General features: G+C 44.2%; 55 protein-coding genes and 1 tRNA gene. 27 read left to right on the top strand and 29 right to left on the bottom strand.

Annotation, left to right across the window (positions count from 1 at the left end; all coding sequences use genetic code 11):
* Positions 1–115: 115 nt before the first annotated feature.
* The 5 genes from secF to queA all read right to left on the bottom strand — a co-directional run bounded on the left by secF (position 116) and on the right by queA (position 5590).
* Positions 116–1030, bottom strand: a complete 915-nt coding sequence (gene secF / locus ACHUFM_RS16200) for a protein translocase subunit SecF (RefSeq protein ID WP_394183507.1) — start codon at positions 1028–1030, stop codon at positions 116–118.
* A 10-nt stretch (positions 1031–1040) separates the two neighbouring features.
* Entirely contained in the window at positions 1041–2891 is a 1851-nt protein-coding gene (gene secD / locus ACHUFM_RS16205) for a protein translocase subunit SecD (protein WP_394183508.1), read from the bottom strand.
* A gap of 87 nt (positions 2892–2978) precedes the next feature.
* Positions 2979–3305 carry a preprotein translocase subunit YajC gene (gene yajC / locus ACHUFM_RS16210; RefSeq protein ID WP_013795942.1) on the bottom strand — a complete coding sequence of 109 codons (327 nt, stop codon included), beginning with the start codon at positions 3303–3305 and terminating at the stop codon, positions 2979–2981.
* A 72-nt stretch (positions 3306–3377) separates the two neighbouring features.
* Positions 3378–4496, bottom strand: coding sequence for a tRNA guanosine(34) transglycosylase Tgt (gene tgt, locus ACHUFM_RS16215; RefSeq protein ID WP_220151001.1), 1119 nt, complete (start codon positions 4494–4496; stop codon positions 3378–3380).
* A 32-nt stretch (positions 4497–4528) separates the two neighbouring features.
* Positions 4529–5590, bottom strand: a complete 1062-nt coding sequence (gene queA / locus ACHUFM_RS16220; protein ID WP_394183509.1) for a tRNA preQ1(34) S-adenosylmethionine ribosyltransferase-isomerase QueA — start codon at positions 5588–5590, stop codon at positions 4529–4531.
* A 158-nt stretch (positions 5591–5748) separates the two neighbouring features.
* Between queA and ACHUFM_RS16225 the strand changes: the two genes are divergently transcribed.
* Positions 5749–5833: transfer RNA gene (locus ACHUFM_RS16225), tRNA-Leu, on the top strand.
* Positions 5834–5915: 82 nt separating this feature from the next.
* On the top strand, positions 5916–6095 hold the full coding sequence (locus ACHUFM_RS16230) for a DUF2986 domain-containing protein (protein ID WP_394183511.1): 180 nt from the start codon (positions 5916–5918) through the stop codon (positions 6093–6095).
* A gap of 27 nt (positions 6096–6122) precedes the next feature.
* On the opposite strand, the gene ACHUFM_RS16235 is transcribed toward ACHUFM_RS16230, so the two are convergent.
* Positions 6123–6938, bottom strand: a complete 816-nt coding sequence (locus ACHUFM_RS16235; protein WP_394183513.1) for a helix-turn-helix domain-containing protein — start codon at positions 6936–6938, stop codon at positions 6123–6125.
* Positions 6939–7187: 249 nt separating this feature from the next.
* Between ACHUFM_RS16235 and ACHUFM_RS16240 the strand changes: the two genes are divergently transcribed.
* From ACHUFM_RS16240 to ACHUFM_RS16250, 3 genes are read left to right on the top strand one after another with little or no spacing between them, the layout of a single operon-like run.
* Complete coding sequence (locus ACHUFM_RS16240; RefSeq protein WP_394183515.1) at positions 7188–8609, top strand: alanine/glycine:cation symporter family protein; 1422 nt, start codon at positions 7188–7190, stop codon at positions 8607–8609.
* Between the two features lie 52 nt (positions 8610–8661).
* Positions 8662–10065: an aspartate ammonia-lyase gene (locus tag ACHUFM_RS16245; protein ID WP_394183517.1), complete on the top strand. Its 1404-nt coding sequence runs from the start codon at positions 8662–8664 to the stop codon at positions 10063–10065.
* On the top strand, positions 10062–11093 hold the full coding sequence (locus tag ACHUFM_RS16250) for an asparaginase (protein WP_394183518.1): 1032 nt from the start codon (positions 10062–10064) through the stop codon (positions 11091–11093). The genes ACHUFM_RS16245 and ACHUFM_RS16250 overlap by 4 nt, the downstream gene beginning before the upstream one ends.
* Before the next feature lie 96 nt (positions 11094–11189).
* Here ACHUFM_RS16250 and ACHUFM_RS16255 read toward each other — a convergent pair whose 3' ends face one another.
* From ACHUFM_RS16255 to ACHUFM_RS16265, 3 genes are all read right to left on the bottom strand, one after another.
* Entirely contained in the window at positions 11190–11543 is a 354-nt protein-coding gene (locus tag ACHUFM_RS16255) for a VOC family protein (RefSeq protein ID WP_394183519.1), read from the bottom strand.
* Positions 11544–11550: 7 nt separating this feature from the next.
* On the bottom strand, positions 11551–12438 hold the full coding sequence (locus tag ACHUFM_RS16260; protein WP_394183521.1) for an EamA family transporter: 888 nt from the start codon (positions 12436–12438) through the stop codon (positions 11551–11553).
* 127 nt (positions 12439–12565) lie between these two features.
* On the bottom strand, positions 12566–12811 hold the full coding sequence (locus ACHUFM_RS16265; protein WP_442919176.1) for a tautomerase family protein: 246 nt from the start codon (positions 12809–12811) through the stop codon (positions 12566–12568).
* A gap of 38 nt (positions 12812–12849) precedes the next feature.
* Between ACHUFM_RS16265 and ACHUFM_RS16270 the strand changes: the two genes are divergently transcribed.
* A complete protein-coding gene (locus tag ACHUFM_RS16270) occupies positions 12850–13287 on the top strand; it encodes a GtrA family protein (RefSeq protein ID WP_394183523.1) in 438 nt (145 codons plus the stop codon).
* On the opposite strand, the gene ACHUFM_RS16275 is transcribed toward ACHUFM_RS16270, so the two are convergent.
* The 3 genes from ACHUFM_RS16275 to ACHUFM_RS16285 form a co-directional block, all read right to left on the bottom strand.
* A complete protein-coding gene (locus ACHUFM_RS16275) occupies positions 13275–14285 on the bottom strand; it encodes a pirin family protein (RefSeq protein WP_394183525.1) in 1011 nt (336 codons plus the stop codon). The genes ACHUFM_RS16270 and ACHUFM_RS16275 overlap by 13 nt on opposite strands.
* 144 nt (positions 14286–14429) lie before the next feature.
* Positions 14430–15683 carry a sensor histidine kinase gene (locus tag ACHUFM_RS16280; RefSeq protein WP_394183527.1) on the bottom strand — a complete coding sequence of 418 codons (1254 nt, stop codon included), beginning with the start codon at positions 15681–15683 and terminating at the stop codon, positions 14430–14432.
* Positions 15680–16360, bottom strand: coding sequence for a response regulator transcription factor (locus ACHUFM_RS16285; RefSeq protein ID WP_394183529.1), 681 nt, complete (start codon positions 16358–16360; stop codon positions 15680–15682). Before ACHUFM_RS16285 ends, ACHUFM_RS16280 begins: the two co-directional genes overlap by 4 nt.
* A gap of 131 nt (positions 16361–16491) precedes the next feature.
* Here ACHUFM_RS16285 and ACHUFM_RS16290 point away from each other — a divergent pair, with 131 nt between their 5' ends.
* The gene (locus tag ACHUFM_RS16290) at positions 16492–17514 is read left to right on the top strand and encodes a glycosyltransferase family 2 protein (protein WP_394183531.1); all 1023 of its coding nucleotides are present in this window, start codon (positions 16492–16494) and stop codon (positions 17512–17514) included.
* Positions 17511–18932 (top strand): ArnT family glycosyltransferase, encoded by a 1422-nt coding sequence (locus ACHUFM_RS16295; RefSeq protein ID WP_394183533.1) that lies wholly within the window; start codon positions 17511–17513, stop codon positions 18930–18932. The genes ACHUFM_RS16290 and ACHUFM_RS16295 overlap by 4 nt, the downstream gene beginning before the upstream one ends.
* Positions 18933–19002: 70 nt before the next feature.
* Here ACHUFM_RS16295 and gbdR read toward each other — a convergent pair whose 3' ends face one another.
* Together gbdR and ACHUFM_RS16305 are read right to left on the bottom strand one after the other, a co-directional pair.
* Positions 19003–20121 carry a choline metabolism transcriptional regulator GbdR gene (gene gbdR, locus ACHUFM_RS16300; protein ID WP_394183535.1) on the bottom strand — a complete coding sequence of 373 codons (1119 nt, stop codon included), beginning with the start codon at positions 20119–20121 and terminating at the stop codon, positions 19003–19005.
* A 316-nt stretch (positions 20122–20437) separates the two neighbouring features.
* Positions 20438–21559 carry an FAD-binding oxidoreductase gene (locus tag ACHUFM_RS16305; RefSeq protein WP_394183537.1) on the bottom strand — a complete coding sequence of 374 codons (1122 nt, stop codon included), beginning with the start codon at positions 21557–21559 and terminating at the stop codon, positions 20438–20440.
* Positions 21560–21816: 257 nt separating this feature from the next.
* Between ACHUFM_RS16305 and ACHUFM_RS16310 the strand changes: the two genes are divergently transcribed.
* Positions 21817–23088: an aromatic ring-hydroxylating oxygenase subunit alpha gene (locus tag ACHUFM_RS16310; RefSeq protein WP_394183539.1), complete on the top strand. Its 1272-nt coding sequence runs from the start codon at positions 21817–21819 to the stop codon at positions 23086–23088.
* An 86-nt stretch (positions 23089–23174) separates the two neighbouring features.
* Here the strand turns inward: ACHUFM_RS16310 and pssA are convergent, their stop codons facing one another.
* Together pssA and ACHUFM_RS16320 are read right to left on the bottom strand one after the other, a co-directional pair.
* Positions 23175–24512, bottom strand: coding sequence for a CDP-diacylglycerol--serine O-phosphatidyltransferase (gene pssA / locus ACHUFM_RS16315; RefSeq protein WP_394183541.1), 1338 nt, complete (start codon positions 24510–24512; stop codon positions 23175–23177).
* Positions 24513–24680: 168 nt separating this feature from the next.
* Positions 24681–25637, bottom strand: a complete 957-nt coding sequence (locus ACHUFM_RS16320) for a LysR substrate-binding domain-containing protein (protein ID WP_394183543.1) — start codon at positions 25635–25637, stop codon at positions 24681–24683.
* A gap of 116 nt (positions 25638–25753) precedes the next feature.
* Here ACHUFM_RS16320 and ACHUFM_RS16325 point away from each other — a divergent pair, with 116 nt between their 5' ends.
* The gene (locus ACHUFM_RS16325) at positions 25754–25993 is read left to right on the top strand and encodes a DUF1127 domain-containing protein (protein ID WP_394183545.1); all 240 of its coding nucleotides are present in this window, start codon (positions 25754–25756) and stop codon (positions 25991–25993) included.
* A gap of 204 nt (positions 25994–26197) precedes the next feature.
* On the top strand, positions 26198–27952 hold the full coding sequence (locus ACHUFM_RS16330; RefSeq protein ID WP_394183547.1) for a putative periplasmic lipoprotein: 1755 nt from the start codon (positions 26198–26200) through the stop codon (positions 27950–27952).
* A 72-nt stretch (positions 27953–28024) separates the two neighbouring features.
* Here the strand turns inward: ACHUFM_RS16330 and xdhC are convergent, their stop codons facing one another.
* The 5 genes from xdhC to ACHUFM_RS16355 form a co-directional block, all read right to left on the bottom strand.
* The gene (gene xdhC / locus ACHUFM_RS16335; protein WP_394183549.1) at positions 28025–28885 is read right to left on the bottom strand and encodes a xanthine dehydrogenase accessory protein XdhC; all 861 of its coding nucleotides are present in this window, start codon (positions 28883–28885) and stop codon (positions 28025–28027) included.
* Positions 28886–28903: 18 nt separating this feature from the next.
* Positions 28904–31243 carry a xanthine dehydrogenase molybdopterin binding subunit gene (xdhB, locus tag ACHUFM_RS16340; protein ID WP_394183550.1) on the bottom strand — a complete coding sequence of 780 codons (2340 nt, stop codon included), beginning with the start codon at positions 31241–31243 and terminating at the stop codon, positions 28904–28906.
* Complete coding sequence (xdhA, locus tag ACHUFM_RS16345) at positions 31236–32729, bottom strand: xanthine dehydrogenase small subunit (RefSeq protein ID WP_394183552.1); 1494 nt, start codon at positions 32727–32729, stop codon at positions 31236–31238. The genes xdhB and xdhA overlap by 8 nt, the downstream gene beginning before the upstream one ends.
* A 487-nt stretch (positions 32730–33216) precedes the next feature.
* On the bottom strand, positions 33217–33609 hold the full coding sequence (locus ACHUFM_RS16350; protein ID WP_394183554.1) for a nuclear transport factor 2 family protein: 393 nt from the start codon (positions 33607–33609) through the stop codon (positions 33217–33219).
* 5 nt (positions 33610–33614) lie between these two features.
* Positions 33615–34433, bottom strand: coding sequence for an MBL fold metallo-hydrolase (locus ACHUFM_RS16355; RefSeq protein ID WP_394183556.1), 819 nt, complete (start codon positions 34431–34433; stop codon positions 33615–33617).
* A 374-nt stretch (positions 34434–34807) separates the two neighbouring features.
* On the opposite strand from ACHUFM_RS16355, the gene ACHUFM_RS16360 reads away from it, so the two are divergent.
* From ACHUFM_RS16360 to ACHUFM_RS16385, 6 genes are all read left to right on the top strand, one after another.
* Complete coding sequence (locus ACHUFM_RS16360; protein WP_394183557.1) at positions 34808–35800, top strand: ABC transporter substrate-binding protein; 993 nt, start codon at positions 34808–34810, stop codon at positions 35798–35800.
* Between the two features lie 31 nt (positions 35801–35831).
* The gene (locus ACHUFM_RS16365) at positions 35832–36614 is read left to right on the top strand and encodes an ABC transporter ATP-binding protein (protein ID WP_394183559.1); all 783 of its coding nucleotides are present in this window, start codon (positions 35832–35834) and stop codon (positions 36612–36614) included.
* Complete coding sequence (locus ACHUFM_RS16370) at positions 36592–37386, top strand: ABC transporter permease (protein ID WP_394183561.1); 795 nt, start codon at positions 36592–36594, stop codon at positions 37384–37386. Before ACHUFM_RS16365 ends, ACHUFM_RS16370 begins: the two co-directional genes overlap by 23 nt.
* Positions 37387–37453: 67 nt before the next feature.
* Positions 37454–37951: a nucleoside deaminase gene (locus tag ACHUFM_RS16375; protein ID WP_394183563.1), complete on the top strand. Its 498-nt coding sequence runs from the start codon at positions 37454–37456 to the stop codon at positions 37949–37951.
* 101 nt (positions 37952–38052) lie between these two features.
* On the top strand, positions 38053–39042 hold the full coding sequence (locus ACHUFM_RS16380) for an isopenicillin N synthase family dioxygenase (protein WP_394183565.1): 990 nt from the start codon (positions 38053–38055) through the stop codon (positions 39040–39042).
* A 146-nt stretch (positions 39043–39188) separates the two neighbouring features.
* On the top strand, positions 39189–39614 hold the full coding sequence (locus tag ACHUFM_RS16385) for an SPOR domain-containing protein (protein ID WP_394183567.1): 426 nt from the start codon (positions 39189–39191) through the stop codon (positions 39612–39614).
* A gap of 53 nt (positions 39615–39667) precedes the next feature.
* Here ACHUFM_RS16385 and ACHUFM_RS16390 read toward each other — a convergent pair whose 3' ends face one another.
* The 5 genes from ACHUFM_RS16390 to ACHUFM_RS16410 all read right to left on the bottom strand — a co-directional run bounded on the left by ACHUFM_RS16390 (position 39668) and on the right by ACHUFM_RS16410 (position 44687).
* Positions 39668–39973, bottom strand: coding sequence for a hypothetical protein (locus ACHUFM_RS16390; protein WP_394183569.1), 306 nt, complete (start codon positions 39971–39973; stop codon positions 39668–39670).
* Positions 39974–40195: 222 nt separating this feature from the next.
* Positions 40196–41332 carry a transporter substrate-binding domain-containing protein gene (locus ACHUFM_RS16395; protein WP_394183571.1) on the bottom strand — a complete coding sequence of 379 codons (1137 nt, stop codon included), beginning with the start codon at positions 41330–41332 and terminating at the stop codon, positions 40196–40198.
* The gene (locus ACHUFM_RS16400; RefSeq protein WP_394183573.1) at positions 41329–42033 is read right to left on the bottom strand and encodes an HAD family hydrolase; all 705 of its coding nucleotides are present in this window, start codon (positions 42031–42033) and stop codon (positions 41329–41331) included. The genes ACHUFM_RS16395 and ACHUFM_RS16400 overlap by 4 nt, the downstream gene beginning before the upstream one ends.
* Positions 42020–43204: a hypothetical protein gene (locus ACHUFM_RS16405; RefSeq protein WP_394183575.1), complete on the bottom strand. Its 1185-nt coding sequence runs from the start codon at positions 43202–43204 to the stop codon at positions 42020–42022. Before ACHUFM_RS16405 ends, ACHUFM_RS16400 begins: the two co-directional genes overlap by 14 nt.
* A 13-nt stretch (positions 43205–43217) precedes the next feature.
* A complete protein-coding gene (locus ACHUFM_RS16410) occupies positions 43218–44687 on the bottom strand; it encodes an SLC13 family permease (protein ID WP_394183577.1) in 1470 nt (489 codons plus the stop codon).
* Positions 44688–45226: 539 nt separating this feature from the next.
* Here ACHUFM_RS16410 and ACHUFM_RS16415 point away from each other — a divergent pair.
* The 7 genes from ACHUFM_RS16415 to ACHUFM_RS16445 all read left to right on the top strand — a co-directional run bounded on the left by ACHUFM_RS16415 (position 45227) and on the right by ACHUFM_RS16445 (position 50512).
* Complete coding sequence (locus tag ACHUFM_RS16415; protein ID WP_394183579.1) at positions 45227–46414, top strand: helix-turn-helix domain-containing protein; 1188 nt, start codon at positions 45227–45229, stop codon at positions 46412–46414.
* Positions 46415–46988: 574 nt separating this feature from the next.
* On the top strand, positions 46989–47621 hold the full coding sequence (locus ACHUFM_RS16420) for a DUF2589 domain-containing protein (RefSeq protein ID WP_394183581.1): 633 nt from the start codon (positions 46989–46991) through the stop codon (positions 47619–47621).
* An 80-nt stretch (positions 47622–47701) separates the two neighbouring features.
* On the top strand, positions 47702–48202 hold the full coding sequence (locus ACHUFM_RS16425; RefSeq protein ID WP_394183583.1) for a DUF2589 domain-containing protein: 501 nt from the start codon (positions 47702–47704) through the stop codon (positions 48200–48202).
* Positions 48203–48235: 33 nt separating this feature from the next.
* A complete protein-coding gene (locus ACHUFM_RS16430; RefSeq protein ID WP_394183585.1) occupies positions 48236–48838 on the top strand; it encodes a DUF2589 domain-containing protein in 603 nt (200 codons plus the stop codon).
* A gap of 25 nt (positions 48839–48863) precedes the next feature.
* On the top strand, positions 48864–49082 hold the full coding sequence (locus ACHUFM_RS16435) for a hypothetical protein (protein WP_394183586.1): 219 nt from the start codon (positions 48864–48866) through the stop codon (positions 49080–49082).
* Positions 49083–49261: 179 nt separating this feature from the next.
* Positions 49262–49588: a hypothetical protein gene (locus ACHUFM_RS16440; RefSeq protein WP_394183588.1), complete on the top strand. Its 327-nt coding sequence runs from the start codon at positions 49262–49264 to the stop codon at positions 49586–49588.
* A 285-nt stretch (positions 49589–49873) separates the two neighbouring features.
* Positions 49874–50512, top strand: coding sequence for a hypothetical protein (locus ACHUFM_RS16445; protein ID WP_394183590.1), 639 nt, complete (start codon positions 49874–49876; stop codon positions 50510–50512).
* A gap of 88 nt (positions 50513–50600) precedes the next feature.
* On the opposite strand, the gene uraD is transcribed toward ACHUFM_RS16445, so the two are convergent.
* Positions 50601–51122, bottom strand: a complete 522-nt coding sequence (gene uraD, locus ACHUFM_RS16450; RefSeq protein WP_394183592.1) for a 2-oxo-4-hydroxy-4-carboxy-5-ureidoimidazoline decarboxylase — start codon at positions 51120–51122, stop codon at positions 50601–50603.
* A 183-nt stretch (positions 51123–51305) separates the two neighbouring features.
* Between uraD and uraH the strand changes: the two genes are divergently transcribed.
* The 3 genes from uraH to ACHUFM_RS16465 all read left to right on the top strand — a co-directional run bounded on the left by uraH (position 51306) and on the right by ACHUFM_RS16465 (position 54337).
* Positions 51306–51662: a hydroxyisourate hydrolase gene (uraH, locus tag ACHUFM_RS16455; protein ID WP_394183593.1), complete on the top strand. Its 357-nt coding sequence runs from the start codon at positions 51306–51308 to the stop codon at positions 51660–51662.
* A gap of 280 nt (positions 51663–51942) precedes the next feature.
* Entirely contained in the window at positions 51943–53097 is a 1155-nt protein-coding gene (hpxO, locus tag ACHUFM_RS16460; protein ID WP_394183595.1) for an FAD-dependent urate hydroxylase HpxO, read from the top strand.
* Positions 53098–53359: 262 nt separating this feature from the next.
* Complete coding sequence (locus tag ACHUFM_RS16465) at positions 53360–54337, top strand: aldose epimerase family protein (RefSeq protein WP_394183597.1); 978 nt, start codon at positions 53360–53362, stop codon at positions 54335–54337.
* An 86-nt stretch (positions 54338–54423) separates the two neighbouring features.
* Here ACHUFM_RS16465 and ACHUFM_RS16470 read toward each other — a convergent pair whose 3' ends face one another.
* Together ACHUFM_RS16470 and ACHUFM_RS16475 are read right to left on the bottom strand one after the other, a co-directional pair.
* Positions 54424–55509, bottom strand: a complete 1086-nt coding sequence (locus tag ACHUFM_RS16470) for an ABC transporter substrate-binding protein (RefSeq protein WP_394183599.1) — start codon at positions 55507–55509, stop codon at positions 54424–54426.
* A 172-nt stretch (positions 55510–55681) separates the two neighbouring features.
* Complete coding sequence (locus ACHUFM_RS16475; protein WP_394183601.1) at positions 55682–57649, bottom strand: methyl-accepting chemotaxis protein; 1968 nt, start codon at positions 57647–57649, stop codon at positions 55682–55684.
* Between the last annotated feature and the right edge of the window lie 22 nt (positions 57650–57671).

Genomic DNA, 57671 nt, shown 5'->3' on the forward strand with positions numbered 1-57671 from the left:
AGTTTAAATTCTCTGTGATATTTGGACATAAAAAGACCCCCAGTAATTGGAATGTCCAACTATTGGGGGTCAGTTCAAATCGCAGGCTTTTTTAGTTAAGAATGAAGCACAACCACTAAGGCAACTCGTCTTCCAACTCTTCTTTTGGCGTTGGCACCAAATCTTCTCTTGTGACATTCAATGCCAGCAATAAGTTTGCCGCCACAAAGATAGACGAATAAGTACCAATCACAATCCCCACAAGCAAAGCCATAGAGAAATTATGAATAGCCTCACCACCAAACAAGAATAAAACCACCAACACAAACAAAGTCGTTAAAGAGGTGATCAAAGTACGGCCCAATGTTTGATTGATGGATTCATTAATCAAATCATAAGGTTCCGTTTCTCGCATAATACGGAAGTTTTCACGAATACGGTCACACACAACAATGGTATCATTCAAGGAATAACCCACCACCGCCAGTAAGGCCGCCAACACCGTCAAATCAAATTCCACATCGAAAAGCGAAAAGAAACCGAGTGTGATAATGACATCGTGCGCCAAAGCCGCAACAGACGCTAAAGAGAATTTAAATTGGAATCGCACTGCGACATAGAGCATCACGATCAATAGCGCCAACAACATTCCTAAGCCGCCTTGCTCACGCAACTCTTCTCCCACTTGCGCACCAACAAACTCTGAACGCTGCAAAGTCACCGATACTTCACCGTGATTTTGCAAGCTTGCTAACACTTCGTCACCCAAGGTTGGTGTATAAGCATTGGCCATACGCACCACAACATCCGTCGGTGAGCCAAAGTTTTGCACGACTATGTCGTCATAACCATTGTCGGCCAGTAACTGACGCACATCATCCAACTGAGGCGCTTGATCGTAAGCCACCTCAACCAAAGTACCACCGGTAAAATCTAGACCAAACTGTAGACCTTTTACGGCCAACGACCCTAAGGAGATGAGAATAAGGGCAACAGAAAAACACGCTACAACCTTACGCATCGCCATAAACGGAATAGTTGTCACTTTCATGGCTCTCTCCTTAAATAAACAGTTTCTTATTTTTACGACCACCGTAAACAAGATTGACTTGTGCACGCGTCACCACAATGGCCGTAAACATAGAGGTTAAAATACCCAGCGATAGGGTTACTGCAAACCCTTTTACAGGGCCAGTCCCGACAGCAAACAAGATCACTGCCACCAACAAAGTGGTAATATTGGCATCAAAAATTGTCGTGAATGCACGATTAAAGCCGGAATGAATCGCTTGCTGACTGGGTACACCATTCGCTAACTCTTCCTTTATCCGGGAAAAAATCAACACATTAGCATCCACCGCCATCCCCATTGTCAACACAATACCGGCAATACCAGGCAAGGTTAACGTGGCCGACAACAAAGACATACACGCCATTAGCAATACAATATTCAGCGCCAAGGAGACATTGGCAAAAATACCAAATACCTTGTAATACACCAACATGAACAGCATCACGACCAATAGACCAATCTGCGCAGAAGTGACACCCAACTGAATGTTCTCTGCCCCTAGGCTTGGCCCAATGGTACGCTCTTCAACAAAGTAAATTGGCGCGGCTAGAGCACCGGCACGTAACAACAAAGCCAATTCAGAAGACTCACGAGGACTGTCTAATCCCGTAATACGGAAAGAGTTCCCCAAGGTAGTTTGAATAGTCGCCAAAGAGATAATGCCTTTCTCACTGTAACTGCGACGCACTTCTTCCATTTTGCCGTCTTTCTCAACAAAACGACTACGGGATTTGTGTTCGATAAACACCACCGCCATATTACGGCCCACGGCAGAACGAGTCACTTTAGTCATCTGCTTACCACCCTTGGAATCAAGGCTGATATTCACCTGAGGCTGGCCATTTTCATCGAACGACGAGCTTGCATCCGCTACACTATCACCTGTAATGATGATGTCACGCTCTAAACGCGCTGTACGACCACTGCCATCACGAAAAGACAAGGTTTCAACATCCGCGCCTTGGTCATCCAAACCGGCTTCCAAATGGAACTCTAGGTTGGCTGTTGCACCAATAATACGTTTTGCTGCCGCGGTATCTTGAACACCAGGTAACTCAACCACAATACGATTGCTGCCCTGACGTTGAACCAAAGGTTCGGCCACACCAAGCTCATTCACACGATTACGCAAGGTTGTTAAGTTCTGCTGCAATGCATAAGACTCGATTTCTTTGGTTTCTGCTTCGGTAAAACTCACATCCAAAAAGTAATCTGTGTCTTCTTGGCGAGTGCTGTAGCGATACTCAGCAAACTCACCTTTCAATAGATCTTCAGCCAAGGCTAAGTCTGATTCCTTTAAGAAGCGAATCGACATCACACCATCAGCAATGTTAACACTACGGTAACGCACGCGGTCTTTACGCAGAGCGGCTTTCATTTCACTGCTGCTTACTTCTAAGCGCTGTTTTAGCGCCGCAGGTGTATCCACTTCTAGCAAGAAATGCACTCCACCACGTAAGTCCAAGCCCAACTTAGCTGGCCCTGCACCTAAAGAAGCCAGCCATTCTGGTGTGGTTGGCACTAGGTTCAACGCCGTCACATAGTCTTCCCCAAGGGCCGCTGCTACGACAGGTTTAGCAGCCAATTGGTCCTCGCCATTATTGAAACGCAAGGTACCACCAGCAGAGGTTAGCTCTGCTTCTTTCAATTCTATATTTGCTTTACTGAGTGCCAGCTCTGCTTTTTGCAAAGCTTGCTGATCAACCACGGAAGTCGCTTTTTGAGTAGAGAGTTGTAACGCTGGATCATCCGGATAAAGGTTTGGGAAGGCATAGAGTAGCCCCAAAGCCAAAACAAGAAGAATTAGCAAATACTTCCACAAGGGGTACTTGTTAAGCATGAAAAATCCTTTACACCTAAAAATTTGAGTGAGCAAGAAAGAAGAAAAGCGCCTTAGATTCTCTCTTCGGGCGCTTTTCCAGCAACATTAAATCGACTTTAATGTTCCTTTAGGCAACACAGCCGCAACAGAAGACTTTTGAAATTTCATTTCAACACCTTCCGATACTTCTAAAGCGACATAAGCATCGTCTACTTTTGTTACCTTACCTAGGACACCACCGCCAGTTACGACTTCAGTTCCTTTCTCTAGTGCAGCAATCAAGTTTTTATGCTCTTTCGCACGTTTTGCTTGAGGGCGCCACATTAAGAAATAGAAAATAACGACAAAGCCAGCAAGTAGGACTAGGTTAAAAATACCTGCGTCCGCTGGTGCGCCACCTTCAGCGTAAGCTGGTGAGATCAATGCGATCATGGTTTTAGCTCTCCAATGGTTTATGAAACTCTTACAATTCCCTGAAAAGAGAAAATTGTCATATTTTGTTTATTATTCACTCAAAGCAGGCGTTTCTAGGCCGCGCTTTGCATAAAACTCATCAACAAAGGCGTCAAATCTACCTTCATCGAGCGCCTTTCGCAATCCCGCCATGAGTGTTTGGTAATAACGAAGGTTATGGATGGTATTTAATTGTGCACCCACCATTTCCTGACACTTATCCAAATGATGTAGATAAGCCCGAGAAAAGTTTTTACAAGTGTAACAGTCACATTCTTTATCAAGTGGGTCAATATCATGGCGATATTGTGCGTTACGAATGCGCACCACACCTTCAGAGGTGAACAAATGACCGTTACGGGCATTACGAGTTGGCATCACGCAGTCGAACATGTCAACACCGCGACGAACCCCTTCCACTAAGTCTTCTGGTTTGCCTACGCCCATCAAATAACGCGGTTTGTTTTCTGGCATTTTCGGTGTGATGTAATCCAACACCTTGATCATTTCTTCTTTTGGCTCTCCCACGGACAAACCGCCGATGGCATAACCGTCAAAACCAATCTCTTCTAAGCCTTCTAGAGACTCATCACGCAAGTTTTCGTACATGCTACCTTGGATGATACCAAACAGAGCAGACGGACTGTCACCGTGCTCCTCTTTAGAACGTTTCGCCCAACGCAGACTCATGCGCATCGATTTTGCCGCCACATCCGCTGTCGCAGGATAAGGCGTACATTCATCAAAAATCATCACAATGTCTGAACCAAGATCGCGCTGAACTTGCATGGAGATCTCAGGGCTTAAAAAGACTTTAGAGCCATTAATGGGTGAGCGAAAACTCACCCCCTCTTCCGTGATTTTGCGCATTTCCCCTAAAGAAAACACCTGAAAACCACCCGAATCGGTCAAAATAGGTTTCTTCCATTGCGTGAAGTCATGCAGATCCCCATGCGCTTTTACCACCTCGGTTCCTGGGCGCAACCAAAGATGGAATGTGTTCCCCAAGATAATATCCGCACCGATTTCCTCGATGTCCTTGGTTAACATACCCTTCACTGTGCCATACGTACCGACTGGCATAAAAGCAGGAGTCTCCACCTTACCTCGTGGAAAAGTCAAAGTCGCGCGACGCGCTTTACCTGAACTGGTATGCAGCTCAAAATCCATAAAACATTCTGGACGTTTCTCAGACATACGTCTTATTCCTCACTTTGCGGGCCTTTCGCCTGCGCATTTCGTGTAATAAACATGGCATCACCATAACTGAAAAATCGATACTTCTGCTCCACCGCCACGCGATAAGCTGACATGACTTGCTGATAGCCAGCAAAGGCGCTGATCAACATAATCAAGGTTGATTCAGGCAAATGAAAATTGGTTACCAAAGCATCAACGGTTTTAAATTCGTAACCGGGGTAAATAAAAATACTGGTATCGCCTTGCATTGGCGCAATCTGCCCCGATTGACTGGCGGACTCCAAACTACGTACGCTCGTCGTACCAACCGCAATCACTCGACCACCTCGTGCTTTCGTTGCTTGCACCTGCTGAACAACCTGCTCATCTACCTCAACATACTCCGCGTGCATAATGTGGTCTTCTACATTATCCACCTTCATTGGCTGAAAGGTTCCCGCACCGACGTGCAAGGTAACAAAAGCCACCTCAACGCCCTTGTCTTTTAATTTAGTCAACAAAGCATCATCAAAGTGCAAACCAGCCGTTGGTGCGGCAACCGCCCCCGGTTTTTCGTTATACACCGTTTGATAACGCTCTTGGTCACTGTCTTCATCAGGACGTTCAATATAAGGCGGCAACGGCATGTGCCCAACACGGGTCAAGATATCCAAAACAGGCTCTTGAAATGCCAAATGGAATAACGCACCTGAGCGACCTAACATGGTCGCTTCAATCTGCTCTCCCTTATCTTGTCCCAAAAATATCTTAGTGCCTTCTTTTGGTGACTTACTGGCACGAACATGCGCCAATACTTCGTGACTCGAAGTCACTCGCTCGACTAAGATTTCAACTTTACCACCTGACTCTTTCTGGCCAAACACTCGGGCAGGAATGACTCGGGTATTATTAAATACCATCAAATCGCCAGCTTGAACCAAGTCCAAAACATCTGGAAATTGACGATGAACAACCTCGCCACTTGGCCCATCGAGATGCAAAAGACGGCTTGCAGTTCTGTCCGGCGTTGGGTAATTCGCAATGAGAGAATCGGGTAAATCAAAGTGATAATCGGAAACGAGCATGAAATGAAAGCTACCTAGAAAAAACGACCCGATATTCTAGCGAAAAACCAGATAAAAAGGTACTTCCAACCCACTAGATATTAAAAAGATAAAAAAAAATTCAACCAATCGTTGACATCTTTTCAAATTAACCTAGAATACGCCTCACCTTTTTCAAGGCCAGTGTGGTGGAATTGGTAGACACGACGGATTCAAAATCCGTTGCCGAAAGGCGTGGCGGTTCGAGTCCGCCTACTGGTACCAACATAGAAGCCCTGATCGAATGATCAGGGCTTTTTTCGTTTATACTCAACAACATTATTATTCACTTATTTCAGGTAATGACATGAATCGTCGTAAAAAAATCAAAAGCATTCTGACCAAAAAGGCGAAGCAGGCTAACCTGAAAGCCAACCCGAAGAATAAGCCAAAATACATTTCCAAAGCAGAGCGAGCAAAGCTGGAAGCAGAAGCTAATCCGATGTCATCGAGCGAACCCGACACAACACAAGAAGACAACCAATAGCCTTTTTAACAGTTAATGGCGCCTGTATTAAAACTTGGCTCTAAAATGCCAATCTCCTTCTTTCATATCGTTGCGAATTGCACTAACAATGCTCTGTTCCATTTCACTTGAATCAAGCTCGAACAAGCCGCAGCGACTTAAGACTTGCTTCTTTTGAATACTCTTACCAAGGTATTCGTACACCACTCGAGCACAACAAGGCGCTCTTTCACCACTACCAGACACCCCTAAACGCAACCCGGTTAAGCGCACCACCCGATTTTGAAAGGAAGGGTATAAAATTGTCTGTGTCACTTCTACATGCGTCTCTTGTTCATAATCCATTAAAAATAACCGATCTGATAGTAGTTGCACCATACCTGTGTAGACGCCATGAAACGCTTTAATCACCCCATCTGGATTTAGTCGCTCAGTACGCTGATAATAGGTTTTATCACCTTGTGAACGAATGTCTACCAAGGTGCGCAATACCTGACCTGGGCACGCCATGGACATATAATACTCATAATAATAACCACAGTATTTTGACAAGCCAGACTGACCTGATTCATTTAGCCGATTAATGTGCTTTTGTTCGGGTGTCAGACTGGACTGCATGGTGGATTGACGAATCGGACGAGACTGAACTAAGAGCGCAAATTTTGATTGGGACAGCATCATTTCCTCTGCTTCTACCCCAAAAAATTCACCAATACGTCGTAAGGTATTTTGGTTCGGCATGGTCGTAGCATTCAGGTAACGATTGAATTGCGGACGATTGATATTAAGACGCCGACAAACCTCTGCAACAGACTTATAATAACTACACAAAAGCCGCAAGTTCTTTGCAAAATTTTCAGACATGATCATTCCCCACCAACAAAACCATCAGACACATCCGTACTCCCTCAAGCCCAACTCTCAGCAGTGTAATCGATTACCCTTTAGAAACACACTTTAAAATGATGCTAGTAGACGCTACCAAAGCATCAACTAGCATCATCAAGCAACGACTTACAAACTCCCTTTTTACGACAATTTTGGTTCCAATTAGCGGCGAATCTTCGTCCAAGAGACACTCAATAATAAATCTAAAAACAGTAGGAGTTTTCTATGCTATCCCTTCTTACAGACCTATTATGGAGCAAGGTATTAATTGCCGTTTTAATTGGTATTGGTATCTGGTTTACGGTCGCCACTCGTTTTGTGCAATTTCGCTATTTTGGTAATATGTTCAAAATCCTGACCGCCAAACATCATGAAGCTGACGGTAAACATTTAAGCTCTTTTCAGGCTTTAATCCTATCGGTTGCTGGTCGTGTGGGTGGTGGTAACATTGCCGGCGTGGCGGTGGCTATCACGCTAGGCGGGCCTGGCGCCATATTCTGGATGTGGGTTGTTGGCCTGATGGGGATGGCCACCAGTTTCGTTGAATGCTTGCTAGCACAAACCTATAAAACGGCTGAAAACGATGGCACCTATCGTGGCGGTCCGGCTTACTACATTGAACGTGGTCTGGGTAAAAAATGGAAATGGCTTGCGATTATTTACTCTGTTTTATTATTGGCAACCTTCGGCATTGCCTTTACCACGTTGCAATCTTATTCTGTCGCCACTTCTCTTGAAGATGCCTTTGGCATTCAGCCCTATTACAGTGGTATTGCAATGGCTTTCGTCGTTGGCCTCATCATCTTTGGCGGGGTTAAACGCATCGCGCAAGTCGCCGAAGTTCTGGTTCCTATCATGGCGGGCGGCTACTTGTTGATTGCTTTAATTGTCATCGCCATGAACTTAAGCCTCATTCCAGAAACATTAATGCTGATCATCAAAAGTGCCTTCGGACTTGAACCCGCGATTGGTGGCGGTATCGGAGCCGCTATTTTAATGGGTGTTAAACGTGGCTTATTTTCCAACGAAGCAGGCCTTGGTAGTGCACCAAACGTGGCGGCCGTTGCTTACATTCCACACCCAGCAAACCAAGGCATTGTACAGGCATTCTCTGTCTTTATTGACACTATTGTACTTTGCACTTGCACTGCCCTAATCATCCTATTAGGTACCGCTTATGATCCTACTAGCACAGACACTGTTCAGGGCGTCGCGTTAACTCAGGCTTCCCTTGCTACTCACATGGGAGACTATGGCCGCATGTTTGTCAGTATTGCCTTGCTGCTATTTGGCTTCAGCACGGTGTTGTACAACTACTATTTGGGTGAAAACAGCGTCAGCTACTTAACCAAATCAGATAATCACGGTTTCTATATGAACTCGTTTCGCGTAATCATTATTTGCCTATGCTGCACTGGAGCTATTTTAGATCTGGGTACCGTCTTTGCCTTCGCCGATCTCACCATGGGACTGCTGGCCTTAGCCAACCTAGTTGCCCTCGCACTGCTGTTTAAAGTGGCAAAACGCATCATGAAAGATTTCGACGGCCAACGCCAATCAGGCAAAGAAACACCGACGTTTGAGGCCGCACGTTTTGATGATTTAGATCTGGACACGACTTCTTGGCCAAACAAAGACAACCATTAACTCAAGCTAATATGTAGCCTCACTCCTAGGGAGTGAGGTTCTAGGAAACCTTATGAATACGCGCTCTGAATACGACTTACTTGGCCAAATGGACCTTCCTTCGGATGCTCTGTATGGCATTCAAACACAGCGGGCCGCACAGAACTTCGCCATTACTGGTGTGCCCATTTCACACTTTCCAGAGTTAATTAAAGCGTTGGCAATGGTCAAAGCCGCAGCGGCACGCACCAATCAGGAAATGAATTTATTAACCGATGAAAAGGCCGATGCGATTGTAGCGGCTTGTCAAGAACTGATTCTTGGACAACATCATGACGCCTTTATTGTTGACGTTATTCAAGGCGGCGCTGGCACCTCAACCAACATGAATGCCAATGAAGTCATTGCCAATTTAGCCCTAGCCAAACTCGGCCACAAATTAGGTGACTACCAACATTTACACCCTAACGATGATGTCAATCGTTCACAATCCACCAACGACGCCTACCCGACTGCTGCTTGCTTGGGCATTCAATTTGCGGCGGACAATTTCGTTCCCAGCTTAGCGTCGCTTAAAGCGGCGCTAGAAGAAAAAGGCAAAGCGTTTGCTCACATCGTCAAAATGGGACGAACTCAGTTGCAAGATGCGGTGCCTATGACACTTGGGCAAGAGTTTGACGCTTTTGCTGTGACACTAGGAGAAGACATCGACCGAATCAGCGAAGCCTGCGCCTTACTGTGCGAAGTAAACTTAGGCGGTACCGCCATTGGCACCGGCATCAATACGCCAGAAGGTTACGCAACCCGGGTGGTTGAAAAGCTGGCCACCATTTCGACCAAACCCATGGTACCTGCGAGCAATCTGGTAGAAGCCACTTCAGACATGGGCGCATTTGTGTTCTTCTCCGGGATTTTGAAGCGTCTCGCGATTAAACTCAGCAAAATGAGCAATGACTTACGCCTACTTTCTAGTGGCCCTCGCACCGGATTAGGAGAAATTAATTTGCCTCCGATGCAACCGGGCTCGTCTATTATGCCTGGCAAGGTCAACCCAGTAATTCCTGAAGCAATGAACCAAACCGCGTATCAGGTCATTGCCTCCGACTTAGCGGTATCACTGGCTGCTGAAGCAGGCCAATTACAGCTTAACGCCATGGAACCTATGATTATTTACAACCTGCTAAACTCTTTAAAAATGCTTAAAGAAGCTTGTCAGATGCTAGAAAACCGCTGCATCCGTGGCATCACCGCGAACGAAGCTGTTTGTGCCGGTCATGTGGAAAATAGCATTGGTATTATCACTGCGCTTGTCCCTCACATTGGCTATTCCAATGCCTCGCGCATTGCTCGTCAAGCCTTAACCACAGGCAACACAGTCAAAGCACTCATTGTAGAGGAGCAGCTATTAACGGAAGAACAAGTCAATCTATTACTGAGTCCAGAGTCTATGCTATCCCCAAGCAAGGTGAGTTTATGAGTGCGCAGGTTTTAGTAATCTATACTGGTGGCACCATCGGCATGACTCAAACAGCGCAAGGCTTGGCTCCAGCATCGGGGTTACAAGATCGCATTGAACGTACTTTAGGCGATAGCTTGAATAGTCTACCGAGGTTTGAAGTACTGGAAATTTCGCCGCTCATCGACAGCGCCAATATCACCCCAGCTCATTGGACTAAGCTTGTTTCCATTCTCAATGTTCATTGGCAAGACTATGACGGCTTTGTCATCTTGCATGGCACAGACACCATGGCCTATACTGCTTCAGCCTTATCATTTATGCTCGGGGCCAGCCCTAAAAATGTCATTCTAACAGGATCACAAATTCCCTTAGGAATGAACCGATCAGACGCTACAGCCAATTTACAGGCGGCTCTGTCTCTGGCTGTGTTGCAATCGATCCCGGACGTCAGTTTGGTGTTTAATGGCAAACTCATGCGTGGCAACCGAATTCAAAAGATCAGTAGCGGACGGTTTGAGGCTTTTCACACACCAAACGATGACCTGCTCGGTGAATTAGCAATTCATATTCAACTCTACCCTGAACGTATGAGCAAATGGTCATGTAAACATGAGGTCTCGAACTTAGATGACAAGCTAACCACCTTTCGATCTGGCGCTGTTGCCGTCGTAACACTCCATCCAAGTCAACCGATCAGCGTATATCAGAGCCTATTAGATGACATAGATTGCCATGGCATTATTTTAATGACCTATGGCGCTGGCAACGTGCCGGACCAAACCCCAGCTTTTCTATCTTTCTTGACGGAGGCCATGTTACGAAAGAAAATCGTCGTCAATCTCACCCAATGTCTGCATGGCGGGGTATCTCAAGGCACTTACGCTGCTGGCTCAATGCTGTCATCCATGAATGTACTAAGTGGGCAGGACATGACTTTAGAGGCCGCTTTTTGTAAGCTACATTGGTTAATTGCCAAGGGCGAAAGCTACCATAGTCTGATGACGAAATGGCCAATCAACTACGCCAATGAATTTACCACACAATAACCAACTCAAGGATACCCTAGCATGTCAAGGTATCCGGTATGACACGATGAACATTAAAAACTTAGGTTATTGATCATTTCACTTAGACAATGCAACTTAAACCAGCGGTCCCCACACAGCCCATTCGTTACCACAAGGATCCAAAAAGTGAAAACGACGACCGCCTGGGAATTCAAAAATCACTTGCTCTATGGTGCCCCCTGCGGCTTCAACATGGCTCACTGCACTTTCAAGATCGTCGCTGTATAAAACCACCAATGCCGCCCCTGTTTGCGGCCGTGAACAAAAGTCGGCCTGAAAGAAACCACCGTCTAGACCAGCATGTTTAAACGCGCTGTATTCTTGACCATAGTCTTCAAAATCCCAACCAAACGCTTGCCGAAAGAAGGCTTTATTGAGCTCAAGATCTCGCGCTGGTAGTTCCACATAGTTTATCTTTGTTGATTGCATAACGGTCTCACTTTACGGTTGATGCCACGACGAGAATCACACTAATCATTATCATTGTGCCGCCGAGCCACTGCTGCTTACTAAGCGTCTCGGAAAAACGCACTTTAGAATAGTACAAAGTCCCCAGAATTTCGATTTGACCGAGGGTTTTGACCAAGGCAGGATTCACCAAAGCGAAGCCTGTAAACCAACCAATTGACCCTAATGAGCTTAGAACACCTACCTGACAACTCAAGCGGAACGCCCGCCTAAAAGGCGCTTTAACATCTCGCATCTTAACCATCTGCAGCGAACATAAAACGATAGATTGAATAACCAAAACAAACCATAAGGTCACTCCAGCCGAAGTAATGATCGAACCAGACAGGGAGTGACTTGCCATCGACGCCATCACAGAAGTCATGGCGAAACACAGGCCGCTTGCCAAACCAAACAACAAAGAAGCATCGCGATGGGCATGACGAAGGTTATGCCACTTTACCGTCATCACCACAGCGCCCAGCACACCTAACCCAATCCCCATCCAAGACCCCAAGGTGAGCGTGTAATGCAACAAAGGCAAACCAATCAATGCGGCCAATACGGCCTCCGTCTTCGCCAGCAGTGTGCCAATGGCATAACTTCCAGACTGAAACGCTCGCAGCATAAAGTAGGTGGCAAATATTTGTGCCAAGGCGCAAACAGAAGCCGCCCACCAAAACGCCATTGTGCCATTCAGAGATACACCTCCAAATAGCCACCAAACCACTAATAAATAGAGCGTCACCAAAGGCAAACCGTACAAAGAACGCGCCATGGTGGCATGTAAAAATCCGGCTTCACGAGCTAAGGTATTTTGATAGGCAGTTCTAGCAGACTGGCATGAAGCCGCAAAAAGAGTGATGAAAATCCACATAATAACGCTCGATATTGAGTAGAAAAAAGACACGAAGCATTAGAATGCGATGATCTCAACTATTTGTAAAAGGAATTAAACTAATGGTGCTCATTCCACTTAGGAATGAGCACGCTGCATGAATATTTTATGTGTTCTTCTTACGCAGCTCCGTCACCTGCTCACCCGCAATTCCCCAGTTATCGGTCTCAACTTCATCAATTACCACCACAGTAGTCGATGGATTTTTGCCTAATACATCCACCAATAAATCTGTCGCGCCTTTGATCAAAGCCTGCTTTTGTTCCTTTGTGACACCTTCATTGGTGATGCGAATATTCACGTATGGCATGCCATTTCTCCTTTTTATCATCATTAGAGCACGAGAGTGCATTCATCTTTTTTTGACAACTACCGCCTTAGAATCGCACGATGAACAGAATTTTAAAACACCCATATTGCCGCTTTGCTTTAGTCGGCGGCTTCGGCTTCGTCGTTGATCTGACCAGCTTGATGCTATTGTCACAATGCGTGCCTTATCCCATTGCGAGAGGACTATCCTTTTGGGTCGCAGCCAGTTCAAATTGGTGGTGGAATCGACACTTTACTTTTTCTAACGGCCGACATAAAAAAACCGCTGTGGTGGAATGGTTACAATTCCTCAGCGGTTCATTAATGGCCTTCATTCCAAACCTTGGCATCTATCTCTTGCTCCTCCATGTCCAACCTTCTACACAATACCAAGGACTCACGATACTTTGGCCTTACTTTGCCATGATACCTGGAGTCGTCATTAGCATGTGTATTAACTATTCACTATCGCGCTATTGGGTCTTCCGTGACCAGCGAATAAAACCTCAAGAACCTTGATTCAACTGACCATGCTCAGCAAAACGCCCTTTATCTTTACCATGCACTTGATCGTGACGTGGCCAAGGCCAACCGCCAAATTGAGTTCGCTGATAATCTTGGAAAGCTTGCTGCAACTCAGCACGAGTATTCATAACAAAAGGACCATGCTGTTCAACATGTTCATTGATAGGACGTCCTTGCAGCATTAGAAAACGAGCAGCCTTGCCCAAATTCTTTAACACCATACTGGCATCACTTTTCAGCACAAAGGCCTGATCAACAGACACAGCTTCCTTATCTAACGCAACTTGATCGCCTTCAAAGAAATACAAGGTTCGCGAGAGTCCAGCCATAGCCGCGGGTAACGTCCATTCCGCCTTTTCAGCCAAATCAACCAGCCAAATCGCCACGTGATTTTGCTCTTCAGCCGCCCAAGAATTTGGAGGACACGGTGCTGGTTGCACACCACTAATCGGGCCAGCAATCACTTTTACACTGGCTTCAAAGCCTTGTGCATCTTTCTCTGTCAGTACGGGTGTGTCCTCATTCCATAACATGGTGAAATGGGGAGGCACCATTTTATTCTTGCTTGGTAAATTCAACCAAATTTGGAACAATTCAACGGGATTGCGATCTGTTTCGTTTAACAAGGGAAACATTTCCGAATGTTGCACGCCTTGACCGGCAGTCATCCACTGAGTATCGCCCTGACCATAACGACCAGCAGCGCCTATAGAATCCGCATGATCCACAAAACCTTGGTTAACAATGGTGACCGTTTCGAAACCACGATGCGGGTGAGCTGGGAAACCTGGAACTTTACTGCCGTGATACATACGCCAACCATCAATACCTGAAAAGTCCTGCCCAATAGGACGATTATTCAATGGAGCATCTGGTCCCATTTCACCATTTGCTTGAGGGTAGTTATCATTGTGAAAGGCACAAAATAAGAAGGGATCAAAGGTTGGCCAAAACATCTCTAATGGCATTTTTTTAAGGATTGCGGCGCTCATATTGTCTCTCCCAAAACAATTTCATTCATTCTTTAAAGACATTCACCTTCAAGAACAATGGATAATATGGCACCATAATAACATCAAAAAACTCGATTGATTTATGCTAAAACCGAATCCAATCAATCGATTTTTTAAATACAACTAGGGTAAGATCACACTAGCAACGCAGCCCTTATTAGCATTATCTTGCAGACTAAATTCACATGCGTATTTCACACAGATATCACGCACAATCATCAAGCCTAACCCATAACTCTCACCACCCGGTTTCCCTTTCAAACCACAACCAGTGTCAATCACATCAATTTGATTACCTACCACTTGGATATCTATTCGCCCTTTTTCAGTGGATGCCATGGCATTTTTAAGAAGATTTCCCAACAAGATATGAAAAATAGGCTCAGGCATCTTGGTCTCTAAACCATTCTGCATCTGAATCTGCACTGACACTTGATCATCCACCAAATACACCATGTGTGCTTGCTTGATGTGTTCCAGCTCCTCCAATGTCACTAGACGTTTAGGAATACTGGAAAGATCCTCTTCTCGAGTCAAAGACAACAAGGTTGAAATGTAATCCTCCATTTCCTGACAAGCTTGGCGCATTCTGACCTGCTGACGCTGAATAAACTCAGGAGAATCCGTTTTACCAAGCAAGGTAACCGCCCCTTTCATCACCATCAAAGGGGTTCGTAACTCATGACTTGCATAGCGGTTAAACGCTCGTTCACGCTCAATTAATCCTTGAATTTGCTGTTGATAATCATTGAAACAAGCCACCAGCAGATGAACCTCACGTGTCGCCGCGCCTTCAGGCAAGGCAATCGGCGACAAATCACTGGGACGTCTTGCCGTTAAAAATTGAGATAACTGTGATAATGGCTTGGTTAAGCGCATAGAAATACGCATAACAACCCATAAACTGACAACCAACAAAAGCAAAGAAAGTATGAGCTGAGTGCTTTGAGTCTGAAACATCTGTGCTTCGCTAATCTCATAAATCTCGTCGTAATGGATAATATATAAGGTCTTTTGTACACCATTGATGGTCACCTGTGAACGCATCGAAAAAACTTCCAAATCCGTATCCGAGGCCTCATCCAATTCATAGGGCAAGTCATCTTTCATATGAGGGTCAAGAACGACGCCCAAGGGCAGGTTATCCTCACCCACATACACCTCTGAAAAAGGGGGAATAGAAACATGTGTTAAATGTGTGCCTTGCAAACGCTCTACGGCAGTATTTTTATCTTTCAACATACGATTTTCAGCGTATATCATTTCCACATTTTCAATCACTGATTGAAACATGGAGAAATGAAAGGCAATGATGGCAAAGGCAACGATAGAAAAATAGGTAAAGGTTAATTGTTTAGCGGTTTTAATGCGTTTCATTCTTGGTCTTCCGCAACAAGTCGGTAGCCCACTTTCGACACCGTCTGTAAATAGGCATGCTCAAACGGACGATCAATTAAGCTGCGCAACTGATAAATATGGCTTCTTAATACTTTACTGTCTGGCTCTTCATCCCCCCATAAGGCATCCGAGAGGTCATTTTTACTCACCACATCAGGGGCATTTTGCATGAGTACTCTTAAAATAGTGTACTGGGATGGATTTAAGGCGTAGCGACTCCCCTCACGCTGCAAAATACGCGTATTCATATCGAGTTTTAAGTGCCCGAATTGCAATTCACGGTTTGCCACTTTGCCTTTTTGTCGTCGAACTAGAGCTTGAATTCGAGAGTCCAGAATGTCCAAATCAAAGGGCTTCACTAGGTAATCGTCCGCTAAGCTTTCGAAGCCCGCTAAAATATCCGCTTTCGTATCCCGTGCTGTCAACATCAAAACAGGCGTGTCCACACCCTGCTCCCGCAAGGATTTACACACTGTTAAGCCGTCCATTTTTGGCAGCATGACATCCAATATAATCACATCGTAAGGCTCAGCGATCGCTAGATTAAAACCGTGCTGGCCGTTATTGGCATAATCCAACTCGTCACCTTTGAGCTCGAAATAGTCAAAAATAACCCCCGCAATGTCTTTATGGTCTTCCACCAACAGTAACTTCATACAATTTTATTTCTGGCCTCTTTGCATTTCATATTATTGTGACACAAAGAGATGAAAAAAAAGTGAATCATCTTTTTGCGACAAACCTCTCGCTAGTATGACCTCATTATAAACTTAACTGAGGAAACACTATGAGTGCGGTCGCCTATCAGCACTTTGTGCACACTAAAGCCGATGACAGAATAGAAAAACAAGTACCTCTCGTCAGCGTCATCATCCCTTTTTTAAACGAGCGAGATGTCTTAGAGCAATGCCATCAACGAGTCTGTAATGCGTTATCCGCTCTAAATCAATCCTGTGAAATCGTCTATGTGGATGATGGCAGTCAAGATGATAGCTGGGTACTGGTCAGCCAATTCCAACACCCAACGCACAGCATCCGCAGCTTAAGACTCAGTCGAAACTTCGGCAAGGAAGCCGCGTTAAGCGCGGGATTAAAATCGGCCTTGGGACAATGCGTGATATTATTGGATGCCGACCTTCAGGATCCACCCGAATACATTCCCGATATGGTTGATGCTTGGCAACAAGGCGCTCAAGTCGTCGAAATGCAGCGCCGAGAAAGACACGGTGAAAATTGGCTAAAACGCACAACCGCCCATTGCTTCTATCGCTTTATGTCGTATATCAGTGACTCCCCCATCACAGAAAATGTGGGAGACTTTCGTCTCATGGACAAGAAAGTCGTTGAGGTCATCAACACCTTGCCTGAACGAACCCGCTTTATGAAAGGCTTGTTAGCTTGGCCCGGGTTTACTCGCCAAGTCATGACCTTTGATCGGGACCCAAGACTGGCTGGCGAAACAAAATGGAATTACCCAAAACTCGTCCACCTTGCCTTAGAGGGCATTACCTCTTTCAGCACCAAACCGTTACGTTGGGCGACCCTAGCAGGACTTACCACATCGTTTTTTACCTTTGTCATGGCCATGGTCGTGCTGACCAAAACCTTAGTATGGGGCGAGCCAGTAGTTGGCTATCCTTCAACCGTTTTGATCATCTTATTTTTAGGCGGCATTCAACTCCTATCGATTGGCGTTTTGGGGGAATATGTCGGTCGCCTCTTTATCGAATCCAAGCAACGCCCTTTGTATGTACTAATGGAAGAAACCATCTCAACACCTACTTTTGCCCAATCGGAAACAACAAAATGATAAAACCCACTCATTCCGTTCTTAATAAAACTCTGATGTGGCTTTTGGCCCTTTGCGTCGGTCTGCGCTTTGCTTCTTTAGCCCTTTACCCTTTGATGGATACCACCGAAGCAAGGTATGGGGAAATGGCTCGAATCATGTTCGAAACCGGAAACTGGGTGACCCCTATGTTTGATTATGGGATTCCATTTTGGGGGAAACCGCCCCTCTTCACGTGGTTAAGCAGTTTAGGATTTACTGTTTTTGGGGTAAATGAGTTCGGCGCACGAATACCACATTTACTGGTCGGTTTTGGCATTATCGCGTTGCTTTATCAATTTGCTCGCGATGAGTATAAAAGCAAAACACTTGGCTTACTCTGCGCCACCGTTTTAGCTTCCACATCCTCCTTCATTCTATTAAGCGGTGCCGTTATGACAGACACCGTCCTAACGTTTTCGATCAGTCTTAGTATGATCAGCTTCTGGCAAGCTTGGAATGGAAAACACAAAATTTGGGGCTATTTGTTCTTCATTGGCTTAGCACTTGGCATGCTTTCAAAAGGTCCCCTTGCCATCGTACTTGTCGGTATCAGCCTTACCCTTTGGTTACTACCGAAAAGTCGATGGAAGCAACTTTGGCAGCGTCTACCTTGGGGTTATGGCAGCATGTTATTCATCGCCATTGCGTTACCTTGGTATCTCATTGCTGAACATAGAACACCTGGTTTCTTAAATTATTTTATTGTCGGCGAACACATTAAGCGTTTTATTGTCAGTGGTTGGCAGGGCGATTTGTATGGTTCAGCTCACGAAAGAACGCGTGGTACCATCTGGCTTTACGCTTTCTTAGCCATGCTTCCTTGGAGTCCGATACTTATTTGGCAATGGCTTCGTAACCTCAAAGAAAATCGTGATGTGGAGCAAAGCGAAAATGGCATGACGAGTTTTCTACTCCTATGGATGCTGGCCCCCATGCTGCTGTTTAGCTTTTCCGGTAATATTCTGGCTAGTTATGTTATGCCAGCTTTACCAGCGATGGCATTATTGCTGACGCAGTTACACCTGCAACGACCATTACCCTACCGGCTTTATCAGATTGGATTCGTTACACCGCTGTTATTAATTGGCTTAGTGAGTGCGCTGCATTTTCAATGGGTCAAGGTAAAATCTGAACGTGATCTGCTCACGCAGTGGCAAGCACAAGTGGAAGCGCAACATAGCGATTTATTTTATCTTCATAAACGCCCATTTTCAGGACAATATTACTCAGCTGGCCGTGCAAAAGAACGCTCAGCAGACATTCATACTTGGTTGCCAAATCAGCAAAACGCATTTTTCATTATTCAAGCCAAAAAGGACCGCACTGACTATCTAGATTGGTCATGTCAGGAAAGAGGTCAATCTAAAACGGAAACGTTACTCTTTTGCCACCCCTAGACATAAAAAAAGAGCGTCACTAGGTAATGACGCTCTTTTCAAATCCAATCATGGAAACAAACATGATGCCTTACATCACAACAGAACCGTAACTTGGCTCAGCATGAGAATGAACTAAGGCTTCTTGAGCATGCGCCATCTTCAACACATCACCACTATTTGGTAATTGAAAATCGCCTTGTAATGAATTACTCCATGCTTGCTTACGCTCGTCTCGCGGCGATACACCGATGTGTTTACGATAGCAGCGACTAAAATGCGGTGTCGATATAAAACCACACGCCATGGAAATTTCGACAATGGACATATTCGATTGCTTGAGCAATTTTCGAGCTCGCTCCAATCTAAGCTTTAAGTAGTACTTGGATGGTGAGCAATCCAAGTGACGATGGAACATACGCTCAATTTGGCGACGAGAAACGTCGACAAATGTCGCTAATTCGTCCAATTCAATAGGCTCTTCTAAATTATTCTCCATCAACTCAATCACATCGACCAACTTGGTTGCACCTGCGCCACCAGCATTAAACTGGCGCATTGGCATACGCTGTTGATCCGACTCATGGCGAATCCGCTCACAAATAAACATATCTGAAATGGCACTGGATAAACGCGGTCCATGCTGCTTCCCTATCATGGTTAACAACATATCCATAGCCGCCGTACCGCCAGAGGAAGTAATTCGGTCACGGTCCAAAGAGAAAAGTCGATTATTGCATTTCACCTTAGGAAAGATTTCTTGCAGTGCTGTCAGACACTCCCAATGCACACTGCATTGATAGCCATCCAGCAAACCAGCATACGCCAGCAAATAGGCTCCAGTGCATATGCCACCTATGGTCACCCCTTTACGGGCTTGCTTTGATAACCAGGAAGCTTGCTTAGCCGTATAAGCTCGGGTGATGTCGACACCACCCGCCACTATAATTAAGTCAAAATCGGCGGTGTCATAAATAGACAGGTCCGGTGACAGACTTAAACCATCACTGGCGGTAACAGGTTGACCATCCTCGGAGATAAGGCTCCAATTATAAAGCGTATCTGCCGATAGTTGATTGGCCATGCGTAATGGCTCAATGGAAGAAGCTAATGCAATCATTGTAAAATGATCCAGTAGCAAAAAACCCACTTTGGTGGTTTTTTTCGAGCCAAGCGTGGTGGTTGCGCTAGAGCGTGTTGCCATTACCATATTAATGCCCTCATCTATGCACTTTCCCTACTACACAGCAAAATACAGACCATGTTTGTGGTTGTGCTTTTTATTTTTTTAAGGAAACACAAAAGCAATTGCTAAAACTTTGTCATTTATAAGGAAGTAACGAAGTCACCAGCGGCTTATAGGCCCCTCCTCATTACAGATAATGTGCTTCAATGGGGAAGACCCGTTTTTCGCCCAACCCAAAGAAAGACATCATTGCACTAATATAGACCAAGTTTGCTCTTTTATTGAACGCTTATTTAATAAAAATGAACACTTTTCTATTCAATTTATTTAAAGCTGCTTTTTAGTACTCAATAACTACATCCGATTTCGGCACAGTACAACAAGATAAAACATAGCCAGCTTCAACATCTTCATCGGTGATTCCACCATTATGGTCCATCTGGGTTTCGCCCTCTTTTATCATCACCTTACAGGTCCCGCATATCCCCATACCACAGGCTTTTGGAATCATTAAATCCAGTTTGGCCGCTGCGTTATGCAAGGTCTCACCTGCGGCAACTTGAATGCTCTTACCACTGCCTTCAAACTCCACTCTCAACAGATCGGCTTGACTAACAGCATCCGCTTCAGCCTGCGCGACTTCAGCTAACTCAATAGCATCCTCCACCACATCCACAGGAGTCGAACCAAATGACTCCTCATGGTAATGAGACATATCAAACCCTCTTTCTTTCAGAAGGTTTTTCACAGCTCGCATATAAGGTGCAGGGCCACAGCAGAAAATTTCTCGCTCCATAAAATCCGGGGAAATCATGTCTAATTTGGCTGAGTCCAAATAACCACGATAGCCCTGCCAGGGCAAACCGTTTTCCATACGCTCGACAATCAGATACAAACCAAAATTATCCAAGCGTGCTGCCATGTGATCCAACTCACGAGAAAAAATGACATCCCTCGGGGAACGTGCACTGTGAATGAACGTCATGTCCACTTCTGCATTGGTATCAAACCACCAACGCGCCATGGACATCAGCGGTGTAATGCCCACCCCACCGGATAACAAGAGCACTTTCTCCGCCGGAAAATCAATACAGTTAAACTGCCCAACAGGTCCATGCACTGCGAGCTCGACACCCACCTTCATATTGTCATGCAGCCAGTTGGACACTTCACCGCCAGGCACTCTTTTTATTGTGATGGAAAAACTGTAAGGCACGGATGGAGAACTGGAGATAGTATAAGAACGCATTACTTGTTTGTTATCGATTTCCAATTCTAAAGTGACAAATTGACCCGGTTTGAAGAAAAACATGACAGGTTGTTGTGCCATAAAACAGAAGGTCTTCACGTCCCATGTTTCATGAATCACTTTCACACAACGTACATTATGACGACCATTCACCCAAGTTTGGGTATTAACAGGAGTAAAGTAATCGGCTGGAGCATTGTTCATGTCTGTCATCGCATCTGTCCTTCAAAGTAAAGAAGTCGTTATCACCATTTCGAGCCATTTTGGTGGCTATGCTCAAAGTCAATTTAACCCTAAACGACAATAACTTGCTCATGGCAGCCAAGGGTATGATTCATCGACTGTTGAGCGTCGATTTAAATACCATCTCGTGTCGTGATTGGGCATTTTCGCATCCACTATTTGAGACAATATGGCGACATTAATGCCATCCAACTCCATTAATCTTTTTGTCAGTAAGGTCCAGAAAGATGAATCAACAAGATTTACTCAATATTCGCCATGCCACGTTAGCTGATGCCAAAACCGCCATGAGCGATCTACTAAAGTCTCGTCCAACTCACTATTCGTTAGAGGCGCCACTTTATAATGATCCACATATGTTTCGCATCGACATGGAAGAAATTTTTCAAAAAGAATGGTTGTTTGTTGGCATGACCAGCGAAATCCCAAAAAAAGGGGATTATTTTACGGTTGAAATTGGCCAGAACCCGGTACTCATTGTTCGAGACGCCGAAGGCAAGGTGAACGCTTTTCACAACACTTGTCGTCATCGTGGTTCCGTCATTTGTACCGAACACAGGGGCAAGGTAGCGAATCTAGTCTGCCCTTATCATCAGTGGACTTACGACTTAAAAGGCAACCTGTTGTTTGCTGGCACAGAAATGAACAAAGATTTTCAGTTAAAAGAACATGGTTTAAAATCAACCCACTGCAAAAACGCGGGCGGTTTCATTTTTATCTGTTTAGCGAAAGAGGCACCAGATGATGGTTTCGATGACTATCTAGCGACACTGGAAACCTACATGGAACCCTACGATGTCGAAAACACCAAGCTTGCTGTCGAGTCCACCATGTATGAAAAAGCCAATTGGAAACTGGTGCTCGAGAACAACCGCGAATGCTACCACTGCTCTGCCAGTCACCCAGAGTTGTTAAACACCTTACTTGAATGGGATGACACCGAAGACCCTCGAGCCCCACAAGAATTTCTTGATCATTATGCAGAACAATCGGCTCAATGGGACGCCGAAGGTATCCCACATGAACACCAAAGTTTTGGCACAGTACAACGGAACCGCATTGTGCGAATGCCTCTTAAAAAAGGCACACACGTTATGACCATTGACGGCACAACAGCCTCCGATAAATTATTAGGGCGAATCCAAAACCGCTCACTTGGCTCCATGCGCATTCTGCATCTACCGAATTCCTGGAACCACATGCAATCAGATCACTTTATTGTGTTCAGAGTGCTGCCGATTTCTGCGCAAGAAACCTTAGTGACAACCAAGTGGTTTGTACATAAAAACGCCGTTGAAGGGGTGGATTACGACCCAGATAACCTCAGAAAGGTATGGGACGCGACTAACGAGCAAGACAAGGTGCTTGGTGAACGCAATCAACAAGGGATTAATTCCATTGGCTATCAACCAGGTCCTTACTCTGAAACCTACGAGTTTGGTGTGATCAATTTCCTTAACTGGTATGCCCATACAATGCAAAAAAACCTAACAGTGTAATATCCCAATAAGGTCAACAGTAAAGCATTAAAAAAGCGAGCACTCTGCTCGCTTTTTTAATGTGTCATGAAATGCCCAAAATAGGCTTACAAAATGCGTTTTAACAAGCGATCCGCTTTTACTCGAAACACCCGTTTCAGTAGCTTCTGAATGGCCACTGGATAATCGCGACGTGTATCAAGCTGAAGGTAATTAGAAACGGTTTTCGTGTGATCAAATATGTTGCCAAATTCAGCCAGAAACTTCTCTTCAAGAAGCTGATGATTATCTTGAACCAATAAACCATTTTCTAAATCTAATGCCCAGGCTCTTGGATTAACATTATTTCCGGTCAATAAGGCTTTATTTCGATCCACCCACAAACCTTTCAGATGAAAGCTATTAGCCTCATGACGCCATAAATAAATGGATAAATCGCCGGAAGCGAGGTATTTGCGATTCGCACGCGCAAATTTACGTAAAATAATTTCGTACAAGTAAGGCAAGCCACCAATGGCTTTAAACGTCTGATCTTGTGGAATATAAAAATCGTTTGCGACCTTATCGCCCACAATGATATGCGTTTTCACCCCTCGTTTAATGGCTCGCTTCACCTCTCTCAAAACCACTTTAGGTAAATTGAAATAAGGGGTACAGAGGTACAACTCATGCTTTGCCTCGGCAATCATTTCGACAATACATTGATTCAATTGATTGTCTTTTTTACCGATTCCCACCAAGGGTGTAATGCCAACATGTTGGTCGTCAATCAGCTCACTTTCTAGCGGATAAGACGCTTCCGACAAAGACATTCGGTATTGCTTAATTAAGGGCTTGAGCTTCTTCGTCGTTGGCCACTCACCTTTGGTAAAATCTTTTACCACTATGTGCCCTATCATCATCTGTTCAATAAAACTGGTCATGCTGTCTGCCAGCTTTTGGTTCTCAATGACGTGATAACGATCAAAACGATATTTGTCATGACGATGCAAATAGACATTGTTCAGACTCGCACCACTATAAATCACAGTATCATCGATAATGAAGCCTTTTAAATGCAACACACCAAAGACTTCTCGATGACGAACCGGCACCCCATAAATGGCGATTTGTTCTTTGTATTTCTGAGCAAACTCTTGATACATCGCCGCGTTGCCCTCGCACGCTTCGGCACCAATTAACCCTCGTTGCGCACGATGCCAATCAACACAAATCACAACATCTAAGTCTGGACTACGCTGTTTCGCTTCATACGCTGCGGTCAGAATTTCTCGACCAGCCTCATCATTTTCCAAATAAAGTGCCACCAGGAAAACTCTCGACTTTGCCGTTCGAATGGCCTCTAAAAGGTACTCACGATACTCAAATGCAGAATGAAGAATATTGAAATTATCTGGATGAACAGAAAAAGCCGGTAAAGAAACAAATAAAGAGGGTTGTGGCATGATACTGAAATTCGACCTTAATAAAAAAACAGTGAACTGTAACAAAACAACCTAGCTTTTGCTCGTAAAGCGACAAGATAATTAAAATTAAAGTGCACTGAATCTAAATAAACTTAAATTCCTTACGAGATTACAAAAGTTTACATTTAAATTCAAGCCTATCAATGATTAGCTCATTTTAATCTCTTTAAAGCGCTGATTCGCCTTAAGATATGCCAACCAAGATTCATCAATACTCTTTACCTCCCCTTTGATCCAGTGGCGAAAGCTCTGAACCTTGTCATACCGAAAATGCGGCGCGGGTGCGACCAAATAAAAATCGTATTTAGATTTCATATAAACGGGCAATGGACAAATGAGCAGCTTTTTCTGAAGCAACTCATAGACCAGACTAAACCGCATCATGGCGAGCCCTTGTCGAGACAGCAAAGCCTCTACTAAGGAGGTAGAGTCTGCAACGTGAAGGTGAGATTTCAAAGTCATATCATACATTTTCAAGAAGGTTTGTAACTTAGGCCACACATGATCCATATCTGGCCCAGTATCTGTAATGATAGGAATGTGATTTAACTGTTGCTCAACTGGTTCTTTTTCATGAAACAGGTCTGGGTGACAAACTGGGATTAAAAATTCTTCAAATAACAATTCAGATTGCAACCCTTCATACTGTCCATGCCCTAAACGAACGCAAAGATCCAAATCACTATTAGCAAAGTCAGACAACCCAATACTCGGGCTTAGACGTAAATTTATGTCCTCTGCTTGTTGCTGGAAATGCCCTAAACGCGGCACCAACCATCGACTGGAAAAAGACGGAACCACACTGATCACCAAGGTATTTGGATTCGTGTCTTCTGATATACCTCTGACTCCCTCCTCCATCAATCGAAATGCTTTCTCTACATAGTCAAAGAGGTATCGACCTTCCGATGTCAATGCAACTTGTCGAGTATGTCGCTCGAATAAAGCTACGCCAAGGTGTTGCTCAAGGGTTTTGATCTGCTGACTCACCGCCGCTTGGGTGACAAATAATTGATCCGCTGCCGCCTTAAAACTCAAAGCCTCAGCGGCATATCGAAATGCCTGCATAGATTTTAAAGGCGGTAAACTTCTAGGTCTGGACATAACAATACCATGCTTAAGTTTTTCTTAATCATAGACGTTTTTTTCTCGTTTGTCGCCACACGCTAAATTAACCATTATTCAATCACCAATCGACAAAAACACATCAGGAGATCACAATGAATACGCATTCCAACCAATCATCCGAACTGGTAAAAGTTTGCTCAACGATTGTTGAAAAACAGCAAAATGCATTAGCCAGACTAAACAGTAAAAACTGGCGAATACTGATCGCTAAAATGCATCATAACTGGAGAACCCGTCGTCAGTTGAATCGATTGAATGACTCGCAACTGAAAGACTTGGGCTTAACCTCAAGCGATGTATATCAAGAAGTACACAAACCTTTATGGAAATAATCTTATTGCACTACATCATTATCCGACCCTGTGACATCGGGTCGGATCTTTCCATGTTAATGTAAACCGCTCAGAAACCCATTTAGTCAAACTAGCAGTACTAACACCTCGCTAAAATTTATTTTTTGTTTATTTTTTAATCAAAAGATACTAGCTTTAAAGAAGCTTCCTCTAGATAATCCAACTACAGACAAGGAAATAACAATGAAGGCCTTCATTTTATTGCTCGTCAGTTTTGTGCTAATTGCGTGTTCCAGTAATCCTACAGGCACCGTAAGCGTTCGTTCAGTTGAGCCAGATGGCACCCTGAAAGAACCTCTCATTTCCACTGCAAGTCTTGTTACAGATGGTAATACCATTTTTAAAACCGAAGCCGATGGCTCTACCGATGGAAATGATGTGTATGCCATCTATCTTACAGATGCTTATTTAAAATACTTAGCCGACTGGTGGGGAGTGAATGAGGTAATTTTTGTCGTCGAATTCACCGAAGCCGTTACCGGAGAAACAGATTCAGACATCACTACCAAAATTTTAGGTCCATACGAAAAATTGGCCGATGGCATCAAAGCGCCTTTTCTCAATAAGGCGTTATATGGCCCGAAAAAAATGGAAAGTGACCTGCTGAGCATGAACATTAAAGTCTATGAATATGACTTGGATGAAAACGACGGAAGCTCGGCCATGCTGGAATTCATTGCCGCCACCGCCGAAAGCTTCTCTTTATCCAACCCTATTACACTTGGCGAAATCAAACTCGCGAAAGAAATTGCAAATACCTTATTGCTCGCAAACGAAAACGATTTAGTCATGGAGATGGATATTGACTTTGTTGCAGGGAACAGTAAATACACTCCTAGCAATCATTCTAATGTTGTACCGCTAAAAGATGGCGAAGTCATTATGGTCAAACAAGAAGGATGCGCTGTGATGACATGTTATGACTATTTTAGTAAAGATTGGTCTAACCTCCCTGGACTCCTTCCAGATTTCTTTATGTTGATACCAACCACACTAAACAGAGCGTTTGTTGATACTCCCGACCACTCGAGTCTAAAGGATTTTAACGACGAGAAATTAATCGTCACCAAGGACGGCATTACTGAAGTAGATGATCAAAAAAAACCGAGAGGACTCTACAAAGATAAAACTTGGCTCAGACTAAACATTGTGAAAGGCGGCGATGCATCACAATGGTCTTTTAGAAAGAAACTCTACCCAACGGCAGAAGAAGTTGAAAAGCTATTAAAAAATCCATATTCACTCAACCAAGACAATATCGACTCTATTTTAAAAGGCATAAATGACGCGCAAAAAAGCTTAACGGATGCGACAAAACAAGCGGTTGTTCAACTGACTTCCGAAATGAGTCAAAATAACATCCACTTTATCGAGGCAAGTGAAGAGACTAAAACCAGCGGTTTGTGCTTACATCATCCAGAGAATGTCACCATTATTAACCTGGCTTCAAGGCCAACAGATACTAATCAAACCTTCCTTTATAAAAAAGTAAGTTCATCAAAGCAAGGAAGCTGCTACACAGTAATGGCTTCACCAGAGGGCACAACCTTTACTCAAGGTGAGGGAGATTTCATTGTCAACTATGACGTTAATGACACGGTCAACGTTCAAAATTTATCCTATTTGGTACGTTCCAAACTGGCCGATGGGGATTTTACACTTAGCTGTCATCCTAATACCGACAACACCAGCTACCAACTTGTGCTTACCCCTAAAGAAGGTCGTGAGGATAAACTCCCACAAATCACCAACATTACCTTTAGTGACGCAAATCAAGTCATTCCTTTCACGACAACCGACCAGATCATTAAGACGAACAGTGACTTTAACCAAAAGGATAGTGTAAGCCTCAACGTAAAAGATATTTTCGGTGCTGTCATTACACCTAGTATTCCAGTTGCTGACATTCAGACCTGCTTAAAGCTTTCTCAAAGCTAATCTAGCCTATTAAAAAAGGGAATCGCCTCATTGCGATTCCCTTTTTTACGCAGGATATTCTAAGAAAAGCAATTAAGCTTGATCCAACACCTTATTAATATCTTTCCAAGTTAACCCTGTGGCTTTTTTCTGTGCCTTTTGCTCATCACCTTGGGTCAATTGAATGATTTGCCCAGCAATGGAAATGGCAATTTCAAAGGGCTTTTTCCCCGCCACTTCAGGAATACCAACAGGGCTGTGTACCGACTCAATCTCCGCTTTACTAAATGACGCACTGGCCAAACGCTTTTTAAAGCGCATGGCTTTGGTCTGAGAGCCGATCAAGCCGATAAAGCGACAATCTTTGCGATCCAACAAGGCTTCCACCAGCTGATAATCCAAGGCATGGTCGTGAGTCATGACTAATACCACTTCATTGGCTGTCATGGCATCCACATGCTCCAGCATGGAATCGTATACCAAGGGCGTTACGTTGCTTGGCAAATCACTCGTTTTCTTGTCTTGAACAAGATTGGTACGACTGTCTACCCAACTGATTTTAGCTTGCATTTCCCCCAATACATTGACCAAGGTGGTCGCCACGTGGCCCATACCGAAAATGGTGATTTTCGCCGCAGGCTCAGGAAAATATTCCAATAAAACAGACACTGTTCCGCCGCAACATTGGTTGGTTTTGGCGGCGAGCGGAAAGTTTTCCAACAAGTGAGAAGGCCCATCACCCGCTTCTAATATGGCACGGGCTTTTTGACAGACAGCGTATTCCAGCTGTCCACCACCTATGGTGTCAAAACTGTGTTCAGCAGTAACCACCATCTTGCTGGCCGATTCTCGCGGCGACGACCCCTTGGTGCCGATCACAGTGGCCATGACCCAAGCTTGTCCTGACTTTTCCACCTCTGCCAGCGCTTGAATCCAGTTTAATGAAGACATCATAGCGTCACCTCCTCTCACCTATTGTTCTGACGCTGTCGCGCCAGCTTGATAAGCCTTTGCCGATTGCAGCGCATAATATACCGCTTCTGGCGTTGCTGGTGCTGCCAAAGGTGGTGACAGCTGATAATCACACACCGAAGCACAAGCGTCTTTTAACGCACACCAAACGGAAATCCCCAACATCAATGGCGGCTCACCGACAGCTTTGGAACGATAAACACTGTCTTCACTGTTAGCGCGATCAAACAGTTTCACGGTGAGCTTTTCTGGCACATCGGCAGACGTAGGAATCTTATAATTCGCCGGACTGTTGGTGGTAATGCGGCCTTTATCGTCCCAGCTTAATTCTTCTGAGGTGAGCCAGCCCATCCCTTGTACGAAGGCTCCTTCGATCTGGCCAATATCAATGTGCGAGTTAATGGAATCCCCCACATCATGCAGAATGTCGACTTGCGTGACCTTGTATTCGCCCGTTAAGGTATCGACAATCACTTCCGATACCGACGCACCGTTGGCGAAATACAAGAAAGGTCGTCCTTTCGCGGCTTTTCGGTCATAACCAATTTTCGGCGTTTTATAAAATCCCGTCGACGACAAAGACACTCGATTCATATACGCCAATTTAATGAACTCAGGAAAGCCCATGGTCTCGCTGCCTAGAATGACTTGATCGTCTTCAATAGCGAAGGCATCCGCTGCGATAGCAAAATGCTCCATGGCGAATTCACGCAGTCGCTCTTTGATGGTATTAGCAGCGTCTAAGGCCGCCATTCCGTTCAAATCGGTTCCCGCGGATGCCGCCGTTGGTGACGCATTCGGTACCTTGTCAGTTCGCGTAGAACCCACATTGACCCGTTGATAATTAATACCAAAGGCTCTCGCAACAATTTGCGCCACCTTGGTGTACAAACCTTGGCCCATTTCCGTACCGCCATGACTCACATGAATGCTGCCATCTGTGTACACATGCACCAAAGCCCCGCCCTGATTAAGGTGTTTAGAAGTAAAGGAAATACCAAATTTCACTGGCGTTAAGGCCAAGCCCTTTTTCAAAAACGGGCTTTGTTTGTTGTAGGCTTTAATGGCCTCACGACGGGCACGATAGTTCGAACTCATTTCCAATTCTTCGATCAAGGTTAGTAGCACATCTTCTTCGATCTGCTGGCCATAAGGCGTCCTGTCTTTGCCGGTTTGATAACAATTCAACTTGCGAATGTCCAACGGGTCTTTGCCGACTTTGCAGGCAATTTCTTCGATGATGTTTTCGGCTAACAGCACGCCTTTTGGTCCACCAAAACCACGGAAAGCGGTATTAGAAACCGTATGAGTTTTGCCTCGATAACCACTAATACGGGCATTGGGTAAGAAGTAAGCATTATCAGCGTGGAACATGGCGCGATCGACCACACCGTCCGAGAGGTCTGCGGTACAGCCACATTTGCCCACCATGTCGTATTCTGCTGCGACGATTTCACCTTGCTGAGTGAAACCCACTTGATAGGAATTCCAGAAGTCGTGACGCTTACCGGTCTGCACCATATCGTCTTGACGTGGCATGCGGTATTTCACCGGACAACGGTTACGCACCGCCAGAACGGCCGCCATACAACCGAGTGTCGCCGCTTGTGACTCTTTACCCCCAAAACCGCCGCCCATACGTCGCGTTTCCACCAACACTTGAGCAACCGGCAACTCCAACACCCGCGCCACCAATTTTTGCACTTCCGCTGGGTGTTGTGAGGAAGCAAACACTTGAACACCACCGTCTTCATTCGGCACAGCGACACTGATTTGGCCTTCCAAATAAAAGTGCTCCTGACCTTTAATGTAAAGGTCCGACGACAAGGTATGCTCAGCTTGTGCTAACGCCGTTTTACTGTCTCCACAGCGAATGGTGTGGGTTGGCAACACAAATTCTTGTCGCGCCAATGAGTCTTTCGGATGCAAGGTCGCGGCTTTACTTTGATAAGTGATTTCCGCCAGCTCGGCCGCTTGTTTCGCGGCACGCAAACTGGTGGCCGCCACGGCGAAAATAGGCTGGCCGATGTAATGAACAAAGTCCCCCGCCAACAACATATCACCGCTTAGAACAGGTGAAACATCTGGGTCTCCGGGAATGTCTGCTTGTAGAATCACATCCACTACACCTGGATAGGCTTTTACCTTATCCAAATTAATCGACACTATGTCCGCAAAGGCTTCGGTGGACTTGCCTGTGGCGACGTGAAGCTCGTTAGGCCACTCTGGCATGTCATCAATGTAAACCGCTTCACCGGTCACATGTTTCATCGCAGATTCGTGGATCGGCAAAGCTTTGGCTTCTTGTGCGGTGACGAGATTGTCTGGTAATTTACGCATGCTTTGCCCCTTCTTGTTGACCGATTTCTTGACCGAGAGACAACCAGGATTCTGGCACTGGGTGACCTGAAAAAGTTGGTACAGAATGACCATTTAGCTCTAACCAAGCTTTACGCACTAAACTACACGCCATGTCGAGTCGGTATTGCGCACTGGCACGCATGTCGCTCATTGGCTTCAATTCCTCGCGCAGCGCCTGTAAAACTTGTTGAAGCGCCACTTCATCCGTTACCGCCACATTTTGCAAACACGCCTCAGCGGCTTGCGCACGAATGGGCGTAGCCGCCATACCGCCAAACGCGAGGCGAACCTCAGTAATCTGGTCTCCATTCACGGTAAAACGCGCGGCTAATAAAACACTGGAAATATCGTCTTCCATGCGCTTCGAGACTTTATAAAAGCGATGAAACTCCGCGAGCTTATCAAGCGAGAGATGAAACGCGACAATGCATTCATCGTCTACTAATTGGGTTTGCTTGTAGCCTAAATAGAAGTCTGACATCTTCACCATACGGCTAGAACCATCGACTTTGTCCAACCTTACGTCGGCATCAAACGCCAACAAAATTGGTGGCATATCCGCAATCGGAGAGCCATTTGCCACATTGCCGCCAATGGTGCCGCGATTACGAATTTGTCGTGACGCAATCCGACTTAACAGGTGATAAAGGTGCGGATAAGCGTCTTGACTGAAGTCTTCCAATTGGCTGTAGGTTACGCCAGTCCCAATGATAAGATGCCCACCCTGTTCTTCTAACTGCTGAATCTCAGCCACATTGTTGAGGTCAATCAATACATCAAAGTCTTTATAACGCTGGGTATTTTCCAGCATTAAATCCGTACCACCGGCGATAAATTCTGCATCTGGATACTGCTGTTTCGCCGCTAAGGCTTCCGCTAAGCTTGTAGGTCGCAAGTACTTTGTATTAGCCGCTGGGTTATCTAGGTCGGCTAATACCGTTTTCAACCAATCTTGCTGACTCAATAGATGCCCTTGCTGCCCTTTCATCGCTAACCCAGCTTCAATAATGGGACGGTAGCCGGTGCAGCGGCATAAGTTTCCGGAGATGGCATCACACACAGATTCACGATCCAGACCCTGTTCTTTTACCGCCGCATTCTCATACAAACCAGCCAACGACAAAACAAAACCTGGCGTACAAAAACCACATTGAGAACCATGAGCATCAACCATGGCTTGCTGAGCGGGATGAAGACCTTCCCCCAACTCGGCTAAATATTCGACCGACACCACATGCTTGCCGGCTAATGATTGCACAGGAGTAATGCAAGCATTTAAGGTGGAATACGTAACGTCACCCGCTTCTAGCGCACCAACAAGGAGCGTGCATGCGCCACAATCGCCCGATGCACAACCTTCTTTCGTCCCCGTTAAACCACGCTTTTCTCTTAGGTAACGCAAAGCGGTAAAGTCGCTAGGGAGCGTGTTATCGTCAATGAGCTCATCGTTTAGTATAAATTTCAAAGCGCTCTCCTTATTTAAAAAAATGTCTATGATGGCTGTAATGATAGTTGAAATGCAAAAAACTGACCAATCGTTCAAAGTTTTAATTAAAAACTAATATAGCCCTCTGAACAATCAATTTTTAATGCCGAAGGCAGAGCCATAATCGAAAAATGAACGGCACAGAATCTTTTCATGCATGCTTAATTGTCTGGATAAATATCAGTATTCTGAAACGGTAAGAATTAACCGACTTGTCTTTCATCAAAGACCATGTCATCCATGACTTATTTGCATTACGAAAAATTGAGCGGCAGCTTTAAGCTACGGGTTGGAGAATTCTTAAAAGCTTATTGACAGAGATACGGGATGAGACGTAACGGAAATGCTATTTTTAGATAATAATGACGACGATAAGTGAATTTTCTCATAAAACTCAATCATAGGACGGTTAATTAATGGCCAATAAAAACCACTCCGCTACTCATGTCGTAGCGGAGTCATTTGCTTAACTCTTAAGCGCTTCTTGTACCATGGCACTATCTACGTATTGTTCCATGCTAAGTATTTTGCCATCTTTTAACTGGTAAAGGTGAGCAAAAGTCGCTGTCATATACTTTCCTGTCGCATTATAAGTACCAGAATACACGCCAAAAGCTGCTACTCGGTCACCGTCCGCTAGGTAGGTATGAACCTTGGCTTGATAACCTGTCCATTCCGTTCCTAGTCGATGAAATACATTGGCTACAATGTCTTCTGCTCCCGTGTAAGTACCAGCGTAAGGGAAGCCAGCCGCTTCTGTCCATGTGGCATTAGGTGCCAACACTTCCAGTAAGTTTTTGCCATTCTCTTCAGATGAGCCTTCGTATGTCGCTTTAATAATCTCAAGAGGAGATTTCATGCTAATTAACCCCACTTCATTTCGTTAGTGTTCACTTTAGCGCCAATTTGCAAGGCGACACCCAATCCAGCATCTGGATATAGTGCCGTCATTGCTGCCATTAAGTCTGCGCTGTTATCAACTTTTGCCAACTCTGCTTCAAACGCTCTAAGGTAAGTTTGAGTATAAATGATTGCCTCCTTACCTGTTTTTGCATCAAGCGTCATATGACCTGGAATCACAATGTCAGGGTTACGAGCCAAAATAGAATCTAACGTTTTCACCCATGTTTCACGCAACTCTACAGTGGCTGTATCTGCCGTCCAGACATGCAAATCAGAAAATACTAATACGCCACCAACAACAGCGTTTAGAGAAGGGATCCACAAGTAACGACGGTTGGGCAAATTCTCAATAGTAACGATCTCAATCGTTTCGCCATCTACCGTTAGAGACTCACCATCAAACGCTTCGGGCATAACAACATCAGCCAAGTTTTTTGGCCCATTGTCTTGAAGCTGTGGCCCCCATGCGGCCAGTTTTTTCTCTACGCTGGCTTTAATAGCAGCCAGCGTTGCGCTAGCGGTAATCACTTTAGCATCTGGAAAAGCTGCTTTTATTGGACCTAAGCTAAAGTAATAATCAGGATCACTTTGGCTAATGTAAATAGTGGTTAATTGTTTGCCGCTTGCTTTGATTTCTTCAACCACTGCCGCGCCATCAGAAAGAGTAAAGCCACCATCAATAAGAACCGCCTCTGTCGCGCCAGACACTAGAATTGGAGCTCGGAAAAACCCATGTTCACCAGCAGGAAGGTGTTTTAACGATAACGTATTGTTACTCATGATTATTCCTTATTATTTGAATTAGCGTACTTTATTAATTTGATTAGATACGATTAGGCTAAATTATGGTAACTAACCAAACTCTCAAATTGACCTTCACATCCTAAACTAAAGAGTCAGCGTCCAAAATCAATTAGAAATATACAGTATCAAACCTACCTACTCTTAACAACGCACCATTTTACGTCACTCCCCCTATAAATATCCTTATCAAGGATAATTAATTGAAGCCATAAATTTAAATTTTTTATTATAAATTCAATTATTTACAAAAATATTCATACCTATATGAAAAAATGGAACAAATGTTGCTAAATCATATCAATATGAAACAAACGGGTCTTAAATCCCTATTAATTGTATGGAGCATGTTTATGAAAGCGGCAAAAAAAACAGCAATCCGATTGACTCTTTTAGCCAGTCTCATCTCAAGTACTTCTGTCATTGCAGCAGACCAAGTCACTTTTCAGCTAGATTGGTTACCAGGTGGTGATAAAGCACCTGTCTATGTAGGGATTCAACAAGGATTTTTTGCCGAGGAAGATTTGGACGTCAGCATCGCCAGCGGGCGAGGTTCTACCGATGCCTTAACCAAAATGGCCACAGGACAATCAGACATAGGCAGTTCAGACATCAGTGCCTTAATGGCAGCAAAAGCACAAGACAACGTACCAGTGGTTGCCGTTATGCCCTATTTCACGCAAGCACCGCACGCTTTCTTCGCCTTAAAAAGCAGTGGTATCCGTTCCATCAAAGATCTAAAAGGCAAAAAAGTCGCCACCTCTCCTTTTACTTCTTCAAACGCCTTCTTACCTTTGGTATTGAAAGAAAACAACTTAACAGAAGATGACATCAAGCTGGTGAAGTCCGATCCAGGCGCTTTGGCACCTATGATGATCACGGGGAATACCGACGCCATCATAGCTTGGGTGACCAACACGGCATTATTTATCGCACAAGCAAAAGAAGCGGGCAAAGAGATTGTTGAAATGCCTTGGTCTGATTCTGGCTTGTCTTTATACAGTTCATCTCTACTCGCTTCCGAGCGCTTCCTAGAGGAACGTCCCGATGTGGCGAAACGCTTCATTAAAGCCTTTGCTAAAGCCGTTAAATTTACCTATGAAAATCCGCAAGTCGCTGGGGAAGATCTTCACAAGATGGTGCCAGAAGTGGATGCCGACATAGTGGCTGCCCAAATAAAAAGCATTACAGGCTTAGTCTTTAACGATGTCACAGAGCAAGATGGCTTTGGTCACTTCACTTCTGAGCGTATCAAACAAACGTGGCAATATGCCGCTGAGGCCAATGGTCTAAGCCAAGACGCCCTTACCCCTGAAACAGCAGTAAACAGCCGTTTCTTCAAGTAATTCAACTGTTATAAATCAAGGTAGTCTTTACATGGATCAAGCAAAAAACTCTGCCTACGTCAGTATGCAAGGCGTCGGCCACCAATACGACTCTCAAGCCCCACTGGTCGTAAAAGACATAGACTTGGATATTCATCGCCACGAATTTGTGGCGGTGGTTGGCCCTTCCGGCTGCGGTAAATCTACGTTACTTCGCATGGTATCTGGCTTACTTATTCCTTCTCAAGGACAGGTTTCGGTATTCAATCGCCCGGTTACGGAACCCCGAGACGACGTGGGAATTGTGTTCCAAAAGGCCAACCTATTACCTTGGTTGACGGTTCGTAAAAACGTCTTATTTCCGCTCAAACACAAATATGGCAGTTATTCTGCCGCGGACGAGAAACGCGCTAACGAATTATTGGAGATGGCGGGGTTAACTCAGTTTGCGGATAAAATGCCCGATGAATTGTCTGGTGGTATGCAGCAAAGAGTTGGCATAGTGCGCGCCTTGCTGTTGAACCCCGACATTTTATTAATGGACGAACCTTTTTCCGCGTTAGATGCCCTAACACGAGAACAAATTGGATTTGATCTCTTAAAAATATGGCGAGAGCACCCTAAAACGGTCCTTTTCATCACCCACTCCATCAGCGAAGCCGTATTACTGTCTGACCGAATTCTGGTGATGAGTAAACGCCCTGGTACGGTGTTGGATTTGATCGAAGTGGATCTACCTCGTCCTCGCTCTTCTAAAACCATCAATTCTCCCCGCTTTGCAGAGTTAACCGACCTAATTCGAGGCTATATTTATGAACCAGATGTCCCAGCATAAACCTTGGCTTGCGCAACAAGCAAACCGTTTTGCTCCTGCACTCTTCTTTATTGGGTTAGTGGTATTGTGGGAGCTCGTTTGTCAGCTTGGTAAGGTACCGAATTACATCTTACCTTCGCCCTCTGCCATCATCACGGCTTTCTTCAATGTGGATTTTTCACGCTGGATGGTGCATTTATGGGCCACATTGAGAGTGGCATTGATGGGCTTTGCCCTGTCTATTTTAATTGCCATTCCGATGTCCATTGGCATGATGCGCTCTCAACTGATGAATCGTATCCTTTACCCAGCCTTGATTGTCATTCAATCAACGCCGGTGGTGGCGGTAGCACCATTGATCATCGTCTTGCTAGGCACAGACGACCCTTCACGTGTGCTGATTACCTGCTTAATCACCTTTTTCCCATTAGTCGTTTCGACCACCACAGGTATGTTGGAAACGCCACCTGAAATGATCGAACTTAGCCAGTCCTTGCGCGCCCCTCGCTACCGTGAAACCTGGCAAATTCGAATTCCCTATGCCATCCCACATATTTTCAGTGGCTTACGTGTTTCCATTACCCTTGCGATTATTGGTGCTGTGGTGGCGGAATTTGTTGCCGCGGAAGAAGGTCTGGGGTATTTCATCCAGTTCTCCACCTCTTTCTTTAAGATTCCTCAAGCCTTTGCCGGTTTGATCTTCTTATCCATCATAAGCTTATTGTTGTTTAAATCTGTGCAGTGGATTCAAGCTTGGCTGTTTCCTTGGAGCTTACCTAAAAAGCGCAGTTAAGGCAGGTAACAAAAAAGACAGACAACAATATTTAACTCATATTAAGCACACTAATTAGAGAATAAGCATGACCTTTGTAGAACAGGACACAGCCTTATCCGACCAAGATAAAATCTTCCTCCGCCAAAGCTTTGCTTTGGCGGAGGAAGCCAAACAACAAGGCATTCACCCATTCGCCGCTCTCTTAGTAGATGCACAAGGCAACATCCTCATGACACAGGTAAATGGCTATTTACCTGACTTTGATATGACAGGTCATGCAGAACGCAAACTGATGACCCGAGCCAGCAAGGCTTATCGCCCCGACTTTCTCGCCGATTGCACCATGTATGTTTCAGCAGAACCTTGCGCTATGTGTGCCGGAGCGTCCTACTGGGCAGGCTTGGGAAGATTGGTCTATGGACTCAGCGAAGCTAGCCTAAAAGACATTACTGGCAATCACCCTGAAAACCCAACTTTGGATCTTCCCTGTCGCACTGTGTTTGACTCTGGTCAACGCCAAGTTAAAGTGATTGGCCCTTGTTTGGAAAAAGAGGCCGCAAAATTGCATGAAGATTTCTGGTAATACCAAGATTTTATAAAATTCGGAGTAGAAGCTGTCAGGCGATTCAAACCAGTCTCGCTAGGTCATTGCTCCATTTCCCAACAGTAAGATTAGGAGATGTTATGACCGCTTCATACTCACTTGAAGAACTCAATCGTGAAACTACCTTTGGTGGTGCCGGACAAGACGCCGACGACAGAGAAGTTCGCGTCATCGATATGAGCGATTTTGAAAATCGTCGCGATGAAATACGCGAACAACTTTGGCTCGCTGCCACAGAAATTGGCTTTTTCCAACTCAGTCATCATGGCATTGCCCAGCAAGATATTGACGCTGCTTTCGTGGAATCTGAACGCTTCTTTGCGTTACCAGAAAGCATTAAGAACCAATATCCCAGACCCAAAGGCGTCAATGCAGGCTGGGAAAGTCGAAGCCAAATTCGTCCTTCTACTGGTACGCAAGATCAAAAAGAATCCTACCAAATTACTCAGTATCATATGGATGGTCTCTGGCCAACGGAGAAAGAGTTGCCCGATTTTCAAGCCAATACTCTGGCATTCGAAAAACAATGCTGGGAGCTTGGCATGAAGGTGCTGTCTTGCTTTGCCGAAAAGCTTGGGTTCGAACAAGATTTCTTCAGTAAAGCGCATGATCCACAACAAACGGATTATCAAAGTACCTTGCGCTTGCTGCATTACTACCCAACCCATGGAGTGACAGAGCAAGGCAATATATGGCGTGCTGGCGCGCACACCGACTTTGATTGCCTGACTCTGCTCTTCCAGCATGAAGGTCATGGAGGATTACAAGTCTGCCCAGGAGAAGAAGCCCAAAGCCAGCGTTGGACGAACATCCCTCCTCGTGGCGATGTCATTACCTGCAATATCGGTGACATGCTAATGCGCTGGAGCGACGATCAACTCAAATCAAATTTACACCGAGTTCGCCAACCAAGAATCGATGAGTACTGTGGCAGTCGCCACTCTATCGCTTTCTTTTGTCAGGCCAATAAATCGCAACTTATCCAAGGGCCAAATAAACGCTATCAGGCCATTCGTGCTGATGACTTTCTCAATCAGCGTATCCAAGCCAACTTTGTTGAAAGCAAATAAACCCCATTCGCCAAGTTGCATAAAACGTAGCTTGGCTTTATTAAACTAAAAATTCGTTTATAAAAACGCACAAGTTTTTAAAACATATCTATACTCAATATCGTAGGAGGTTGTCTTTATAAACATACTTTATAAGCTGAACTAACATGCGTAAAACCATCATTATCTATTTCAATATTTTGCTAGTGGGGATTATTTTAGTTCTCTACTTACCCACTTATAGTAATACCAAACAAACCAATAATGCCCTTTACACTATAGACGGAGATTCTCTAATCTTCCCCTATTCGCTGAGTAACATGCGCTTACCAAGCTCACATCAAGATGCTGAATATACTTTACGAGTAGGGTTGTATCGCACATTAGAGCAAGCAACAAATAAAGCACAAAGCATCCAATTCAATGCACCTCTTCTGGTAATAAAAGCTAAAGACAATCAAAAAGAGTGGTTCTTTGTTTTAGTAGGTCGTTATTCTAGCGAACTCACCGCTGAACAAGCGAAACGACAATTGCAGGATAATGGTGTGTCTTCGACTATCAGTGTGTGGCCCACAATTCCAAATAATCGTTAAGAGTCTAATGCGCTACATCCATCCAAATGTCAGCGCATCAGTCGTCATTCATACTATGCTGATGTGTTATTAGGTACGCCTGCAAAATCTATAGTTCCCCCTTCTGCACAAGCAAAACAAAACTCTTCCCCATTCACCAAAACGGCACAACCAAAGCCTTTAGTATGTCCTGGAGCAGGATCAGCGAAAGCAGCATTAAAATACTGCTTAGAAATCCCACCATTTGAGAAAAAAATTTGAGTGTGCCCTTGGTCTAAAATGTCCTGCAGCTCTGCCGTTACATCGAGGGTCGAATTTTTTGAGGCTGATATTGCTGCCCCCCAAAAAGCAGATCTGACCATGTAGATACTTTGTGTCATCGTATTGCTCCTTTCAGTTTAAATTCACCAAATAAAATCAGGGTGGTATACAGACATATAAAAAACGTCTTTAACTACCTGTCGTCTCCCATTTAGAAGAACCACTCCATAATCAAACGAAGTGGATTTTGTCTCTTCTTAAACAAGGATATAAATTTGCAAGCGATAGAGATTGGCCTCAAAGCGGATATTCACGGGGAAAATCGTGACGAGCGACACAAGTTAATTTAGGTATTGTTCATAGTAAATCTGCCAAGCTTTACTGTTCACTGTGGTGAGTATTTGTCTATTGATGGGTTTGGTGAGTGAGCTGTTTCTTGTCATTATGATGGAATAGTTCTTTTGCTCTAAATCAAGCGGCAAAACCGTTACACCTTTTAAATAGCCTGAGCTAATCAGAAACTGCATTTCTTCTTTACTGTGTATAAAGGCATCCAAGCGTTTTTCTTGTAGACCAAGCATAACTTGACTCCACGAGAACAATTGCTGACTATCTTGAAGACCGTGTTCCTGTAAAAAGTCCACGACACTCTGGCCTTTTAAATCGGAATCAAGCGCATTCAGATAGGCTATTTTCTTACCGTCTAAATCCTTTACATTGCTTATTTGCGCCCCTAAGCCTTGCAGGGTTAATGCGGATGTCAATAATGCGGTCACGATGGAGACAAAGCTCACCCCAAAAAACATCAAAATGATCACCAATACTTGCCCTACTCTATGCTTCACCTCAAAGGGACTTCCCTGCCCCGAAAACACCAATAAGGTTGCCCATATCATGGCGTTGTAAAACCCCCTTAATGGGCCATCGGTAAACAGGGGATTGAGGCTTTTATGTTCTGCTTGCCAGTACAATAAAGCAGTACAAACCATCATGGATAAGAGCACCAGTAGAACGAAAAGAGTCTCCATAAAAGGGAAGTTTTGCAACAAACGAACAAGACTTGCCCAACCAGACTCTTCTGCCACTAATACACCAATGTGGCCTTTAAAATAACTGTGAGAAAAGTCTGCCACACCTTCCACATCAGCATTAGGGACAAAAGGCCCAAGCACCACATCAACCTCTTGCTGACTAAGCGCGCTGACTATGTCTTGATCATCCACAAACTCTGTAAATCGATACGAAAGCTGTAGGCAGTCTGCTATCTCTCGCCACAAGTCGGCCGTAATGCCAGACCAACCAGCATTATCAATCACAGTAGCATTTGATTCATAAAGGAAAGGAGGAGAAAACTTCACCGCAACGATAAGGGGTTTCGTATTATCCGTCTTGGCAACGTCCAAACACTCGGCGTGGGCAACCGTAGCAGTCGCGAGTATGAACAGTCCCATAGCGAGAATAAAACGAATGAGACTCATGGCTGCCTGCCAGAAAAATACACGTTCATTTGAGCAGGAGAATGAAAATAATATTTCGGCTGGTAACTCACCAAATCTTCGAATTTGTTGTAGCCCCACAAAGCCGCAACAGAAGCGATACCAGCACGCTTAGCACAAAGTAAATCGGCTGGGGCATCGCCTATCATTAAAGTGCGTTCAGCGCAGGCGTCATAGTACTTCATGTAGTCAATCAACACGGTGGGGTCAGGCTTTGCAGGCGCTTGATCCGCTCCCATCACTTGATCAAAATACTGCAACAGGCTCAAACGATTCAATAATTCCCCTGCTCGTTGGCCGTCCTTCCCTGTGGCAACACATAAGGTTTTCCCTTGTTTTTTTAAGGTTTTTAATAACTCATCCATGCCTTGGTATGGCTGCACATAAGCCGCCAAATAACGACTGTGACGAACGAAATAGGGAGACAATTCTTCGGGAAGCCCCAACTCCCTCATAATCTGCTTAAAACCTTTCCCCAAATGCTTCTGATATTCACTGAATAAAGCCTCAACAGAACGACTTGTTACGGAAAATCCAAAATAATCAAATAAAGAAGCTCTAAACGCCATCTTCATCACCATTAAACTATCGACTATTACCCCATCCATATCAAAAATGAGTAATTGATAATCTTCTGCTGCTTGAGTCACTATATGGTCGTTGTGAGTATCAAGGTTCGGCATACAAAACCTCTGACACATCGTCAAAAAGATAAAGCCCTGTTTCTTTGGCATACGCCTGATAAATAGCAGGTAAGCGGTTATTACAAAACTGTTTGGTTTTGCGAGCCGCCAATCCAACTAAAAACTGCTCCGCTCGTTTAACGCTACTATCAACAAGCGCCAGCTCTTGTCTGTCAAATTTCATCAAATTCACCAGCTCTTTGCCCTGCTCCTGACCTGCGATAGCAACCGTCATCATACCGCCGTCGTCGACAAAGTTGGTACCAGCCCCTAAAACAGGGTATTTAGCATGAGCAATCGTCCAATGGATCAATTGTTTAGCGGGTACAAACTGATTACTCCTAGCTTGAGTTTTCACTTGCTGATAATTGGCTATCAATAACATGGCTTTATTCTCGTTAGCCTGTTCAACCTGCTGCTTCCATTGTGCAAATGTGTCAACAGTAGCAGGCTCAATAAGCTGTAAAGGAAACCAGCTAAATTGACGATAACCAGCTAGTTCTCGCTGTGCCGTTGGAGAATTATCATTGAGTGGTAAAACGGCTGTTGCTCTTTCGTCGCCACAATAAAGACTCAAATCCAATAAGGTTTCAGACAGGGAAACGAAATTCTTATGCTCATAGATTCCTTGGGTATTGACGGCCTCAAAGTAGCCATATGGCTTCACACTGTAATTCACGCCGGCAAAGATAATTTGTGGCAAAGCGTCCCAGTCTTTTAAGTACGTTTGTTGATAGAAATCGATATTCTGATCAGGGCAATCCTGACTGAATAGCTGCTCTGCCAGACTTTGCTCAGGGAAACGCTTATCCTCATAGGCAAGATAATGCGCACCAATCAGCTGTTGCGCCAAATCATCGACCAAAAGAATGTAGTTTGGCTTCCAATCGTTAATGCCATACAAAACGTCCCTTGTTGCACGACGACGAAAATTACACCCATTATGGTTTTTTAAATCCATGTAATGAAAGCGAACCTGTGTAGACGGAAAGTCGCTTTTAAGTTTATTTAGTATGCCTTCATCGATTGAGTTAACCCAACTCAAATCCGTGTTATAGGAATGAATCACATACACCCTAGGCTCGTTCTTTTTATGCTGCCAAACCAATACCACAGCAATAGATACGACAAACAGAATGGTCAATTTAATGGCACTGTTAATCATTTTCATGTTTTCAATCTCCTTAAATCAATGCTTGATGCGTCCAATAAGTTAAAGAGGCACATAATGCGACCACCCGAGCAAAACAGAACCAAAGATTGGATGTCAGAAAGGCTTTCTGCATGTCTTTGTGCAATAGTTTTTCATCGTTTAAAGCTGAACCGACCTGTGCGGCGACACCGTGTTGATAGGAAAATATGAAAGATTCACTCAGTAATAACAGGCAAAAGCCCAGAACCCAAGGAGACAAAGCAGAACTGCCTGAAACAGAAATCAAGACACTCATTAAAATGACAAAAGTAGGCGCGCCTGGGAAAAACAGACGAGTGCCAAAGACCACCAGACTAAGCAATAAAATACCTTCAAGTGGGCGGTTTGAGATGTATATTCCCAGCCACTTTAAGTGTTCAAATACTAATAAATCTAAATTCAAATGTTGGATCATCGGGCCCCAAGACACAATGGAGGCAATAAACAACAAGGTAGGCCAATCGACTCGACTGCGCATATCGGCAACTGTTAAACCATCAAACAAAAAGACCGCCATAGCAATGAATAAGGCAATCCAAGCCAATTCGATATGGTGAAAAGACATGGTTAAAATAGCGCCGACTAAGATCATCATGGAGACCATGGCGCCTTTCTCTTTATTGTCTAGGCCGCCCAATGATTTAAATTCTTGCTTTAACCTCTCTATTTCATGACTCGAAACTGTCTCTTCATGACGACAACGCCATAACAGCCATAACAGATAAAAGGCCAATAAAACTAAACCTGCTATAAAAGTGCTTTGCAGCCAATTGCCCCACTGAAAGTAGAACTGCGTCTGCATATCCAAAAAGCCTAGCATCACAAAATTAAGAGGATTTCCCGTTAAAAATACGGTGCAAAGCAAGAAACCACCTTGGAGTGCACTCACTTGCAACGTCGCCTGACGATGAGGGTTGCTGGACAATCTTGCGAGGTCTAATGCCAAAGGCGTCATAATGGCAGACCGTCCTAATGGCGAAGGGATAAGAGTAGATAGTGACACCCCCAGACCAAATAGAATAAAGGGTTGCGTAAAACGATTATTTGGTAAGCTGGTGATCAGCCATAAAGAAATTCTTCTTGCTAAACCGGAAGAACTTATCATGGCGGCGAATAAAAACATGCCGAGCACCAAGAAAATGACATTTGATCCGAACCCAGCCATCACCACATCTCGTGGCGCTAAATTCAATATTACGGATAACGCAGTGACCAAGAGAGAAGGCACAAAATTAGGTGTGAGTCTAAACACCCACATGCTCACAGCACCTGCAATGAGCGCCAAAAAAATCACGCCCTCAGAACCCGACTGATCAACAACCTGTTGAGGCAATTTGAAGAACAAAAATAAGGGGAGAGATAACGTCACCAGCCAACCAATGAGTTTAAAAAGTGCCTCATTTTTAATACTGGAATTTATTTCAGCCGATTCCAAAGCGGATTTATCAAGAATATCGTTCATATAATACGCTCTAATCATTATTTAAAAAGATAAAACATCTTCTTAAATAACGAACGATATAACTTGGTGAAAACACTTAAAAAATACGACTTTATTATTTATAACATCACGATATATATTTTCATAAAACTATGAAAACAATTAGAAAATATAAAAATAACGATAACAGCATAGGCATCTTATAAAATAGACAAATAGCATTTTCGTATTACTTTCTATCGCTTCCATTCAACCGCTAAGTCAAACAACAAATCCCTTTTATCTAGAGAAGGTGAAACATTCAGACATAGAGTAAACAAGAACATTGAAATCGAAAAACTTACAAAAGATAACAAATAGTTAGCTCAACATAATCTGCAACCCAACCCTATCACCATGCTATTTTCCATGGTTATAAACGGCCTGAATCGCATTTTTACAATCAGATTCACCGTCCATTCGCATATTTCACCGCATACTCAGTATGAACCACCAATTAAAAAACCTAATTTGAGATCTAGGATTAAAGTTCAAACCGAAATCATAAAAGGAATTAAATTATGATAAATGAGCTATCCTATAGTTATATACCCCCTAATGATTTACGCGTTACACCATACAGTTTTACTTCTCAACGTTATCAGAATTACCCTATTCTTGGGCATTCTGATGCCATCATTCGAGTAAAAAAGCAGATAGAGTTCGCTTCTCGCCTCCCTTTTGCCATCTTTCTTTCCGGTGAAAATGGCTGTGAAAAAACCGCAGCCGCTTGGCATATTCATCATCTTAGTAAGAAACAAAAAGGCAAATTTATCTGCGTTCCAGCCAATCTAATTGATGCGATCTCTTACAAAGAGCACTTATTAAAAAGCATGCAGTTAGCAAAAGAGGGGACGCTTTATATCGAAGACATTGATTATTTAAGTGACGCCAACAAAGATGTCTTAATCTCTCTTTTCTCAGATGACGATTTTTTTATGGGCCTGAAGCAAAATCAGATTCATCTCATCATCTCATGCGCAAAAATGGATCTTTCCTGTCAGCCTCAACAATGGATGAATGAAATATTCGGCGTCACTACCCCTCAGTTTAACTTTCATCTACCGCCGTTAAGAGAACGACCTGAAGACATCCAAGAACACATAGGCTTTATCTTATCTAGCCTCGAACTGAACTTAGACATAACAGACTCCGCCCTATCTCTGCTAAAACAATACGATTGGCCTGGTAATATCGTCGAATTACATAGACTGATCTTATTTTTGGCGTCGTGTTGTGATGCCAAAATAACCGCCAAAGACATTCTTGACCTTGGCATTATTGACATCACCTCACCGCCTTTCAAAGACGAGCTCATTGACCGACTACTCAGTCACCAACTGGATGGTTATGACCACCTTCACCCCAGTATTCAAAAAGCATTAAACTTTCTAAGTCTAAACTTTCTAGATGAAGTATGTTTAGAAGGCGTTGCCGCCGCTGCCTTTACTAGCCCATCCCACCTATCCTTTCTGTTCAGAGAGCATTTAAGCCTCTCGTTTAAACCCTTACTCAATCAAATGAGGATTGAGTTTGCTAAACGTAAAATAGCTGAATATCCCAATCACAGTATTACGGATATTTGTCTACAATCTGGGTTTGGTGATTTGAGTCATTTTGAGAAAATGTTCAAGCGTTATTCTGGCTGCACGCCCAGAGAATACCGAAACCAGCAGCGTAAGAAACGTAAACATGCTTATGCTTCATAACAAGAAAGTCATCGTGTCTAAGGTATAACCACTAGATGAAAAAATCTCTGACGCAAGCGTCAGAGATTTATTAACAAACATCCGCTAGTTTCCAGCCGCTTTAGAATGAGATTTAGCGTCTTCTGAATACGTATCACATCGTCATTGACTGTGACTAAAATTAGCCGACACATTGATTTATAAGCCGTTTTCAATTCCCCCCAAACAAACGAATAAGTCTTTCAACATTAAACGGACATGAATCTTAGGGATCGGCGAAAGTTCGGCTTTTTCGCGTCAAAAAACGGCATATTTGCAAGCGATTAGCGCCAAAAAAACACAGTCAAATTGCGCATGATGATTCCCCTCATTTGACCAAGTTTTAAACAAAACACTTATCTAACCTGACACAGTCATCTCATCAGCCTGTTATGCAATGACTTAAATTTTTAATGCTGACATCCAGTCGTCTACAAACGGTTATGAAATCAGGGGATTGGACATTTCAGCAATAAGAAAGGTTGAGAAAGATGATAAGCAGAGCAGGAAATTCGCTCTAAAAACGCTCAAATTTTTGATAATCAAGGAGACAATAATGTCTGGATTAGCTTCAATGGCACAACAATTTAGCGGCTTACCGATGAAATCCCTTCTCGGTGCCCCTCTGAAAGCAGCAACCGATGCCAACGGCATGATGGCACGCACTCAAACCCAGTTCATGTTGAGTACCTGCTTCGACAAAAAAGGCGATGATTTGGAACCCATTATGGTGTCTTTCAACATCACTCGCTCAATTGTTAAACCGGATGGCACGGCCGCGACGCCCCCAACCGCAACAGTCAAATTCACGCTACCTTTGCTGACATTGATCCCGCTCAACTCTTTGGCAGTAGACGACGTGAAAGTACACTTTGAAATGGAAGTCAAAAGCTCTACGTCAAAAGACAATGAAAGCAGCCAAGAGCAAGAAACGGCTGCTAAAGCGGATATCACAGCCAAATACAATGCGGGCTTATTCTCCGTTGAAGTACATGGCTCAGTTTCCCATAACAGTAAGTCTTCCTCTTCTCAGAAAGAGCATTACGAAGCGTCTAACCAGGCCAAGTACGAAGTAGATGTGCACGCTGGACAACTGCCTCTGCCAACGGGTGTGACCACCATTATCAATGCCTTCACTAAAAACATCGATCCAATCATGTTGAAAGATGAAGCAACAGCCGCTCAATAACGGTTCAACCTAGTGAGTAGCGTGGAAGCGAGTTAATCTCGCTTCCACTTTCCGCTTTTTATATAAAAAAGGAAAAGAGAATGATTGAATTTCAAGCGTTAATGCGTGCTATCCATAAGAGCGTTAAGGATGCTGCTAAATCCGTTGAAGGTGAAACCATCGATTTCATCAAACGTTTTTTTGATGAAGAAGAAAGAGACGACCCAAAAGATCCACACAATACGACCCCCGTATTGCGCCCCAAAACCTGTGCTATGGAGTTTCCCAGTCGTACCGCGGATGGCATTGAAAATGTCACGGCCGAAATCCCCATTTTGGCACTCTGCCCTATTTCTTCCCCACGGATCACTGAAGTGAAATTTTCAACGGAATTGGAAGTGACCACCAGTAAAGACGACAAACTCATGGTGTCTTTCCCAGATCCAAATAAGAAACGCAGTCTCATGGGAGGGAATAAAGACAGCTCTGACTCAGCCAACACCAAAATTGAAATCACCTTAACGGGAAGCGAACCGCCAGAAGGCTTAAAACGCCTAATCGAAGGTTATGAGCGCACCTTAAGAGCACAAATTCCAGGCTAATTCAGCTTAATGTATGATTAGAAGGAACACCCAATGGCCACTAAAAGTATCGCAAATCAATTTTCGGGACTGCCGATGAAAGCACTCATTGGTGCGCCCTTAAAAGCCGCCACCGATGCCAATGCAATGATTGCGCAATCTCAAACACAGTTCATCATCTCCAACTGCTTTGAAAAAGCTTCTGAGGAAAGCAACGACCTGCGTCCAGTGATGATTAAGTTTCAATTAGAGAGGCAGGTACTGACAACGCAAGGTACCCCTAGTGCGAAGCCAATAAAAATGGACTTCGCGATCCCGTTAATGACCTTAATTCCGATTAATTCACTGGCAATTGAGACGCTGAAAATTTCCTTTCAAATGGAAGTCAAAAGCTCACGAGAATTTACCAAAGAAACCTCAACAGAACGTAAACAACGCTCTACTAGCAAAGGCATGACAGACGCTTATAAGTCTCATGAATTTGATACCGAACTACATGGAACCTTATCGAGTAAAGGTAAAGACTCTGGTAATTCTTCCGCGGGCGCTAATTACGAAGTCAGCCTGACCGCAGGACAATTGCCATTGCCCAAAGGTATGACAGCGATTTTGGATATATTCACCAAAAACTTGGCCCCACTTCCAGCAAAAGATTAGCATCACCTTAATAAGGAGAAACAAGATGAGTGTTAAAACTGAAATCAACTGCCCAGATTGCCAATCCCCTATCGTTATTGAATCCAATTTACTGCTAGCGGGGCAAAGCTTTAAGTGTTCCAATCCTAAATGTCACACCTCTATTTCCCTTTCTTTCTCGGAAACACAAAAAGTGGCTCAGGCATTCAATAAGTTTGAAGAAATTCGCCAGGACGCCGTAGAACAAGCACAACACGTCTCATGAAACACAAACGATAAGTAGCAATTCGACTCAGCGCGAATTGTTACTTGTTTCCTCTGTAAAGATTTTACATTGATCCTGCCATAACAATCAGTTACATTTATTTACAAATCATTTACCTTACTGGAAATGATTGATCAAGCTATCCCCAAACCCAATATGATATTTGAAAGGAATTCACTGTGACTAAATTACATAAGTCTTTTGCTTTTGTACTGACCTTTGTTTTGGCTGGCCTTGCGACGTCAGCAAACGCCATCGAAAACAGAAAAACCTTATGTGTGCATGGTAATGAAAACCGCGTAATTGAAGTGGTTTACCCAGAAGGTAATCGTCTACCTTGTGAAGTTCAGTACACTAAAGCGGGAAACACTAAGACACTTTGGAACGCTAAAAATAAAGCAGGATACTGTGAAAACAAAGCGGCCGAATTTGTCGAAAAACAAATCGCCTGGGGCTGGTCTTGTGATTTAGTGGAAGACATGAAAGAAGAACTCACAGCACAATAAGCCATTCTTTGTGAATAGCAGGGCCAGCAGACATGCTGGCCTTTTTATATCTTCGCATCGAATCACTTTCGCCCTGCTCAAATAGACACTCTTCCCTTCTCAAAGTTAAGCCTCTCCATACTAGCCAGACACTTAATCGCCGTCACATTCAATAGGCTTATTGACAATGAATTACTCCGTAAATTACTCCATTAATTACACCGCAATCCCCCTAATTTTGACCAAGAGAGTCCACATCATTTACTAGACAATAAACAGACATCAAAGCAATTGTGGAGAAGATTTATGGGCAGGAATTTTACAGACAAATCACAAATTTCTCAGGACGGTAAGGGAATCTGTGGTTTCACGCATATGATTCAGTTATTGATCGACAACAACAAAATGACACTGGAGGACTTCGAACGACTTTACGGCAGTAGCACCAATTTTGCTGAACATTGGCTCAGAACACAGATCGAGCACGATCACTTAATTGGTACAGATAAAGTGGCCACCGCACTGAATCAATCGCTCAATTTTACGGGGGACTTTGGTGGTGAATACAGTAACATCACACTCGAGAAATTATTAGGCGTAACCCATTGGGATTGGACGAAACGTCCTGGTTTTGCGCTGGTTCCCGAAGCCATCTGTGACTACCTAGAACGTAAGTATCGCCTTCCAATGATGATCCAAATATTCAATCGATATCCCACCATTGACGAGCTTTGGAGCAATACCACCAAGCACCTAGGAGAAGGCATTTATGGCATCATGAAAGCGCAAGGTGCCGGCCCTCAAAAAGACCAAATTCAACACTATGTGTACATCGACAAAAAAGGTGAGTTAATGACTTGGACGGAAACCGGCGATGCGGCAAAACGAAAAATTAAAGCCAATGGTTTTGAACACGTTGTCGTTCGACTCTTCCCTAAAAAATAACCAGAATACTCAGGGGAAACGTTACTCATCCTATTCTCAAGCCCACTTTACTCCGTATAAATAAGTGGGCTTGTTACCTTGTAAATATCTAAAACTCGGCCAATCGAAACCCAGCTATTTTATGAACTTCTTGCATCGCGCGATCAAATTCGGTTCGCCAATCATTTGGACTTCTTTCCATAAACCCAGCCAAAATTTGTGCTTTCGTTGCCCCTTTTACTGCCATGATAAAAGGAAAACCAAATTTACTGCGATACGCATCATTCAATTGTAAAAAGTGAGCTAACTCATCTTCACCGCATTGATCTAATCCGGCTCCGGCTTGTTCCGATTTAGACGCATCAGTCAGCTCACCTGAAAGCGCTGCTTTACCAGCGAGATCTGGATGTGCTCTAAGCAAGATTAATTTCTCCTCCTCTGTACTGGCATCCACAATGCCTCGCATCGCCTGTTGAATGTTCGATATATCATCGTAAGAACCCGTTGGATGCTGCAATTTAAGTCGCCAAAGCTGCTCCGCAACCCAAGAGGAATGCTCATAAATACTACCAAGTAGTGTTACGAATTCCATTTCATCTGTGGTCGTTAGTACGGCTTCTCGCTTAGACATTTCATTTCTCCAACCACCCACCACAAACAAGACGTGATAGGAACATCGTTTAAAAACCATAAAACATATGGCACATTTATTGACTACTATGAAACAATGCTTTCATCATCATTTCAACCAATGGACGTTTGATCTGCAAAAAATAGGCTAACTTCACCTATTGAACTTTATTGAGGAGACAAAATGGGCTATCTCACAACACACATTCTAGACACCACAAAAGGCATGGCAGCAGCCGGTGTGAAAATACAGTTATTTCGACATGATCATAATGGTCAAAAAGAGCTAATTCATTCTACGATATCCAACGAAGATGGGCGCTGTGATGCGCCACTACTAGACAAGCAAGACTTTGTCTGCGGAGTGTATGAACTGGAGTTTGCCATAGAAGACTATTTCCGACAGCAAGGCGTTCCATTGCCTAGCCCAAGCTTTTTAAACCTAGTTAATATTCGCTTTGGCATCAGTGACGACTCTTCGCACTATCACATTCCATTGCTGGTTTCGCCTTATTCTTACAGCACGTATCGCGGTAGCTAGTGCGATTTACCGCCACGCCATCGCACCAAGAAAATGCATCCGCACCAAGTTAACTCACTACTTTCATCCTTCTACATAAAATGACTCACTCTGGTGAGTCATTTTTTTGTCCACCTGTTCAACAAACGCTTTCACTCAAAGCCAATAAAACAAAGGTTTCAGAAATTATTTTTTAGGATCATTTGTTTCGTGGCACATTTATTGCGACTAAAGACAGCAATAAGCGATCCAAATTAGACAAACAATCAACATCTGTATTTAGCAATGAGGTAATAACAAGATGAAAGCATTGATCATTGGCGCTGGTATCGGTGGTATGTCCGCTGCAGCGGCTCTTAAACAACAAGGTATTGAATGTGACATCTTTGAAGCCGTAAAAGAAATTAAACCGGTCGGAGCTGCACTGTCTATTTGGTCAAATGGCGTCAAATGTATGAATCATCTCGGCATGGGCCACATCATGGATCAACTGGGTGGCCCCATGCATTATTTAGCCTACCAGGATGGCCTAACGGGTACAGTAATGACGCAATTTAGCTTAACGCCATTAGTCGAAGCGGTGGGTGAACGCCCTTGCCCAGTGTCTCGCGCCGATCTACAAAGCCAAATGATCGATTGGTGGGGCAAAGAGAAAATTCAATTCGGCAAACGCATTGAATCCGTTGAACAATCAGAGGATGGCGTAACAGCCTACTTCACCGATGGAACACAAGCATCAGGCGACTTCATCATTGCTGCCGACGGTACGCACTCAAAAGTGCGCGCTCATGTCTTAGGTTATGAAACCGAACGTCGTTATGCGGGTTATGTTAATTGGAATGGCTTGGTGGACATAGACGAAGACATTGCCCCAGCAAACCAATGGACAACCTTTGTGGGCGAAGGCAAACGCGTCTCCATTATGCCAATCGCCGATAGTCGTTTTTATTTCTTCTTCGATGTGCCACTACCAAAAGGACTGGATGAAGACAGAAACAGCGTTAAACAAGATTTAACAGGATACTTTGCAGGCTGGGCTGAGCCAGTGCAAAAGCTGATCTCGGCCATCGACCCTGAAACCACTAATCGCATCGAAATTCATGACATTGAACCGTTCGACACCTTGGTAAAAGGTAAGATTGCTCTGCTGGGTGACTCGGCGCACAGCACCACACCGGACATAGGCCAAGGTGGCTGCTCCGCACTGGAAGACGCCGTAGTGTTGGGACAATGCTTCGCCAAAAACACAGACATAGAAGCCGCCTTGCTCGACTATCAATCCGAACGCCGATTCCGCGTGAAAGATCTGGTTCTAAAAGCACGTAAACGCTGTGATGTTACTCATGGAAAAAACATGCAGGAAACTCAAGCTTGGTACGATGAACTACGCCAAGAAAAAGGTGACAACATCATCGAAGGCTTGCGCAATACCATAGTCGGTGGGCCACTGGCCTAGCTCAACCCGATTACCTCCCCCAGTATGCTTGCTGGTTTGTTTTCCCACTCATAGTGACTACTGTGAGTGGGCTTTTTTTACCTGCCAACACAGTCGATTGATCCCGTCGCAAATTTGCCTTTCGTTACCCGATTAGTAAATAATGATTCTTTCATGTTTGTTTAGGGAAGTTGCTCACAAAGCATCAGTCCGAAAAGAACACAATAACAACAAATGTTCGCTCAGCAGAAACTATCTTTCTGCCCTAAAAGGACGGTAATCAATGTCACTCACTGACTTATCAAAAGTGCAAACAGTTCGTCTCAGTAATCGCCAGATCACCGTTGATATATTAACGCTTGGCGCGAGTCTTCAAGCCGTCTATTTAAAAGGCTACCAACACTCCATGGTGCTCGGTTCTCAGCAAGTTGCGGATTACTTAGGCCCATGTCGATATTTTGGCGCCATTGTGGGACGAGTAGCGAATCGAATTGCCAATAGCCAGGCAAAAATTGGGGATCATCTTTATCAACTCACCCCTTCTTCCCCTAGCCCACACCAACTACACGGTGGTCCAAATGGGACCGATTGTAAAAACTGGCAGATCATCAAACAATCCGATGACAGGGTCACCCTTCAAGTCACGCTACAAGATAAAGAGATGGGATTCCCTGGTAAGCTTATCATTGCGGTCACGTACCAACTATTGGAACAAGGCTTGGAAATGAAGATCCAAGCCTCAAGCAACCAACTTACCTTATGCAACCTAGCCGGCCACAGCTACTTTAATCTAGATGGCCATGGCTCTATTCTGGACCACAAACTTTGCGTCCATGCAGACCATTATCTCCCTGTCGATCAAGACCTAATCCCAACCGGCGAAGTCAGCCCCACTGCTGGCAGTCAATTCGACTTCACCCATCTACGCACAATCGGTCGTGACGATTACCCCGGCCTTGATACCAACTTTTGCTTGTCTTTGGCCCCAAGAGCGATCCAAAAAGTCGCGACGCTTAAAGCCCCTTTGACAGGCATAGAACTAGAACTGCAAACCACCGAACCAGGTCTTCAAATATACGATGGTCGCCATATCGCCCTACCAGCAAGCAACAGCATTAATCAAGTGGCCTTAACAGGCTACTCAGGCTTGGCGCTTGAAGCGCAACATTGGCCCGATGCGGTTCATCATTCCCACTTCCCGCCCATTTTACTGGACGCAGAAGAAACTTATGAGCAAATCACACAATACCTCTTTCGCTAGGCACTGAAGACGCTCGACCACTCGCAAAGCACCATAAAAAAGGGGCCAAACATTGGCCCCTTTTTAGCGTCCCTCAACACATCCGATTATTGCAGACTTAGTGTAAAAGTCCCTTCCGGTGTAACAGGCAAGTATTTCTCATAAAAATCAAAGTAGGCTTGCTCTGGATTCAGGTCAGCAAACAACTCTGGGTACATCGCCTTGGCATAAAAAGCAATCATAGCACTGTCCATAATAGTTCGGCATGCACCGTGATAAGCACCAAACATGCGATTGTTCTGCACCGCAGACAAACTTGCCCAGCCAGTACGCTGTTTAAAACCTTCCAAACGCTTCAGGGCTTCTTCTTTATCCACGCCTTGGCCCATAATCATCGCGTCAGTAGAGTTTGCCGACTCATAACCTGTCATCACAATCACATCGGGATTGGAAGCAATGACTTGCTCAGGGTTAAGCTTGCCCCACCACTCTATGAATGGTGCTGAAATATTATCACCACCTGCCATAGTGGAAATGGCACCCCACATGTTTTTACCAAAGGTGTAACTCAACTCACTGGGTCCCATTGAACCAAACTCGGTGTAGATTTTAGGTTTTGGTAAATTGGCTTCGGCCAAACGTTTGCTAATGCCTTCAACACGCTCTTGATATTCTGTGGCAATTTTGGCGGCACGCGCTTCTTGCCCAGTTACCACACCAATTAGCTCCGTACTCTTCAGATGACGCTCTAAGGTTTGTGCATTGTAATCCACTACTAAGACAGGAATTCCAGCGTCTTGAATGCGCTCCACATCCGTTCCTAGACCTTTAAACTGCCAATCCGCTAATAACAACAAATCAGGGCGTAACGCGATGACCTTTTCTACTGAAAACGTTTTCGTATCCACACGGCCAATACCAGGAATGTCCGCTAAAGATGGACGGTGTTTAACATACATATCCCAATTTGCAGGGCGAGCTTGCCAAATGTACTTGGACATACCAACCACATTGTCATAAGCCGCTTCCGTCCCGATTGCCATGTAATCTTCTGGGTAAAAACCCACAATCACACGCTCAGCAGGACTGTTGAACGTGACTTCACGACCCAACACATCATCCACTGTCACTTGTTTAGCCCAACTTACACTTGCCACCGCAGCGAAAAGAAGCGTTATGAACAACTTAATCATAATAGAACCTTTTGTCTCATCAATAGTTTTGATTATGATAATCGTTCTTACTTAAATTAAATACTCCTTTCTGTCTTTCTTAGCTAAAACAGCTTTAAAATCAAAGTTAAAAAAAAGCCACTTAATCTGCTTAAGTGGCTTCTGGGTAAGACCGTCTATTTTTCCTTAAGCTTTATTCAGTGCGAAATTTCGCTACCATCTCATGCAACTCTTTGCCTAATACATCCTGACTCGCACAAAGCTTGGCCACATCTCCTGAAATTGCTGACACTTGCTGTGCTGAATAGCTGATATCAGTAATGTTCTTATTAATGTCCTCCGTAACCGCTCTTTGTTCTTCTGCTGACGCTGCAGTTTGCATGGTCATATCACGCATTTGTTTAACCACTTGTTCAATCTGTTCAAAAGATTCCAATGCCTGATCCGATAAACTAATGGCCGTTTCTGATTCATTCAGACTCGTCATCATAGAATCCGATGCTTGTTTCGTCCGACTGGCCAACAAGTTCAAAATACTGCCTATCTGTTCTGTCGATTCTTGCGTTCGTCCAGCAAGGGTTCTCACTTCATCCGCGACGACGGCAAAACCACGACCTTGTTCACCCGCTCGGGCGGCCTCAATGGCAGCATTCAAAGCCAATAAATTAGTTTGCTCAGCAATGTCCTGAATCGTAGAAAGAATCTGATTAATATTGGCGGTTTCTTTGGTTAACTCAGTAATGATGTCATTCGACTCTTTTAGACGTTGACCGAGTCGATTCACACCATCAGCACTGCCTTTCAGTAAATCTTTACCCGCTACCGTGGTTTCCAATCCCTTTTCCGAAAACTCGGCGGAATGCGTGCAGCTTTCCGCCGCATCACTAGAAGCAATCACCATTTGCTGGCCTGCTTCAACAATCAACTCAATGGAACGCAACTGTTCGCTCGTTGAAGTGGCTACCTCACTGGCTTTTTGAGAAGTTTCCGCTGAAACCTTATCCATTTTTTGGCTGGACTGCTTAATTCCGACGATTAACTGACGAGTCGAATCAATGAATTGATTAAACCAATTCGACAACACCCCAGTTTCATCTTTAGATTGAGTTTCAATCTTCGATGTTAAATCGCCTTCCCCTTCAGCCAAAATTTTCAAATGATTTGAAACGGACTCAATCGGTGTTACCAACCCTTTAGAAATCACAAAAGCAACTAATATACACACCAACAAAAGCAGTACACACACAATGATGGTAGTGGTAATCAGCTCATTGGTACTGGAGTAAATTTCCGCCGTTGGCATCAAACCGACAAATTTCCATTGTAAATTAGGCGAAGTGATCACATTGGCGTAATAGTCTTTACCGTCTAAGGTAAAGTGCAGCATACCAGTCGAAGCTTGGGCAATTTGTTTATAAGCATCACCCTCTAACTCACTTATTTTCTTGAAGTTGTTTTCCGGATGGATGGCGTCCACCAATACAGTACCTGTGTTTTCGATCACCATAATACTGCCAGACTCACCCAACTGAGTTTGGTTTGCCATATCCGTCAGGGTTTTGATCGATACATCGACAGCCACCACACCGCCGACTTGATTGCCTCTTTGATAAGTACGCACAGCGGAAACGTAAACCGCGTCGTCCGGTTCCCAGTAATAAGCCTCACGTAATACGGTTTTACCGTTATTTTCTATACCAACCGAATACCATGGGCGTTTCTTTGGATGCCACTCAGCGTAGCCATAGGTTCCAGGCCACTCAGAATAACCGCCTCCTTGATCCCCCATGTAGACATAAACAAAGTTGGGATTATTCGTGCCCACTGCCTCAAATAAACGGTAAAGTTCAGCCTCTCGACCACCATTACTATTGGCAACGTCTTTTGGCGCTTTTCCTTGTGTCTCAAAATACGTTGTGAGCGGTTTTGCTTGTGGATCGGTCACTTCATCACTGTCAGCCAAAAAACCTACCGTGTATTTAATGTCTTTAATAAATTGGTCAAAGGTCTTTTCCACAGCGCCCAAGGTTTGTCCGCTGTTTTTGGAAAAGTTTTCAAGTGCTTGGCTAGAAGCAAGATAACCTGTGATGGAACTCACTATTAGGATGGGTAATAAAGTGGCAAGTGAAAACGCAATTAATAATTTCGTTTTAATTTTCATAAAGATAGACCCAAATATTATT

It is taken from the genome of Marinomonas posidonica (genome assembly GCF_043643765.1).
Lineage (GTDB): Bacteria > Pseudomonadota > Gammaproteobacteria > Pseudomonadales > Marinomonadaceae > Marinomonas > Marinomonas posidonica_A.

What these genes read in the sequence shown, in the direction of transcription:
- secF (WP_394183507.1), bottom strand. Translation starts at nt 1,030, where the DNA reads ATGAAAGTGACAACTATTCCGTTTATGGCGATGCGTAAGGTTGTAGCG.
- secD (WP_394183508.1), bottom strand. Translation starts at nt 2,891, where the DNA reads ATGCTTAACAAGTACCCCTTGTGGAAGTATTTGCTAATTCTTCTTGTT.
- yajC (WP_013795942.1), bottom strand. Translation starts at nt 3,305, where the DNA reads ATGATCGCATTGATCTCACCAGCTTACGCTGAAGGTGGCGCACCAGCG.
- tgt (WP_220151001.1), bottom strand. Translation starts at nt 4,496, where the DNA reads ATGGATTTTGAGCTGCATACCAGTTCAGGTAAAGCGCGTCGCGCGACT.
- queA (WP_394183509.1), bottom strand. Translation starts at nt 5,590, where the DNA reads ATGCTCGTTTCCGATTATCACTTTGATTTACCCGATTCTCTCATTGCG.
- ACHUFM_RS16230 (WP_394183511.1), top strand. Translation starts at nt 5,916, where the DNA reads ATGAATCGTCGTAAAAAAATCAAAAGCATTCTGACCAAAAAGGCGAAG.
- ACHUFM_RS16235 (WP_394183513.1), bottom strand. Translation starts at nt 6,938, where the DNA reads ATGTCTGAAAATTTTGCAAAGAACTTGCGGCTTTTGTGTAGTTATTAT.
- ACHUFM_RS16240 (WP_394183515.1), top strand. Translation starts at nt 7,188, where the DNA reads ATGCTATCCCTTCTTACAGACCTATTATGGAGCAAGGTATTAATTGCC.
- ACHUFM_RS16245 (WP_394183517.1), top strand. Translation starts at nt 8,662, where the DNA reads ATGAATACGCGCTCTGAATACGACTTACTTGGCCAAATGGACCTTCCT.
- ACHUFM_RS16250 (WP_394183518.1), top strand. Translation starts at nt 10,062, where the DNA reads ATGAGTGCGCAGGTTTTAGTAATCTATACTGGTGGCACCATCGGCATG.
- ACHUFM_RS16255 (WP_394183519.1), bottom strand. Translation starts at nt 11,543, where the DNA reads ATGCAATCAACAAAGATAAACTATGTGGAACTACCAGCGCGAGATCTT.
- ACHUFM_RS16260 (WP_394183521.1), bottom strand. Translation starts at nt 12,438, where the DNA reads ATGTGGATTTTCATCACTCTTTTTGCGGCTTCATGCCAGTCTGCTAGA.
- ACHUFM_RS16265 (WP_442919176.1), bottom strand. Translation starts at nt 12,811, where the DNA reads ATGCACTCTCGTGCTCTAATGATGATAAAAAGGAGAAATGGCATGCCA.
- ACHUFM_RS16270 (WP_394183523.1), top strand. Translation starts at nt 12,850, where the DNA reads ATGAACAGAATTTTAAAACACCCATATTGCCGCTTTGCTTTAGTCGGC.
- ACHUFM_RS16275 (WP_394183525.1), bottom strand. Translation starts at nt 14,285, where the DNA reads ATGAGCGCCGCAATCCTTAAAAAAATGCCATTAGAGATGTTTTGGCCA.
- ACHUFM_RS16280 (WP_394183527.1), bottom strand. Translation starts at nt 15,683, where the DNA reads ATGAAACGCATTAAAACCGCTAAACAATTAACCTTTACCTATTTTTCT.
- ACHUFM_RS16285 (WP_394183529.1), bottom strand. Translation starts at nt 16,360, where the DNA reads ATGAAGTTACTGTTGGTGGAAGACCATAAAGACATTGCGGGGGTTATT.
- ACHUFM_RS16290 (WP_394183531.1), top strand. Translation starts at nt 16,492, where the DNA reads ATGAGTGCGGTCGCCTATCAGCACTTTGTGCACACTAAAGCCGATGAC.
- ACHUFM_RS16295 (WP_394183533.1), top strand. Translation starts at nt 17,511, where the DNA reads ATGATAAAACCCACTCATTCCGTTCTTAATAAAACTCTGATGTGGCTT.
- gbdR (WP_394183535.1), bottom strand. Translation starts at nt 20,121, where the DNA reads ATGGTAATGGCAACACGCTCTAGCGCAACCACCACGCTTGGCTCGAAA.
- ACHUFM_RS16305 (WP_394183537.1), bottom strand. Translation starts at nt 21,559, where the DNA reads ATGACAGACATGAACAATGCTCCAGCCGATTACTTTACTCCTGTTAAT.
- ACHUFM_RS16310 (WP_394183539.1), top strand. Translation starts at nt 21,817, where the DNA reads ATGAATCAACAAGATTTACTCAATATTCGCCATGCCACGTTAGCTGAT.
- pssA (WP_394183541.1), bottom strand. Translation starts at nt 24,512, where the DNA reads ATGCCACAACCCTCTTTATTTGTTTCTTTACCGGCTTTTTCTGTTCAT.
- ACHUFM_RS16320 (WP_394183543.1), bottom strand. Translation starts at nt 25,637, where the DNA reads ATGTCCAGACCTAGAAGTTTACCGCCTTTAAAATCTATGCAGGCATTT.
- ACHUFM_RS16325 (WP_394183545.1), top strand. Translation starts at nt 25,754, where the DNA reads ATGAATACGCATTCCAACCAATCATCCGAACTGGTAAAAGTTTGCTCA.
- ACHUFM_RS16330 (WP_394183547.1), top strand. Translation starts at nt 26,198, where the DNA reads ATGAAGGCCTTCATTTTATTGCTCGTCAGTTTTGTGCTAATTGCGTGT.
- xdhC (WP_394183549.1), bottom strand. Translation starts at nt 28,885, where the DNA reads ATGATGTCTTCATTAAACTGGATTCAAGCGCTGGCAGAGGTGGAAAAG.
- xdhB (WP_394183550.1), bottom strand. Translation starts at nt 31,243, where the DNA reads ATGCGTAAATTACCAGACAATCTCGTCACCGCACAAGAAGCCAAAGCT.
- ACHUFM_RS16350 (WP_394183554.1), bottom strand. Translation starts at nt 33,609, where the DNA reads ATGAAATCTCCTCTTGAGATTATTAAAGCGACATACGAAGGCTCATCT.
- ACHUFM_RS16355 (WP_394183556.1), bottom strand. Translation starts at nt 34,433, where the DNA reads ATGAGTAACAATACGTTATCGTTAAAACACCTTCCTGCTGGTGAACAT.
- ACHUFM_RS16360 (WP_394183557.1), top strand. Translation starts at nt 34,808, where the DNA reads ATGAAAGCGGCAAAAAAAACAGCAATCCGATTGACTCTTTTAGCCAGT.
- ACHUFM_RS16365 (WP_394183559.1), top strand. Translation starts at nt 35,832, where the DNA reads ATGGATCAAGCAAAAAACTCTGCCTACGTCAGTATGCAAGGCGTCGGC.
- ACHUFM_RS16370 (WP_394183561.1), top strand. Translation starts at nt 36,592, where the DNA reads ATGAACCAGATGTCCCAGCATAAACCTTGGCTTGCGCAACAAGCAAAC.
- ACHUFM_RS16375 (WP_394183563.1), top strand. Translation starts at nt 37,454, where the DNA reads ATGACCTTTGTAGAACAGGACACAGCCTTATCCGACCAAGATAAAATC.
- ACHUFM_RS16380 (WP_394183565.1), top strand. Translation starts at nt 38,053, where the DNA reads ATGACCGCTTCATACTCACTTGAAGAACTCAATCGTGAAACTACCTTT.
- ACHUFM_RS16385 (WP_394183567.1), top strand. Translation starts at nt 39,189, where the DNA reads ATGCGTAAAACCATCATTATCTATTTCAATATTTTGCTAGTGGGGATT.
- ACHUFM_RS16390 (WP_394183569.1), bottom strand. Translation starts at nt 39,973, where the DNA reads ATGACACAAAGTATCTACATGGTCAGATCTGCTTTTTGGGGGGCAGCA.
- ACHUFM_RS16395 (WP_394183571.1), bottom strand. Translation starts at nt 41,332, where the DNA reads ATGAGTCTCATTCGTTTTATTCTCGCTATGGGACTGTTCATACTCGCG.
- ACHUFM_RS16400 (WP_394183573.1), bottom strand. Translation starts at nt 42,033, where the DNA reads ATGCCGAACCTTGATACTCACAACGACCATATAGTGACTCAAGCAGCA.
- ACHUFM_RS16405 (WP_394183575.1), bottom strand. Translation starts at nt 43,204, where the DNA reads ATGAAAATGATTAACAGTGCCATTAAATTGACCATTCTGTTTGTCGTA.
- ACHUFM_RS16410 (WP_394183577.1), bottom strand. Translation starts at nt 44,687, where the DNA reads ATGAACGATATTCTTGATAAATCCGCTTTGGAATCGGCTGAAATAAAT.
- ACHUFM_RS16415 (WP_394183579.1), top strand. Translation starts at nt 45,227, where the DNA reads ATGATAAATGAGCTATCCTATAGTTATATACCCCCTAATGATTTACGC.
- ACHUFM_RS16420 (WP_394183581.1), top strand. Translation starts at nt 46,989, where the DNA reads ATGTCTGGATTAGCTTCAATGGCACAACAATTTAGCGGCTTACCGATG.
- ACHUFM_RS16425 (WP_394183583.1), top strand. Translation starts at nt 47,702, where the DNA reads ATGATTGAATTTCAAGCGTTAATGCGTGCTATCCATAAGAGCGTTAAG.
- ACHUFM_RS16430 (WP_394183585.1), top strand. Translation starts at nt 48,236, where the DNA reads ATGGCCACTAAAAGTATCGCAAATCAATTTTCGGGACTGCCGATGAAA.
- ACHUFM_RS16435 (WP_394183586.1), top strand. Translation starts at nt 48,864, where the DNA reads ATGAGTGTTAAAACTGAAATCAACTGCCCAGATTGCCAATCCCCTATC.
- ACHUFM_RS16445 (WP_394183590.1), top strand. Translation starts at nt 49,874, where the DNA reads ATGGGCAGGAATTTTACAGACAAATCACAAATTTCTCAGGACGGTAAG.
- uraD (WP_394183592.1), bottom strand. Translation starts at nt 51,122, where the DNA reads ATGTCTAAGCGAGAAGCCGTACTAACGACCACAGATGAAATGGAATTC.
- uraH (WP_394183593.1), top strand. Translation starts at nt 51,306, where the DNA reads ATGGGCTATCTCACAACACACATTCTAGACACCACAAAAGGCATGGCA.
- hpxO (WP_394183595.1), top strand. Translation starts at nt 51,943, where the DNA reads ATGAAAGCATTGATCATTGGCGCTGGTATCGGTGGTATGTCCGCTGCA.
- ACHUFM_RS16465 (WP_394183597.1), top strand. Translation starts at nt 53,360, where the DNA reads ATGTCACTCACTGACTTATCAAAAGTGCAAACAGTTCGTCTCAGTAAT.
- ACHUFM_RS16470 (WP_394183599.1), bottom strand. Translation starts at nt 55,509, where the DNA reads ATGATTAAGTTGTTCATAACGCTTCTTTTCGCTGCGGTGGCAAGTGTA.
- ACHUFM_RS16475 (WP_394183601.1), bottom strand. Translation starts at nt 57,649, where the DNA reads ATGAAAATTAAAACGAAATTATTAATTGCGTTTTCACTTGCCACTTTA.